The sequence below is a fragment of the Rhizobium sp. Root274 genome (assembly GCF_001429245.1).
Taxonomy (GTDB): domain Bacteria; phylum Pseudomonadota; class Alphaproteobacteria; order Rhizobiales; family Rhizobiaceae; genus Allorhizobium.
Genome location: NZ_LMJE01000007.1, coordinates 728,893 through 784,829, shown reverse-complemented (window position 1 = coordinate 784,829; position 55,937 = coordinate 728,893). Strand labels below are relative to the sequence as shown.

The 55,937-nt window shown below is 62.1% G+C and carries 52 protein-coding genes and 1 tRNA gene (2 of these 53 only partly in view); 31 read left to right on the top strand and 22 right to left on the bottom strand.

Annotation, left to right across the window (positions count from 1 at the left end; translation table 11 throughout):
• Together ASE36_RS12735 and ASE36_RS12730 are read left to right on the top strand one after the other, a co-directional pair.
• Window positions 1–413: the final stretch of an LLM class flavin-dependent oxidoreductase gene (locus ASE36_RS12735; protein ID WP_062279853.1), read on the top strand. Its footprint begins 598 nt before the window's first position; the window shows 413 of its 1,011 coding nt (coding positions 599–1,011); the start codon falls outside the window, past its left edge; the stop codon is at window positions 411–413.
• A gap of 273 nt (window positions 414–686) precedes the next feature.
• Window positions 687–1,526 carry an outer membrane protein gene (locus ASE36_RS12730; protein ID WP_062279851.1) on the top strand — a complete coding sequence of 280 codons (840 nt, stop codon included), beginning with the start codon at window positions 687–689 and terminating at the stop codon, window positions 1,524–1,526.
• Window positions 1,527–1,610: 84 nt separating this feature from the next.
• Here the strand turns inward: ASE36_RS12730 and ASE36_RS12725 are convergent, their stop codons facing one another.
• Complete coding sequence (locus ASE36_RS12725) at window positions 1,611–2,603, bottom strand: transporter (protein ID WP_062279849.1); 993 nt, start codon at window positions 2,601–2,603, stop codon at window positions 1,611–1,613.
• Window positions 2,604–2,872: 269 nt separating this feature from the next.
• Here ASE36_RS12725 and ASE36_RS12720 point away from each other — a divergent pair, with 269 nt between their 5' ends.
• From ASE36_RS12720 to ASE36_RS12700, 5 genes are all read left to right on the top strand, one after another.
• Window positions 2,873–4,051 carry a phosphoserine transaminase gene (locus tag ASE36_RS12720; RefSeq protein WP_062279847.1) on the top strand — a complete coding sequence of 393 codons (1,179 nt, stop codon included), beginning with the start codon at window positions 2,873–2,875 and terminating at the stop codon, window positions 4,049–4,051.
• An 88-nt stretch (window positions 4,052–4,139) separates the two neighbouring features.
• Window positions 4,140–5,735: a phosphoglycerate dehydrogenase gene (gene serA / locus ASE36_RS12715; protein ID WP_062279845.1), complete on the top strand. Its 1,596-nt coding sequence runs from the start codon at window positions 4,140–4,142 to the stop codon at window positions 5,733–5,735.
• A gap of 244 nt (window positions 5,736–5,979) precedes the next feature.
• Window positions 5,980–7,392, top strand: coding sequence for a cytochrome ubiquinol oxidase subunit I (locus ASE36_RS12710; RefSeq protein WP_062279843.1), 1,413 nt, complete (start codon window positions 5,980–5,982; stop codon window positions 7,390–7,392).
• Window positions 7,382–8,386 carry a cytochrome d ubiquinol oxidase subunit II gene (gene cydB, locus ASE36_RS12705; protein ID WP_062279840.1) on the top strand — a complete coding sequence of 335 codons (1,005 nt, stop codon included), beginning with the start codon at window positions 7,382–7,384 and terminating at the stop codon, window positions 8,384–8,386. The genes ASE36_RS12710 and cydB overlap by 11 nt, the downstream gene beginning before the upstream one ends.
• A gap of 233 nt (window positions 8,387–8,619) precedes the next feature.
• Complete coding sequence (locus ASE36_RS12700; RefSeq protein ID WP_062279838.1) at window positions 8,620–9,627, top strand: TIM44-like domain-containing protein; 1,008 nt, start codon at window positions 8,620–8,622, stop codon at window positions 9,625–9,627.
• A 309-nt stretch (window positions 9,628–9,936) separates the two neighbouring features.
• Here ASE36_RS12700 and ASE36_RS12695 read toward each other — a convergent pair whose 3' ends face one another.
• Complete coding sequence (locus ASE36_RS12695; RefSeq protein WP_062279836.1) at window positions 9,937–10,521, bottom strand: transglycosylase SLT domain-containing protein; 585 nt, start codon at window positions 10,519–10,521, stop codon at window positions 9,937–9,939.
• A gap of 291 nt (window positions 10,522–10,812) precedes the next feature.
• Here ASE36_RS12695 and ASE36_RS12690 point away from each other — a divergent pair, with 291 nt between their 5' ends.
• Both ASE36_RS12690 and ASE36_RS12685 read left to right on the top strand, forming a co-directional pair.
• The gene (locus tag ASE36_RS12690; RefSeq protein WP_062279834.1) at window positions 10,813–11,913 is read left to right on the top strand and encodes a Gfo/Idh/MocA family protein; all 1,101 of its coding nucleotides are present in this window, start codon (window positions 10,813–10,815) and stop codon (window positions 11,911–11,913) included.
• 29 nt (window positions 11,914–11,942) lie between these two features.
• A complete protein-coding gene (locus tag ASE36_RS12685) occupies window positions 11,943–12,584 on the top strand; it encodes a ThuA domain-containing protein (protein WP_062279831.1) in 642 nt (213 codons plus the stop codon).
• A 12-nt stretch (window positions 12,585–12,596) separates the two neighbouring features.
• Here the strand turns inward: ASE36_RS12685 and ASE36_RS12680 are convergent, their stop codons facing one another.
• The 4 genes from ASE36_RS12680 to mnmA all read right to left on the bottom strand — a co-directional run bounded on the left by ASE36_RS12680 (window position 12,597) and on the right by mnmA (window position 15,808).
• Entirely contained in the window at window positions 12,597–13,682 is a 1,086-nt protein-coding gene (locus ASE36_RS12680; protein WP_062279829.1) for a hypothetical protein, read from the bottom strand.
• Between the two features lie 38 nt (window positions 13,683–13,720).
• Window positions 13,721–14,248, bottom strand: coding sequence for a DUF4365 domain-containing protein (locus ASE36_RS22225; RefSeq protein WP_082511045.1), 528 nt, complete (start codon window positions 14,246–14,248; stop codon window positions 13,721–13,723).
• A 150-nt stretch (window positions 14,249–14,398) separates the two neighbouring features.
• A tRNA-Met gene (locus ASE36_RS12675) sits at window positions 14,399–14,475 on the bottom strand.
• Window positions 14,476–14,611: 136 nt separating this feature from the next.
• On the bottom strand, window positions 14,612–15,808 hold the full coding sequence (gene mnmA, locus ASE36_RS12670; protein WP_062279827.1) for a tRNA 2-thiouridine(34) synthase MnmA: 1,197 nt from the start codon (window positions 15,806–15,808) through the stop codon (window positions 14,612–14,614).
• 183 nt (window positions 15,809–15,991) lie between these two features.
• On the opposite strand from mnmA, the gene dgcA reads away from it, so the two are divergent.
• Entirely contained in the window at window positions 15,992–16,975 is a 984-nt protein-coding gene (gene dgcA / locus ASE36_RS12665; protein ID WP_062279824.1) for an N-acetyl-D-Glu racemase DgcA, read from the top strand.
• A gap of 193 nt (window positions 16,976–17,168) precedes the next feature.
• Here dgcA and ASE36_RS12660 read toward each other — a convergent pair whose 3' ends face one another.
• Window positions 17,169–17,837: a spermidine synthase gene (locus tag ASE36_RS12660; protein WP_062279822.1), complete on the bottom strand. Its 669-nt coding sequence runs from the start codon at window positions 17,835–17,837 to the stop codon at window positions 17,169–17,171.
• A gap of 215 nt (window positions 17,838–18,052) precedes the next feature.
• Between ASE36_RS12660 and ASE36_RS12655 the strand changes: the two genes are divergently transcribed.
• Window positions 18,053–18,871 carry an HpcH/HpaI aldolase family protein gene (locus tag ASE36_RS12655; protein WP_062279820.1) on the top strand — a complete coding sequence of 273 codons (819 nt, stop codon included), beginning with the start codon at window positions 18,053–18,055 and terminating at the stop codon, window positions 18,869–18,871.
• Here the strand turns inward: ASE36_RS12655 and ASE36_RS12650 are convergent.
• Together ASE36_RS12650 and ASE36_RS12645 are read right to left on the bottom strand one after the other, a co-directional pair.
• Window positions 18,865–20,202: a sigma-54-dependent transcriptional regulator gene (locus ASE36_RS12650; RefSeq protein ID WP_062279817.1), complete on the bottom strand. Its 1,338-nt coding sequence runs from the start codon at window positions 20,200–20,202 to the stop codon at window positions 18,865–18,867. The genes ASE36_RS12655 and ASE36_RS12650 overlap by 7 nt on opposite strands.
• Window positions 20,199–22,037 (bottom strand): sensor histidine kinase, encoded by a 1,839-nt coding sequence (locus ASE36_RS12645; protein ID WP_244474732.1) that lies wholly within the window; start codon window positions 22,035–22,037, stop codon window positions 20,199–20,201. The genes ASE36_RS12650 and ASE36_RS12645 overlap by 4 nt, the downstream gene beginning before the upstream one ends.
• A 266-nt stretch (window positions 22,038–22,303) precedes the next feature.
• On the opposite strand from ASE36_RS12645, the gene ASE36_RS12640 reads away from it, so the two are divergent.
• Window positions 22,304–23,635, top strand: coding sequence for a dicarboxylate/amino acid:cation symporter (locus ASE36_RS12640; protein ID WP_156378642.1), 1,332 nt, complete (start codon window positions 22,304–22,306; stop codon window positions 23,633–23,635).
• 80 nt (window positions 23,636–23,715) lie between these two features.
• Here the strand turns inward: ASE36_RS12640 and ASE36_RS12635 are convergent, their stop codons facing one another.
• Window positions 23,716–24,024: a ribbon-helix-helix domain-containing protein gene (locus ASE36_RS12635; protein ID WP_062279813.1), complete on the bottom strand. Its 309-nt coding sequence runs from the start codon at window positions 24,022–24,024 to the stop codon at window positions 23,716–23,718.
• Between the two features lie 233 nt (window positions 24,025–24,257).
• Between ASE36_RS12635 and ASE36_RS12630 the strand changes: the two genes are divergently transcribed.
• The 3 genes from ASE36_RS12630 (at window position 24,258) to ASE36_RS12620 (ending at window position 26,978) form a co-directional block, all read left to right on the top strand.
• On the top strand, window positions 24,258–24,653 hold the full coding sequence (locus tag ASE36_RS12630) for a VOC family protein (protein WP_062279811.1): 396 nt from the start codon (window positions 24,258–24,260) through the stop codon (window positions 24,651–24,653).
• A gap of 122 nt (window positions 24,654–24,775) precedes the next feature.
• Window positions 24,776–25,306 (top strand): twin-arginine translocation signal domain-containing protein, encoded by a 531-nt coding sequence (locus ASE36_RS12625; protein WP_062281337.1) that lies wholly within the window; start codon window positions 24,776–24,778, stop codon window positions 25,304–25,306.
• Window positions 25,307–25,406: 100 nt separating this feature from the next.
• Window positions 25,407–26,978 (top strand): GMC family oxidoreductase, encoded by a 1,572-nt coding sequence (locus ASE36_RS12620; protein ID WP_062279808.1) that lies wholly within the window; start codon window positions 25,407–25,409, stop codon window positions 26,976–26,978.
• A gap of 79 nt (window positions 26,979–27,057) precedes the next feature.
• Here the strand turns inward: ASE36_RS12620 and ASE36_RS12615 are convergent, their stop codons facing one another.
• On the bottom strand, window positions 27,058–28,248 hold the full coding sequence (locus tag ASE36_RS12615) for a ceramide glucosyltransferase (RefSeq protein WP_062279806.1): 1,191 nt from the start codon (window positions 28,246–28,248) through the stop codon (window positions 27,058–27,060).
• Between the two features lie 165 nt (window positions 28,249–28,413).
• On the opposite strand from ASE36_RS12615, the gene ung reads away from it, so the two are divergent.
• The 7 genes from ung (at window position 28,414) to ASE36_RS22865 (ending at window position 34,350) form a co-directional block, all read left to right on the top strand.
• The gene (ung, locus tag ASE36_RS12610; RefSeq protein ID WP_062279804.1) at window positions 28,414–29,118 is read left to right on the top strand and encodes a uracil-DNA glycosylase; all 705 of its coding nucleotides are present in this window, start codon (window positions 28,414–28,416) and stop codon (window positions 29,116–29,118) included.
• Between the two features lie 138 nt (window positions 29,119–29,256).
• Complete coding sequence (locus ASE36_RS12605) at window positions 29,257–30,534, top strand: NAD(P)/FAD-dependent oxidoreductase (protein WP_062279801.1); 1,278 nt, start codon at window positions 29,257–29,259, stop codon at window positions 30,532–30,534.
• Window positions 30,535–30,644: 110 nt separating this feature from the next.
• Window positions 30,645–32,072: an aldehyde dehydrogenase family protein gene (locus tag ASE36_RS12600; RefSeq protein WP_062279798.1), complete on the top strand. Its 1,428-nt coding sequence runs from the start codon at window positions 30,645–30,647 to the stop codon at window positions 32,070–32,072.
• Between the two features lie 29 nt (window positions 32,073–32,101).
• Window positions 32,102–32,998: a DMT family transporter gene (locus tag ASE36_RS12595; RefSeq protein ID WP_062279796.1), complete on the top strand. Its 897-nt coding sequence runs from the start codon at window positions 32,102–32,104 to the stop codon at window positions 32,996–32,998.
• 15 nt (window positions 32,999–33,013) lie between these two features.
• Window positions 33,014–33,403, top strand: coding sequence for a RidA family protein (locus ASE36_RS12590; protein WP_062279794.1), 390 nt, complete (start codon window positions 33,014–33,016; stop codon window positions 33,401–33,403).
• A 148-nt stretch (window positions 33,404–33,551) separates the two neighbouring features.
• On the top strand, window positions 33,552–33,950 hold the full coding sequence (locus ASE36_RS12585) for a DUF1236 domain-containing protein (protein WP_062279791.1): 399 nt from the start codon (window positions 33,552–33,554) through the stop codon (window positions 33,948–33,950).
• A gap of 82 nt (window positions 33,951–34,032) precedes the next feature.
• Window positions 34,033–34,350: a hypothetical protein gene (locus ASE36_RS22865; protein WP_062279789.1), complete on the top strand. Its 318-nt coding sequence runs from the start codon at window positions 34,033–34,035 to the stop codon at window positions 34,348–34,350.
• Between the two features lie 85 nt (window positions 34,351–34,435).
• Here the strand turns inward: ASE36_RS22865 and ASE36_RS12575 are convergent, their stop codons facing one another.
• The 6 genes from ASE36_RS12575 to ASE36_RS12550 form a co-directional block, all read right to left on the bottom strand.
• The gene (locus ASE36_RS12575) at window positions 34,436–35,017 is read right to left on the bottom strand and encodes an NAD(P)H-dependent oxidoreductase (RefSeq protein WP_062279787.1); all 582 of its coding nucleotides are present in this window, start codon (window positions 35,015–35,017) and stop codon (window positions 34,436–34,438) included.
• A gap of 481 nt (window positions 35,018–35,498) precedes the next feature.
• Window positions 35,499–36,911 (bottom strand): FAD-binding oxidoreductase, encoded by a 1,413-nt coding sequence (locus ASE36_RS12570; protein ID WP_062279785.1) that lies wholly within the window; start codon window positions 36,909–36,911, stop codon window positions 35,499–35,501.
• Between the two features lie 2 nt (window positions 36,912–36,913).
• A complete protein-coding gene (locus ASE36_RS12565) occupies window positions 36,914–38,227 on the bottom strand; it encodes a cytosine deaminase (RefSeq protein WP_062279783.1) in 1,314 nt (437 codons plus the stop codon).
• Complete coding sequence (locus ASE36_RS12560) at window positions 38,227–39,021, bottom strand: ABC transporter permease (RefSeq protein ID WP_062279781.1); 795 nt, start codon at window positions 39,019–39,021, stop codon at window positions 38,227–38,229. Before ASE36_RS12560 ends, ASE36_RS12565 begins: the two co-directional genes overlap by 1 nt.
• Window positions 39,021–39,839 (bottom strand): ABC transporter ATP-binding protein, encoded by an 819-nt coding sequence (locus tag ASE36_RS12555; protein WP_062279778.1) that lies wholly within the window; start codon window positions 39,837–39,839, stop codon window positions 39,021–39,023. The genes ASE36_RS12560 and ASE36_RS12555 overlap by 1 nt, the downstream gene beginning before the upstream one ends.
• 258 nt (window positions 39,840–40,097) lie before the next feature.
• Window positions 40,098–41,114 carry an ABC transporter substrate-binding protein gene (locus tag ASE36_RS12550; RefSeq protein ID WP_062279776.1) on the bottom strand — a complete coding sequence of 339 codons (1,017 nt, stop codon included), beginning with the start codon at window positions 41,112–41,114 and terminating at the stop codon, window positions 40,098–40,100.
• A 179-nt stretch (window positions 41,115–41,293) separates the two neighbouring features.
• On the opposite strand from ASE36_RS12550, the gene ASE36_RS12545 reads away from it, so the two are divergent.
• Entirely contained in the window at window positions 41,294–42,247 is a 954-nt protein-coding gene (locus ASE36_RS12545) for a LysR family transcriptional regulator (protein ID WP_062279774.1), read from the top strand.
• Window positions 42,248–42,258: 11 nt separating this feature from the next.
• Here ASE36_RS12545 and ASE36_RS12540 read toward each other — a convergent pair whose 3' ends face one another.
• Complete coding sequence (locus ASE36_RS12540; protein WP_062279772.1) at window positions 42,259–43,059, bottom strand: creatininase family protein; 801 nt, start codon at window positions 43,057–43,059, stop codon at window positions 42,259–42,261.
• Window positions 43,060–43,255: 196 nt separating this feature from the next.
• On the opposite strand from ASE36_RS12540, the gene ASE36_RS12535 reads away from it, so the two are divergent.
• Window positions 43,256–44,017, top strand: coding sequence for a metallophosphoesterase (locus tag ASE36_RS12535; protein WP_062279770.1), 762 nt, complete (start codon window positions 43,256–43,258; stop codon window positions 44,015–44,017).
• Here ASE36_RS12535 and ASE36_RS12530 read toward each other — a convergent pair.
• Window positions 44,014–44,916, bottom strand: coding sequence for a DMT family transporter (locus ASE36_RS12530; RefSeq protein WP_156378672.1), 903 nt, complete (start codon window positions 44,914–44,916; stop codon window positions 44,014–44,016). The two genes, ASE36_RS12535 and ASE36_RS12530, sit on opposite strands and share 4 nt — an antisense overlap.
• Window positions 44,917–45,130: 214 nt before the next feature.
• On the opposite strand from ASE36_RS12530, the gene ASE36_RS12525 reads away from it, so the two are divergent.
• The 4 genes from ASE36_RS12525 to ASE36_RS12510 all read left to right on the top strand — a co-directional run bounded on the left by ASE36_RS12525 (window position 45,131) and on the right by ASE36_RS12510 (window position 50,912).
• Window positions 45,131–46,429: an adenylosuccinate synthase gene (locus ASE36_RS12525; protein ID WP_062281335.1), complete on the top strand. Its 1,299-nt coding sequence runs from the start codon at window positions 45,131–45,133 to the stop codon at window positions 46,427–46,429.
• A 59-nt stretch (window positions 46,430–46,488) separates the two neighbouring features.
• Window positions 46,489–49,023 (top strand): hypothetical protein, encoded by a 2,535-nt coding sequence (locus ASE36_RS12520; protein ID WP_062279766.1) that lies wholly within the window; start codon window positions 46,489–46,491, stop codon window positions 49,021–49,023.
• A gap of 153 nt (window positions 49,024–49,176) precedes the next feature.
• Complete coding sequence (locus tag ASE36_RS12515; RefSeq protein ID WP_082511044.1) at window positions 49,177–50,121, top strand: ABC transporter ATP-binding protein; 945 nt, start codon at window positions 49,177–49,179, stop codon at window positions 50,119–50,121.
• Window positions 50,118–50,912, top strand: a complete 795-nt coding sequence (locus ASE36_RS12510; protein WP_062611315.1) for a hypothetical protein — start codon at window positions 50,118–50,120, stop codon at window positions 50,910–50,912. Before ASE36_RS12515 ends, ASE36_RS12510 begins: the two co-directional genes overlap by 4 nt.
• Before the next feature lie 80 nt (window positions 50,913–50,992).
• Here the strand turns inward: ASE36_RS12510 and rpoH are convergent, their stop codons facing one another.
• On the bottom strand, window positions 50,993–51,895 hold the full coding sequence (gene rpoH / locus ASE36_RS12505; protein WP_062279762.1) for an RNA polymerase sigma factor RpoH: 903 nt from the start codon (window positions 51,893–51,895) through the stop codon (window positions 50,993–50,995).
• A 261-nt stretch (window positions 51,896–52,156) separates the two neighbouring features.
• Between rpoH and ASE36_RS12500 the strand changes: the two genes are divergently transcribed.
• On the top strand, window positions 52,157–53,041 hold the full coding sequence (locus ASE36_RS12500; RefSeq protein WP_062279761.1) for a DMT family transporter: 885 nt from the start codon (window positions 52,157–52,159) through the stop codon (window positions 53,039–53,041).
• 16 nt (window positions 53,042–53,057) lie between these two features.
• On the opposite strand, the gene ASE36_RS12495 is transcribed toward ASE36_RS12500, so the two are convergent.
• Window positions 53,058–54,086 carry an RluA family pseudouridine synthase gene (locus ASE36_RS12495; RefSeq protein WP_062281329.1) on the bottom strand — a complete coding sequence of 343 codons (1,029 nt, stop codon included), beginning with the start codon at window positions 54,084–54,086 and terminating at the stop codon, window positions 53,058–53,060.
• A gap of 164 nt (window positions 54,087–54,250) precedes the next feature.
• Between ASE36_RS12495 and ASE36_RS12490 the strand changes: the two genes are divergently transcribed.
• Both ASE36_RS12490 and ASE36_RS12485 read left to right on the top strand, forming a co-directional pair.
• Window positions 54,251–54,640, top strand: coding sequence for a hypothetical protein (locus tag ASE36_RS12490; RefSeq protein WP_062279759.1), 390 nt, complete (start codon window positions 54,251–54,253; stop codon window positions 54,638–54,640).
• Window positions 54,641–54,646: 6 nt separating this feature from the next.
• The gene (locus ASE36_RS12485; protein WP_062279757.1) at window positions 54,647–55,480 is read left to right on the top strand and encodes a TrmH family RNA methyltransferase; all 834 of its coding nucleotides are present in this window, start codon (window positions 54,647–54,649) and stop codon (window positions 55,478–55,480) included.
• Window positions 55,481–55,488: 8 nt separating this feature from the next.
• Here the strand turns inward: ASE36_RS12485 and ASE36_RS12480 are convergent, their stop codons facing one another.
• Window positions 55,489–55,937: the 3' end of a hypothetical protein gene (locus ASE36_RS12480; RefSeq protein ID WP_062279755.1), read on the bottom strand. Its footprint extends 691 nt past the window's final position; only the last 449 of its 1,140 coding nucleotides appear in the window; the start codon falls outside the window, past its right edge; the stop codon is at window positions 55,489–55,491.

Below are 55,937 nucleotides of genomic sequence, written 5' to 3'. Positions count from 1 at the left end.
TCTACCGCCAGCGCTTCGAGCCGTCAGAGGCCTTGCAGTCTCCCCATGTGATGGTGGGCGTGATGGCGGCTGTCGCGGACACCGATCAGGAGGCAACCCGCCTTTTCACCTCGGCGCAGCAGCAATTCGTCAATCTGAGACGCAATGTGCGCCGGCCGTTTCCGCGACCGGTCGAGAGCATGGACGGCTTCTGGTCGGAGATTGAAAGGATCGGCGTCGAACACACGTTGCGTTATGCCATCGTCGGTTCGTCCGATACGGCGGCCCGCAAGCTCGAGGCGCTGATGGCGGAAGTGGCGCCCGACGAGATCATTGTCTCGACGCCGATCCACGATCTCAATGCGCGGCTGCGTTCGGTCGAGTTGTTTGCCGAATTGCGCGACCGCGCCGATATCGGTGTTGCGGCCGAATAGTTGCATCGCAAGCCTCGCCACCGTGTCATGAGACGATGCGCGGTGGCTTTCTTTTTTTCAGGCTCGGCGACGCGTTTCCACTTCAAATTTCTGCAGGAATCCGCGGAGAAGACTGCGCTTTGAAGTATCGCGTCCGCACGATATTTGATGGCTATAGTTAACGTCCGTAGTTAATCCGAACTTAACTTTTCCACTCCATTATCCCTCGCAGTTCACATTCTCAGGCAGCAGACGGCCTGATGAGACAACTCTGGGATTTTGGAGTCTCCTGTCATGACCAAAATGATTCTTGCAGTTGCTGCAGTTGCCATGCTGGCAAGTTCGGCAGCCCATTCTGCCGATCTTTATCAGCCTGAGCCGCAGCCGCAGCCCTATGTCGACGCTCCGGAAGTCACCGTTTCGGAAGCCTCCGGCTGGTATCTGCGAGGTGATCTCGGTTACAGCATCAACAAGCTGCGCGGAGCTGACTACTTCCAGGGCTCCAACAGCAGCCTCACTGATTTCACCACTGCTTCGATCAAGGACAATTTCACTGTCGGCGGTGGTGTGGGTTATCAGGTCAACAGCTACCTGCGCACCGATCTGACATTCGACTACATGTTCAAGTCAGACTTTAGAGGCTCGACGACAGGCCAGTGCGGCTCGCCGCTCGAAGCCTGCACATCGACCGATCTCGCCGCCATGAAAGCTTACACGCTGATGGCCAACGCCTATGTTGATCTGGGATCCTATGCCTATTTCACGCCTTACGTCGGCGCCGGCATCGGTGGCTCCTACGTGAAGTGGGACAATTTGCGTAACACCGCCTGCCAGGACGATGGCGGCGGTTGCGATGGTACCGAAGAACACGGCGGCAAGGGCAGCTGGCGCTTTGCCTATCAGCTGATGGCTGGCGCCTCGATCGACGTGACCTGCAACGTCAAGGCCGACATCGGTTATCGCTTCCGCCAGACGCTGGGTGGCGACATGTTCGGCTATCAGGCCAATGGTGGCCCGGGCTACGACAAGGGCTTCTACAGCCACGACATCCATGCCGGCGCACGTTACGTTTTCGGCGGTTGCGAACAGCCGGTCGCTTACGAGCCGCCGCCGCAGCCGATCGTCTACAAATAATCTCTAGGTGCCGGCTCAAGTCGGCAGCCATATGAGAGATCAGGTTCAAGGGCCCCCCACGGGGCCCTTTTTCGTTTGAAGACGCTAAAGGATGCCGGTTCGGCGCAAAACCCACCAGGACAGCATGACCGAGATCACGATGAAGCCGAAGGCATAGGCGGTGCCGTGCAGGCCTTCGGCAAAGGGCAGGCTGGTGGTGTTCATGCCGAAGAAGCCGGTCACCAGCGAGGGCGGCAGGAGGAGGGCGGTCATCAGCGACAGGATGTAGAGATGCCGATTCGTCTCTGCACTTTGCTTGGAATCCAGTTCTTCGTGCAGAAGCCGCGCGCGATCGGCCAGCGCCTGCACGTCCTGATCGACCGCTTCGAGCCGGGCCGAGAGGCGCACGAGGCTGTCCTCGACACCGTCGGGCATCTCGTCGTCATCAGTGGCGGATGCGCTGCGCATGATCAGTAGCATGGTGCGCAAATGGCGGTGCAACCGCACGATCAGGCGTCGGACGGGGGTAAGGCGGCGGCGCTCGTCGCGCAACTCGCTGCCATAGACGAGGTCCTCGATCTGGTTCAATTCGTCCGTCAGCTCGAGCACCACGACGATCAGGCCGCGCTGGAATTCGGCGACCAGAACTTCGAAGAGCTGGAGCGGCGAGGCATAGCGGGCGGCATTTTTTTCCACGGCGGCGCGCACCTTGTCGACGGAGCGGATCGGCTGCAGCCGGGTGGTGATGATGAAGCGATCCGAGAGCGCGAAATGCAGCCAGCCTATGTCGCGGGTCGTCGCGTCGAACTCCCGCTGAAAGTCGACCAGCGTGCCGAACAGCAGGCCCTCGTCGATGGCGAGGGCGGCATGGGTGTCGTGGGTGGTGAGCGCCGAGAGGACGGGCGGCGTCAGGCCGGGAAACTGTTCCAGGAAAGCGGGCAGGCGGGTGTCGGCGAGGTTGAGGTGCAGCCAGACAAAGCCATGGCCCGGCTGGACGTCCAGCGCCGAGCAGTCGGCCGGCAGGCGCTCGCTGCGAAGGCCCGGTAGGATGCGATAGGCCCATACAAGGCCAGGAATGGGGCTGGTCAGCGGAAACATCGGTGGTTAAGCCCTTGCAGCAGGTGGTCCTTGCCCGCATCGGGTGAGCGGGCGGTTTGAGATGCGCCCCCTGCATGAAGGATTGATGACAACGGTCGTGCAGCTTGCCTCCAAACGATTGACGCGGGCGTCGCAGGACTGGCGCGGACGGAACAAAAATTTTGCCCTGAGCGACGCAGACCCGCTTGACGGCGGTTTCCGACAAGAGTAGTTCCGACGGCGGGACACCTCTCCCCAACGAGAGGCTAATTACCTGGAAGGGTATCTATATGGCTGATATCGTCGCCCCCGCCGCGCGTCCGGCAAACACTCATTTTTCGTCTGGCCCCTGCTCGAAGCGTCCCGGTTGGTCGCTCGATGCGCTCTCCGATGCCCCGCTCGGTCGTTCGCACCGCGCCAAGGTTGGCAAGGACAAGCTGAAGCTGGCCATCGACCTTACTCGCGAAATTCTCAACGTTCCCGCTGACTATCGCATCGGCATTGTTCCGGCCTCCGACACGGGCGCCGTTGAAATGGCCATGTGGTCGCTGCTCGGCGAACGCGGCGTTGACATGCTCTCCTGGGAAAGCTTCGGCGCCGGCTGGGTCACCGATGTGGTGAAGCAGCTGAAGCTTGCCGATGTGCGCAAGTTCAATGCCGATTACGGTCTGCTGCCCGATCTGACACAGGTCGATTTCGACCGCGATGTTGTCTTCACCTGGAACGGCACGACCTCGGGCGTCCGCGTCGCCAATGCCGATTTCATCCCGGCTGATCGCAAGGGTCTCACCATCTGCGATGCCACTTCTGCGGCTTTCGCTCAGGATCTCGATTTCTCCAAGCTCGATGTCACCACCTTCTCCTGGCAGAAGGTTCTCGGCGGCGAGGGCGGTCACGGCGTGATCATCCTTTCCCCGCGCGCTGTCGAGCGCCTGACGACCTATGTGCCGGCCTGGCCGCTGCCGAAGATCTTCCGCATGACCTCGGGCGGCAAGCTGATCGAAGGCATTTTCGTCGGCGAGACCATCAACACGCCGTCGATGCTCTGCGTCGAGGACTATGTCGATGCGCTGAAATGGGCAAAGTCGATCGGTGGTCTGAAAGCCCTGATCGCCCGCGCCGACGCCAATGCCAAGGTGATCTTCGATTTCATCGAGAAGAACGACTGGATCGCGAATCTGGCTGTCGATCCGGCCACGCGCTCGAACACTTCGGTCTGCGTGAAGATCGTCGATCCCCAGGTGACCGCACTTGATGCCGACGCCCAGGCAGCCTTTGCCAAGGGGATTGCCAGCACGCTCGAGAAGCAGGGTGTCGCCTTCGATATCGGCGCCTATCGCGATGCGCCGGCCGGCCTTCGCATCTGGGCCGGTGCGACGATCGAGACGGAAGACATGGCAGCGCTGATGCCGTGGCTGTCCTTTGCCTACGAGAGCCAGAAGGCGACGCTCGCCAAGGCTGCTGCCTGATCTCTGACGCATTCGGCTCCGCCTGATTGGCGGAGCCCCGCAATTCTCATCATCCCATTCAAACGAACTCTCTGAAGGAGGCCTCGTCATGGCACCTCGCGTTCTCGTATCCGACGAATTGTCCGAAACCGCCGTCCAGATCTTCCGCGATCGCGGCGTCGAAGTCGATTTCCAGCCGCAGCTCGGCAAGGACAAGGACAAGCTGGCCGAAATCATCGGCAATTACGATGGCCTTGCCATCCGTTCCGCCACCAAGGCGACGGAAAAGCTGATTGCTGCCGCGACCAACCTCAAGGTGATCGGCCGCGCCGGCATTGGCGTCGACAATGTCGATATCCCGGCCGCCTCCAAGCGCGGTATCATCGTGATGAACACGCCCTTCGGCAATTCCATCACCACCGCCGAACACGCCATCGCTCTGATGTTTGCCGTTGCCCGGCAGCTGCCGCAGGCCGATGCCTCCACCCAGGCCGGCAAGTGGGAAAAGTCGAAGTTCATGGGTGTTGAAATCACCGGCAAGACGCTTGGCGTCATCGGTGCCGGCAATATCGGCGGCATCGTCTGCAAGAAGGCGATCGGCCTTGGCATGCATGTGATTGCCTATGACCCCTTCCTTTCGGCCGAACGTGCCCAGGAGATGGGCGTCGAGAAGGTCGAGCTCGACGAACTTCTGCCGCGCGCCGATTTCATCACCCTGCACGTGCCAATGACCGACAAGACCCGCGGCATCCTCGGCCGCGAGAACCTCGCCAAGACGAAGCCCGGCGTGCGCATCATCAACTGCGCCCGTGGCGGTCTGGTCGATGAGGCAGCGCTCGCCGAAGCCATCAAGTCCGGCCATGTCGCCGGTGCCGGTTTCGACGTGTTCGAAGTCGAGCCTGCGAAGGAAAGCCCGCTCTTCGGTCTGCCGAACGTCGTCTGCACCCCGCATCTCGGCGCATCCACCACGGAAGCCCAGGAAAACGTTGCTCTGCAGGTTGCCGAGCAGATGTCGGATTACCTCGTCAAGGGCGCTGTTTCCAACGCCATCAACATGCCGTCGATCACGGCTGAGGAAGCACCGATCCTGAAGCCGTTCATCCGTCTCGCCGACGTGCTCGGTTCGTTTGCCGGCCAGATGACCGAAGATCCGATCAAGGAAATCGAGATCCTCTATGACGGCGTGACCTCGACCATGAATACCAAGGCGCTGACTTCTGCGCTGCTCGCCGGCCTCATCCGCCCGCAGGTGGCCGACGTCAACATGGTTTCGGCCCCGATCATGATCAAGGAAAAGGGCGTCATCGTCGCCGAGGTCAAGCGCGACAAGACCGGCGTTTATGACGGCTATATCAAGCTCACCGTCACCACCGACAAGCAGACGCGTTCGGTTGCCGGCACGGTCTTCTCCGACGGCAAGCCGCGCTTCATCCAGATCAAGGGCATCAACATGGACGCGGATGTCGGTCAGAACATGATCTACATCTCCAACACCGACGTTCCCGGCATGATCGGCTTCATGGGCACCACGCTCGGCAATGCCAAGGTCAACATCGCGAACTTCCAGCTTGGCCGCGACAAGGAAGGCGGCGACGCGATCGCTCTCCTTTATGTCGATGGTCCGGTGGAGAAGGCCGTGCTCGACCAGCTGACCGCGAACCCTGCCGTCAAGCAGGCCAAGCCCCTGGTGTTCAACGTCGACTGAGCGCCTTCACGTTCACACAACCAAATACATGAATAATGCCGACGGCGCGGGATCAAACCCGCGCCGTCTTTGTTTTTGGAACAAGCGAGACAATCGGCGGGGCGCATATAAGGAACAATCGATGCGTTGAACCGTCGCATGGCGGCTTGTCGCATTGAACGCAGGGAACAAGGCTATACTTGACTTCTGTCACCTCGGAGCCTGTTTCTCGTTGCGAGGTCGAACAACGAAGGATGCAGTCATCATGTTCGAAAACTTCGACGCACAGATCCTCGCGCGGATCCAGTTCGCGTTCACGGTCTCCTTCCACATCATCTTCCCCGCCTTTTCCATCGGTCTGGCCAGCTATCTGGCCGTGCTGGAAGGTCTCTATCTGTGGAAGAAGGACAAGGTCTATCTGGAGCTCTTCGACTTCTGGAAGACGATCTTTGCGGTCGCCTTCGGTATGGGGGTCGTGTCCGGGATCGTCATGTCCTATCAGTTCGGCACCAACTGGTCGGTGTTCTCCGACAAGGCCGGGCCGGTGATCGGGCCGCTGATGGGTTATGAAGTGCTCACGGCCTTCTTCCTCGAAGCTGGCTTCCTGGGCGTCATGCTGTTCGGCCGGCAGAAGGTCGGGCCGGGGCTGCATTTCTTTGCAACACTGATGGTGGCGATTGGCACGCTGATCTCGGCCACCTGGATCCTGTCCGTCAATTCCTGGATGCAGACGCCCGATGGGTTCGCGATCAACGAGGTCGGCCAGTTCGTTCCGGTAGACTGGTGGAAGATCGTCTTCAACCCGTCCTTTCCTTATCGCCTGACGCATATGGTGATCGCCGCCTACCTCACCACCGCCTTCGTGGTGGGTGCGGTCGGCGCCTGGCATCTGCTGCGCGGCACGGCGCCTCGTCGCTCCGGCGTGATGTTCTCGATGGCCATGTGGATGGCGGCGATCGTCGCCCCGATCCAGATTGCCGCCGGTGACGCCCATGGTCTCAACACGTTGGAGCATCAGCCGGTCAAGGTCATGGCCATGGAAGGCCATTTCGACAGCCATCCGGACGGTGCGCCCCTCATCCTGTTCGGCATCCCGAACACGGAAGAAAAGCGCATCGACTATGCGGTCCAGATCCCCAAGCTCTCCAGCCTGATCCTCAAGCACGATCTCAATGCACCGCTCGACGGGCTGGATACCGTGCCTGATGACAAGGAGCCGCCCGTTGCGATCGTCTTCTGGTCGTTCCGCGTCATGGTCGCGATCGGCTTTGCCATGCTCGGCGTCGGCCTGTTCTCGCTCTGGTGTCGCTGGAAGGGTACGCTCCTTGAGAACCACTGGATGCACCGCGTGGCACTGGTAATGGGCCCCTCCGGCTTCGTCGCCGTGCTTGCCGGCTGGATCACCACGGAAGTCGGCCGCCAGCCCTATACGGTCTATGGCCATCTGCTGACGGCTGATTCGATCTCGCCGATCGCAGCGCCCGCTGTTGCCGCCTCGCTGATCGCCTTCGTCGTGGTCTACTTCGTCGTCTTCGGTGCCGGCACCTTCTACATCCTGCGCCTGATGGCCCGCCTGCCGCGCGATCCGATGCCGGATCTCGACGACGGCCCGATCCGCTCGTCCGGCATCACGCCGGCCGCCCAGCCCGGTCACCATGGAGGCAAACATGCCCATTGATCTTCCCTTCATCTGGGCCGGCATCATCGCCTTTGCCGTGCTCGCCTATGTCATCCTCGATGGCTTCGATCTCGGCATCGGCATCCTCTTCCCCTTCTTCCCGGAGAAGCACGAAAAGGACCTGATGATGAATTCGGTGGCGCCGGTTTGGGATGGCAACGAGACCTGGCTGGTGCTGGGTGGCGGGGGACTGCTTGCCGTCTTCCCGCTCGCCTATGCGACCATCCTACCCGCCATCTATGCCCCGATCATTCTCATGCTGCTCGGGCTGATCTTCCGCGGCGTCGCCTTCGAATATCGCTGGCGCACGAAGCGGGCGGAGCACCTGTGGAACTGGGCCTTTACCGGCGGGTCTGTCGTTGCCGCCTTCTTTCAGGGCGTGGCGCTCGGTGCGCTGGTGCAGGGCATTCCGGTTACCGATCGTGCCTATTCCGGCGGCTGGTGGGACTGGCTGACGCCGTTTTCGATCGCTACCGGCCTCGCACTCCTGGCCGGCTACAGTCTGCTCGGCGCCACCTGGCTGGTGATGAAGACGGAAGGCGAGATTGCGGAAAGGGCCAAGTTCTTCGCCGTTCGCCTGGCCTTTGCGACCGTTGCCGCCATGGGTGTCTTCAGCCTCTGGACGCCGTGGCTGGAGCCCGCCTATCTTGATCGCTGGTTCGGCTATCCGACGATGATCTTTTCGGTGATCGTGCCGCTGATGGTGCTCGGCTGCCTCTGGGTGATCGTCTCGGGTCTGCGCAATGGCCGCGACGTGCAGCCTTTCGTGGCGGCACTCGGGCTTTTCGTGCTCGGTTACGCCGGCATCGGGATTTCCTTCTATCCCTATATCGTGCCGACCTCGCTCACCATCTGGGAAGCGGCGGCCCCCGATTCCAGCCTCTCCTTCCTGCTGGTCGGCGCCGTCGTGCTGGTGCCGATGATCCTGTGCTACACGGCCTATGCCTATTGGGTTTTCCGCGGGAAGCTCAACCCTGACGAGGGCTATCACTGATGGAAAGGCGCCAGACACTCAGCCGGCTGCTGTGGTTTGTCGGCCTGTGGGCGGCCGGTGTGGGCACGATCACGGTCGTCGGCCTGATCATCAAGTTCTGGCTGAGAGCCTGACCCGGTCACTTCAATTTCAATCAATAATTGACCGCCCGACCTTCAAAAGAGGCCGGGCGGTGTCCATATGGGCTGCAAGGCCTCTGGGCCACGATCGTTCGAGGAGGAGGGGAGATCCCCATGCGACAATACGGAAAATTCTTTGCGACGCTTGCTCTCGGCATGATGGTGACGCTGATGGCCGTCGACTTTGCCGAAGCACGTCGCGCCAGTGGCGGCTTCGGCAGCCGCGGCACGCGAACCTTCAGCCAGCCGTCGATCACCCGCACGGCGCCAGCGCCGGCAGCGCCGATCGAACGCACGATGACTCCGCGCACGAACACCACCCAACCAGGCGCCAACCAGACAGCGACACAAGGGTTCAACCGTCCGGGCGGTTTGTTCGGTGGTCTGGCCGGTGGCTTGATGGGCGGCCTGTTGCTCGGCGGGTTGTTCGGCATGCTGATGGGCACCGGCTTTGGCGGCGGCTTCGGGATGATCGGGCTGTTGCTGCAGGGCCTGCTGATCTTCTTCCTGGTGCGCTTTGCCATGCGCGCCTTTGCCAATCGCCAGCCGGCGTCGGCCGGTGCTGGCAATGGCCCCGGCATGGGCGGCTTTGGCGGGCTTGGTGGCCTGACGCGCGACAATCAGAGCGATGCCGGCCGATCCAGCTTCCAGATCCCGAAGATCGGCGGCGGTGGTGCTGCCGCAGCCTCTGCCGCCCGTCCGGGCCAGCCGGATGAGCTTGGCATCACCCAGGGTGACCTCGAACGCTTCGAGCAGTTGCTGAAGGACATGCAGGCGGCCTTTGCGGCCGAGGACTATGGCACGCTGCGCCGGATCACGACGCCGGAAGCCATGTCGTATCTGGCGGAAGAACTGAGCGAGAACGCCACCAAGGGCGTGAAGAACGTCGTGCGCGACGTGCATCTGGTGCAGGGTGACGTGGCCGAAAGCTGGGCCGAGGACAAGGCCGAGTATGCGACCGTCGCGATGCGCTACGAGGCTGTCGACTATATGGTCGACCGTCAGACGAATGCGGTGATCGAGGGCGATCCGAATGTTGCGTCTGAGTCCGTCGAGATCTGGACCTTCGTCCGTCGCCCCGGCACGCTCTGGCAGATTTCGGCGATCCAGAGCGCGAATTGATCTGACCTGCTTCTGTCGTTCAAACCTCCCCGTCGGGTTCGGCGGGGAGGTTTTTTGTTCGGTGGGCATGTTTGGCGTCGAGCTTGGGGTACCCCCCTCGGTCCTGCCGGACATCTTCCCCACGAGGGGGGAGAGCGGGGCGCGGATACGCCTCGGCTCAATCGAGCGAAGTTGTGATTGGATAGCCGGTTATTCCGTGGGGTGACCGAAAGCGCCTGCGGCCACTCTCCCCCCGTGTGGGGGAGATGTCACGAAGTGACAGAGGGGGGTACCCCTCGCACCACGCTCAGCTATTTACTTATTTCACCCTCACCCCGGGCACTGCTGCAGCTGCCGCGCATAGGTATAGGTGATCTCGGTAAACCGCTTGGCGCCCTTCAGCGCTTCCGGACGGTTCTTGTAGGCGCCGCGCAGGTAGCCGGTGAGACCGGAATGATAGGCGAGGTAGAGATTATAGGGGTCGTTAAGCTGGATCTTCAGCTTGTCTGCCGTCTCGCGGTGATACCAGCCAATGAAACGGATCGCGTCGGCGAAATCGGTGCGGCGGGCGCCCCAGCGGCCGGTTTCCTGGCGGTAGCGATCCCAGGTGCCGTCGAGCGCCTGGGAATAACCATAAGCGGAAGAGGCCCGCTTGCCGGGGATGAAGCCGAGATACCATTTGCGCGGCGGCTTGGCGTTATGGCGGAAGCTGGATTCCGTGTAGATCGTCGCCATCAGGATCGGCACCGGCACGCCGTATTCGCGTTCGGCTGACACGGCGGCGCGACGCCAGTTGTTGAACAGGCCGTCGCGCTGCTCAAAGATCGCGCAGGCGTTGCGCGTCTGGGAGGGCGGCTTGGCGCAGGCCGACAGCATCAGCATGACGCCGAGGGCGGATATGAGAGCGGTACGCATGACAAAACCTCGCTACAGGCCCGTCATTGTATTCACTAAAATTTAACGAAAGGTTTTCCGGTCGGCCCCTCGATCTGGCATCCCCAGATCTGGCCCTTGATCTGGGAACAGTGCCTGCTCGGACGTCTTGGACGGTTGCATCTTCTCTCGGGAAAATGCCCCGGGCTGCGTTGACGTCTGTCGCATTTGCGACCAGTCTGCGGCTTTCGTGTCGGAACGGCGAGGAGGGGTGACGGGTTCACCTTCGTATCCGGCAGGAAGACAATATCAGGGAACGAGGACGCGGCCACCATGCAGCAAGTCGGCATCGGCATCATCGGATGCGGTAATATATCAAGCGCTTATTTGAAAACCCTGCCGCAGTTTCCGATCCTGAAGGTCTGCGGCATCGCCGATCTGAATGCCGATCTGGCAGCAAGCCGAGCTTCGGAATTCAACGTTCCGGCACGCTCGATCGACGAGCTCTACGCCGACCCGGACATCAGCATTATTCTCAACCTGACGGTGCCGAAGGCGCATGTCTCGGTGGGGCTGAAGGCGCTCGAAGCCGGCAAACATGTTTATTCGGAAAAGCCGCTCGGCGTCACTTTCGCCGAGGGCAGGACGCTGGCTGAGACAGCGCGGGCGAAGGGGCTTCGCATTGGCTCGGCGCCTGACACCTTTCTTGGCGGCGCGCATCAGACGGCGCGCGCGCTCGTGGATGATGGCGCGATCGGCCAGCCGATCGGCGGCACGGCGTTCTTCATGTGCCCCGGGCATGAGCGATGGCATCCCAATCCGGATTTCTACTACGAGGCAGGCGGCGGGCCGATGCTCGACATGGGGCCGTATTACATCACCGATCTCGTCAACCTGCTCGGCCCTGTCGAGAATGTGGCGGGCTTTGCCACCAAGGTGCGCGACGTCAGAAAGATCGGCAGCGAGCCGCGCCGGGGCGAGGTGATCCCGGTGCATGTGCCGACCCATGTCACGGGGCTCATGTCCTTCGTCAACGGCGCCGTGGTGCAGATCTCCATGAGCTTCGACGTCGCCGGCCATCGCCACACGCCGCTCGAAATCTACGGCACGGAGGCGACGCTGATCGTGCCCGATCCCAATCACTTTGGCGGCGACCTTTTCCTTTTGCCTGTCGTCGGCGAAGCGCAGGGCAAGCCGGTGAGCCTGCCTTATGCGGAGGGCAACTGGCGCTCGCTGGGGCTCGCCGACATGGCGCATGCAATCATCAAGGATCGTCCGCATCGGGCGAATGGCGATCTCGCGCTGCATGTGCTCGAAGTCATGGAGGCCTTCCAGACAGCTTCCGACCGGGGCGAAACCGTCGCCATCACCACCCGCGTCGAGCGGCCGGCGCCGCTTTCGCATTCGCTCATTGATGGCCGTCTCGGCCGCTGACCACTCGTTATTTCAAAAAGGATTTTATCATGCGTCAGGCTCTGATCTGCTGGGGCGGCTGGGACGGGCATCAGCCCGAACAATGCGCGGCCCTCGTCTCCGACATGCTGCAGGCGGAGGGCTTTTCCGTCCGCGTCGAGCCGGGCACGGCGGCCTTTGCCGATCCCGCCATTCGCGACTACAGTCTGATCGTGCCGATGCTGACGATGACCAAGATCGAGAAGCCGGAGATCGAGAACCTAGAGCTCGCCATTCGTGGCGGCGTCGGCCTCGGCGGCTTCCACGGGCAGGCCGGCGACAGTTTTCGCGACTGCGTCCAGTATCAATACATGATCGGCGGCCAATGGGTCGCCCATCCCGGCAATATCTATGATTACACGGTCAACATCGTGAAGCCTGAGGACCCGCTTGTGTCAGGCATCGGCGATTTCCCCTATCGCTCCGAGCAGTATTACATGCATGTCGACCCCAACAACGAGGTGCTGGCGACGACGCGTTTTACCGGCGAACATGATGCCTGGATCGACGGGCATGTGATGCCGGTCGTCTGGAAGCGCCGCCATGGACAGGGGAGGGTGTTCTACTCTTCGCTCGGCCACCAGGCGGCGGAGTTCGAGGTGCCGCAGATGCGGGAGATTGTGCGGAGAGGGCTGGTCTGGGCGGCGCGGTGAGGGGGATTAGTGTTATGCTAAGACTCTGAATTGCTTCAGTTCGTCCAAGCGCCAAGTCCTGCCACTCTTAACAAGCGTGCCTTCGGCCATGACTGGCTTGCCTTCTTTGTGGGCATCGACTGCGTCAAGGTATGACTCCGGTGAGAGTGTAAGCTTTACGTGGATGAGTAAATCTTCTTCATTAACCCAGCTAACCTCTATTTCGCGCTTCGCGCCTTCCTGTAGCAAATCAGCGGGATTGCCTTCGCTCTCAAGTCTTTTCACCCTCCCAACGATGCTTGCTGGTCGAGGCGGGTCGTCGACTCGCAGCGCTTTGGATGCGGTTTTGAGTATGTCCACGTGCCGCTCTTCCAGTGAAATCTCCGCCATCCGCGAGGAAAAAGCGGTATTCCATTCAGGAGAGAACCTCACCGTCATGTCAATTTTCGCTACACCTACGTCTTCGATCAATGCGACCAAAGCATCGCACATGTTCGCGCTTAGGTCGCTGCTTTCGTGAATTATGATCCCAGGGTCATCAGCAAGAGTTGCTTTTTTCAAAGCGAGCATTCCGCGCACCATTCGCTCGATCACCGTTCGTCCAAATGGACGTTCAGCTGTATCGTCAAAAAGGTCTGGTGAATTGTTCAGGCCTAGAGGTGATTCAATCTGGAACCCAAAGCTGCCGCGAAATGTGTGTCCGAAGCGGCATGTTTCGGAGTAATCTGTGGCTTCCTTAAGGGTTCTCTTGAAAGACCGCTCTCCAACCAGCTCCGTGGTTGCCGAAACTGCAAGCAACGATCGCATCTTATCTATGTACTCGGATGCAATCTTTAGCTGTATGGTTTCGTTTCTCACATATTCGTCAGGTATACGGCTTGATATGATATCATAAGCTAGGGCGCGTATTTCGGCTACCACGTCAGTTGGATGCTTTTCGTAGAACTCTGAAATGGTGGTGATGGCGAGTTCAACGTCTCGGGAGAACGACGACTTCTCGTAGTTGAGGAATACCTCTACCGGCAAGCTATCAATCGAGTCTGGAAAGTATATTCTCCGCAGATTGCTTTTAGTCGTGCTCACGCTCCAGCCCTGATTTGTCAGGTAGCGCTCAATCATACGAGGTTCTAGGTTGAAGCGAGGGCTGTGTGTCGGCATCATGCAGCCTCCCCGTCGCCGACCTTTCGCCGACGCTCAGCCTCCAAAAGTTCGCGCAGCGCGTCGGCAGTGAATACATTGGAGCGAGGAATGAGAATTTTTCTTGTCGAATTTTCATTCGTGACCGGTTCACCGCTCAATACTGTGTAGTAGCAGCATTTTCTGAGCGTCATGTATTCTTCTGAGAATTCCACCCATGTTTCGTCTTCGGGCGGCAGACACAACAGAATTAGTACTGCGCCTACTCCGTCTGGATCTCTGGTAACTAGGTCGTTGTAAGTTTTCGACTCTAGATTATATCCAATGTTGGTGTCTTCAATGTTCCAGCTTTTTGTGGCCTTAAGTTGGTAGTCTAGCGGGAAGCTGCTCTCGATTCTTCGATTTCCGCGTATTGTTACCGGTCTGAAAGTCCCGTCAATGCCATAGTCGAATGCACGCTCTCCAGTGCAATTCACCCCGGCTCTACCGGCGATGGCATGGACAAAAGCTCTACTTAAGCTCTCTTTTGTATGCTGAACTGTAATCATCGATCTCACGCTCCCCCAGGGGCGATTACAGCTCAAATTGATTGACGATTCAATAAATTTCGCGCGTAGGTGGTGCGCTCTTGCTGCCGGATCTTCAATGCGAACCCGTCTACATCTAGGAATAGCATGGGTATGCTTACAGGAGAACTTTGGTAGCGGGGGGCGGACTTGAACCGCCGACCTTGGGGTTATGAATCCCACGCTCTAACCACCTGAGCTACCCCGCCACACATCGAACATTCGGGCCTTGAAGCCGTCGCCGTCCGAAGCGATGGGCGGCTTATAAGGCGAGGGTCCGATCAAAGTCAAGCGCGTTGAAAGCAAAAAGGATTGTGCTTTCCACCGCAGCAGACATCCCTCTGCTCAGGCCGCCACCGGGCTTGCCAGAAGCGCCTTCAGCGAGGCTTCCGCCGTGCCCGAACGTTCAGACCGCTCGATGAAACCGCCACCATAGACGCGGGCGTCGGCGCCGGGTGCCGAATAGAGCACGCAGGCCTGGCCGGGGGCGACGCCGGCTTCGCCAATCTCGAGATCGACATAGACGCCGCGTTCGTCGGCATGCAGCACGGCCGGGGTCGGCGGGCGGGTGGAGCGGACCTTGGCGAAGCAGGGCATGCCGTCTGCTGCGTCTTCCGCCAGCGTCCGGTCGCCCAGCCAGTTGATGTCGCGCAGATAAACGCGGTGGGTTTCCAGCGCTTCCTTCGGGCCGACGATGACACGGCGCGAGCGGGCGTCGAGATAGATGACATAGAGCGGTTCGCCGGTGGCGACGCCCAAGCCCTTCCGCTGGCCGATGGTGTAATGCAGGATGCCTTCGTGGCTTCCGAGCACGCGGCCGTCGAGATGCACGATGTCGCCGGCAAGCGCCGCATTCGGCTTCAGCTTGTTGATCACGTCGGCATATTTGCCCTGGGGCACGAAACAGATGTCCTGGCTGTCGGCCTTCTGGGCGACGACGAGGCCCATGTCTTCGGCGAGCTTCCGGGTCTCCGCCTTGGACATTCCGCCGAGCGGGAAGCGCAGATAGTCGATCTGCTCTTGCGTGGTAGCAAAGAGGAAGTAGCTCTGGTCGCGCTCGCTGTCGATCGGTCGGAAGAGGGCGCGGTGGCCGGGATCGTTTGCCAGCGGCACGGACTTCGAGCGGATGTAATGACCGGTTGCCAGCGCGTCGGCGCCGAGTTCTTTCGCGGTCGCAAGCAAATCAGCAAACTTGACCGTCTGGTTGCAGGCGACGCAAGGGATCGGCGTTTCGCCGGCGACATAGCTTTCCATGAACGGGTTGATCACGGTATCGCGAAAACGCTGTTCGTAGTCGAGCACGTAATGCGGGATGCCAAGCGTTTCGCAAACGCGGCGGGCATCGTCGATGTCCTGGCCGGCGCAGCAGGATCCGGCGCGGTGGACGGCGGCGCCATGATCGTAAAGCTGCAGCGTGATGCCGAGGACGTCATAACCCTCGCGCTTCAGGATGCCGGCGACGACGGACGAATCCACGCCGCCCGACATGGCGACGACAACGCGCGTATCTTCCGGTCTCTTGTCAAAATCCAGCGTGTTCACGGGCTTCGTCTCTGTGCTTCATGCGACCGTTGATGATCCCTTATCTGCGGGAGTGTGGCCGAGTCTGCCGGGCTTTTTCGCCCGCGGCCGCTGCCGGTCTGATTGTTGACGGATATAGAAAGGATTGCTTGTTCATGCAAGAGCAGCGATTCGCGGGCAGGGGTCCGCTTGAGGAGGACATCCATGCCCGTTCAGATGACCGTCACTGCGCAAAGCTTTCCCATCGCCGGGACGTTTACGATTTCGCGCGGCTCGAAGACCGAGGCGAAGGTGGTCACGGTGCGGCTGACCGATGGCATGCATGTCGGGCAGGGCGAATGTGTGCCCTATGCGCGGTATGGTGAAACGGTGGAGAGTGTGGTCGAGGTGCTTTCGGCGCTGGTGCCTGAGGTGGCCGCCGGGCTGGATCGTGCCGGGCTGCAGATCCGGCTGAAGCCGGGTGCGGCGCGCAATGCGCTCGACTGCGCCTTCTGGGATCTGGAGGCGAAGCGGGCGGGGAAGCCGGTCTGGCACCTTGCAAAGGTGCAAGAGCCGAAGCCGCTGTCGGTCACCTATACGCTCTCGCTGGGCACGCCGGAGAGCATGAAGGCTGCGGCGGCAAAGGAGGCGCACCGACCGCTCTTGAAGGTCAAGCTCGGCGGCGAGGGAGATATCGAGCGCATCCGGGCGGTGCGGGCGGGCGCGCCCAGATCGGCCATTATCGTCGATGCCAATGAGGGCTGGAGCGTTGAGCAATACAAGGCGCTGGCGCCGGTCTTTCTCGATCTCGGGGTGAAACTGGTCGAACAGCCGTTCCCGGCAGGCGACGACGGTGCGCTTCTCGGCCTCGATCGTGTCCTGCCGGTTTGTGCCGACGAGAGCTGCCATGACACGGCCTCGCTCGGCGCCCTCAAGGGCAAGTATGACGCCGTCAACATCAAGCTCGACAAGACGGGCGGGCTGACGGAAGCGCTTGCCATGCGGGATGCGGCGGTGGAGGCGGGCTTTCAGATCATGGTCGGCTGCATGGTCGGCTCGTCGCTCGCCATGGCGCCGGCCTTTCTGGTGGGCCAAGGGGCGGCGTTTGTCGATCTCGACGGGCCGCTGCTTTTGGCGCGGGATCGGGAGCCGGGGATTGTCTATGACGGGGCGATCATGGCGGTGCCGCCCGTGGGGCTTTGGGGGTAGGCCAGAAGAAAGTCCCCTCCCAAACCCTCCCCACAAGGGGGAGGGCTTAACCCAGCCGCGCCGTCTGAGCCTGGCACCAACCTGCGACTAGATGTGGCGGAAGGGCAGCCGCGAGTCCTCTCCCCCCTTGTGGGGGAGATGGCCGGCAGGCCAGAGGGGGTCTTGTTCCTGACAGCAAAATGCGAGCCGAACCTCAGGCCATCGCCATCCAGATCATGTGCTTCTTGCCACGACCTGTCCTGCCTGCTCTAACCGGAATCTCTTCAACGACATAGCCAGACCCCTTGAGGCGCTGGGTGAAGCGCGGGTCGGGTCCTTGCGACCAGACGGCCAGCACGCCGCTTTTCGTCAGCGCCGTCTTGGATTTGCGAATCCCGTCATAGGCATAGAGGCCGTCATTCTCTTCGCGCGTCAGACCGTCAGGGCCATTGTCGACATCGAGCAGGATGGCGTCAAACTGGCCCCTGGATTTGGCGATCAGGGCGCCGACATCGCCGACATGGATGGTCACGCGCGGGTCGTCGAGGCTGCCGGCATAGATCTCGGCCATCGGGCCGCGTGCCCAGTCGACAACGGCGGGCACGAGTTCGGCGACGGTGACCTTGGCGTCCTGAGGCAGGACGGCCAAGGCTGCGCGGAGCGTAAAGCCCATGCCGAGGCCGCCGATCAGGATATGCGGGCGCTTATGGGTGGCGATGCGCTCGATGGCGAGGGTGGCGAGCGCTTCTTCCGAGCCGCTGAGCCGGCTGTTCATCAGCTCGTTGGTGCCGAGCATGATGGAGAATTCCGTGCCGCGTTGCTTCAGGCGCAGCTCTCCGCCGCCGGGAATCTGGGCCGTGTCGAGCTGGATCCAGGGCAGCATGGGGACGTGTCCTTTTCTGTGTCTTGCCTCCCCGTATCACGGGCCATGCGGCCGGTTCAACGGTGCCTCCGTACCATCCGGGATGAAATGAGGCTTGCGGCGTTCGTCCATCCGGGGCTAGCTCTTGGGGACGAGCCGAGACTGCGCGGTGGGCTTCAAGCGATCCGCCGAAGCCTTCAGTTTTCTTGCCCGACCAGAACTCCAGGAGACTGCCCATGCCCGCCCCCGTCAATACCTTCAAGGCTGCCCTCCAGACCCGTGGTGATCTGCTCACCGGGCTCTGGGTGGCGCTGGCCAATCCGCATTCGGCGGAAATCTGCGCCGGGGCCGGCTTCGACTGGATCCTCATCGATGCCGAGCACGGGCCGAACGACATTCCGCTGATAGCCGCCCAGCTTGCTGCGGTCACCCGTCATGCCGCGCATCCGGTGGTGCGATTACCGGTGGGCGAGGTCTGGATGATCAAGCAGGCGCTCGATATCGGTGCGCAGACCCTGATGATCCCGATGGTCGAAACGGCCGAGCAGGCGGCGCTGCTCGCCAAGGCACTGCGTTATCCGCCCGACGGTATCAGAGGCATGGGCGCGAGCCTCGGCCGCGCCTCGAACTTTGGCCGGATTGCTGACTATGCCGAAACGGCCAATGATCAGGTCTGTCTGATCGCGCAGATCGAAAGCCGCCTCGGCGTGGAGAATGCCGAAGCGATCCTCGCCACGGAGGGTGTCGATGCCGTGCTGATCGGACCAGCCGATCTATCCGCCGACATGGGCTATCGCGGCAAGGCGACGGTGCCCGAGGTGATGGAGACGGTGGAGGCGCTGATCGGCAAGATCAAGGCTGCGGGCAAGCCGGCAGGCATCATGACCGGAGACCCGGAGATGATCACGCTCGCGCGCCGCGCCGGGGTGCGTTTCATGGCAAATGCCACGGATACGGGGCTGCTTGCCAAGGCTGCCGCTGCCATGGCGGCTGAGATGCGCAATCCGGAGGCGGCGTCGAAGGGCGGCATATCGTCGGGCTCTGGCGGCTACTGATAGTCCGCCCGGTTGATGCCGTGGCGTTGCAACTTGTCATAGAAGGTCTTGCGCGGAATTCCGAGCGCTTCGATGGTTTCGCGCACATCGCCTCGGGTCTGGCGCAGCGTCTCGCGGATGAGCGTCGCCTCGTGCTCCTCCATGCGTTCGGGCAGGCTGAGACCGGGCGTTGACGCCGGCATGTTTTGCGGGGGCGCCTGGGTGACGCCCAGAACCACGCGTTCGGCGAAATGGGCGAGTTCGCGGACATTGCCGGGAAAGACGTGGGTGTCGAGATGGCGGCTGACCTCCGCCGTCATCTGTGGCAGATCGCGGCGGAAACGCTCGGCGGCGCGGGCGGCAAAATGGGCAAACAGCAACGGGATATCGGCCCGACGTTCGCGCAGCGGCGGGATCGAGATCGTCACGACATTCAGGCGGTAATAGAGGTCCTCGCGGAATGAGCCACGCGACTGCGGATCGCCGAGATCGACCTTGGCGGCGGCAACGACGCGCAGGTCGACGGGCCGGATCTCGTTGGTGCCGAGCGGGCTCACCTCGCGCATTTCCAGAACCCGCAGCATCTTCACCTGGGTGGAAAGCGGCATGCTCTCGATCTCATCGAGGAAGAGCGTACCGCCGCTCGAATGCTCAATGCGGCCGATGCGCTTCTTCTGCGCACCGGTGAAGGCGCCTTGTTCATGGCCGAAGAGTTCGCTCTCGATGACGGTGTCGGGAAGCGCCCCGCAATTCAGCGCGACGAAGTTGCCCCTGGCGCGGCGGCTCCAGCGATGCAGCAGCGTTGCCACCACTTCCTTGCCGCTGCCGGTCTCGCCGGCGATCAGCACGTCGACATCGGTGTCGGCGATCTGGCGCAGCGTCTGGCGCAAATGCTCCATGGCCGGCGTCTGGCCGATCAGCGGAAGGTCGTCCTGGGGGGCAGATGCCGCCTCGCGCAGTCGGCGGTTTTCCAGCACCAGCCGGCGTTTTTCCGCCGCCCGCGCCACGCTCTGCACGAGACGGTCGGCGGGGAAGGGTTTCGGGATGAAATCATAGGCGCCGTCCTTGAGCGCTTTCACCGCCATGTCGACGTCGCCATGACCGGTGATCAGCAGCACGGGGAGGTCGGGGTCGAGGGCATGGATGCGGGCGAAGAGTTCGAGCCCGTCCATGCCGGCCATGCGGATATCGCTTATGACTACCGCTTTGCTTTCGACCGACAGCTGGGCAAGCGCTTGCTGTGCGCCGGCAAAGTCGCGCACCGCATAACCTGCAAGTTCCAGCGTCTGCCGCGTGGCGCGGCGCAGATCCGTGTCGTCGTCGACCAGAATGATCTCGATGCCTGCGGTCAAGACTCAGCTCTTTTCAGTGTGACGGTGAAGGTTGTGCCGGCAGCAGAGCTTTCGCCGGTGATCGTGCCGCCATATTCGGTGACGATGTCGCGCGCAATGACCAGTCCGAGGCCGAGGCCGCTGTCCTTGGAGGTGTTGAAGGGGATGAACAGGTTTTCGCGGATCGCGGCCGGAATGCCGGGACCATTGTCGCGCACGGCGATCACCACGTCAGCCTGATCGACGTGCACCACCTGCACCTCGATCTTGGCGCCGTCGCGGCCTTCAAGCGCTTCGAGTGCATTTTGCAAGAGATTGATCAGCACCTGTTCGAGGCGTACCCGCTGGCCTGTGACGGCGAGATCGTCCGGGATGGGGCCGATGACCAGCATGTCCATGCTGCCGGAAAAGCGGCTGCGCAGCAGGAACAGCGCGCCTTGCACGGCCGCTTTCAGGTTGACCGGCTCTGCCACCAGCCGTCCCTTGCGGGCAAGGCCGCGCAATTGGCTGGTGATGGTGCCGATGCGGTCGGTGAGGTCGGCGATGAGGCCGAGGTTCTGGCGGGCGGTCGTTGTGTCGCCGCGATCGAGGAAGGCATGCGCATTGTCGGCATAGGCGCGGATGGTGGCGACCGGCTGGTTGATCTCGTGGGCAACGCCGGCTGCCACCTGGCCGAGGATCGCCAGTCGGTTGGCCTGGACGAGATCCTGCTGGACGCTCTGCAGCCGGGCGTCTGTCGCGTGGTGTTCGGCAATCTCCGCCTGGAGGCGGTCGCGCGCTTCTGTGAGTTCGATGGTGCGGCGGCCAACCTGGCGTTCGAGTTCCGCGCGAGCCGCCTGTTCTGCGGCACGGCGACGGGACGCCCGGCCGCTCAGATAAAGCAGCCAGGCGGCAGCGGCAATCAGGGGTACACCGATGGTAACCGCAATCAGGCGACCTTCCCAGATGCCGGCATCGAGCGCAGCCACAGCGGGGGCCAGGACATGCAGGGTCCAGAGGGTGCCGGGCACCGCCATGGTGGTCGCATAATGGGGCTCGCTGGGCAGGCCGCCGCCCATGTCCGTCGCCACCATCTTGTATCCGGCAAGGTCGAAGAGGGACCAGATGGGGATGGGGGTGAGCGGCGCCTCACCGAATTGCAGGCTGTCGCGGATCTTGCTCAGTTCCTTCGGCGGAATGTCGGCGATGGTCAGGAAGCGCCAGGCATTCTGGCTGGTGATCAGCACGATTCCATGGCTGTCGGTGACGAAGGTGAGTTTGCCGGAACGGCGCCAGCTTTCCTCCAGTTCGCCGAACTCGACCTTGACCACGACGACGCCCAAGGCTTTGCCATCCTCACCCGCCACGCGCCGGGACAGGTAGAGGCCGGGCCTGCGGCTGACGCTGCCGAGCGCATATTGCTCGGCGCTGCCTTTGGCAAGGGCGCTGCTGAAATAGTCGCGAAAGCCGTAATTGCTGCCGACGAAGCTGTCCGACTGATTCCAGTTGCTGGCCGCAATCGCCGTGCCGTCGAGCCGGATGACATAGATGGCCGAGGCACGGGTTTCCTCCGCGAGGCTCTGCAGTTTGCCGTTCAACCGGGTCAGATCCTGAGGCTGCTGGCTCACCAGCGTTCGAGCAAGATCCGGATCGCCTGCCAGCACCAACGGCAGACTGCGCGAGCGGTCAAGAACGGCGAGAAGCAGCGCGCGCTTCAACTCGGCATCCGCTTCGGCCTCTTCCACCACGCCGACAATGGCGGAACGCTTGAAGGCTTCTTCGCTCGCAAACAGGCCAGCCCAGAGCAGTCCGACCGAAATCAGCACGAATGCGATCCAGCGGCGGGAGAGCAGGGGATGCAGAAATTTCAAGCGCATAGCCAGCTCGGTGGTTGTGACACAGCTATTTGTGCGGTTTTTCGCACAAAATGCTAGGTACCTTGTGTGAATTTTCGCATGTTTGGGTTCGGTTCCTCCTGCAGTATATCTCATGAATCTCTAAAAATCAGTGCGTTATCGGACATCTCTGAGACTGGCACGCTGCTTGCTGACCCAGAATGTCAGGCGGCAATGGGCTGCCTTAACGTGCAGCAACGGCCCGGGAGGGCGGAACTCGTTCCGTCAGGGCGACGATGGAGGAAATCATGCAGATCGATACCGCAGGGCACGCGCCCACGGGGCGGCAGCCCTTCTACAAGCATCTTTATGTCCAGGTTCTTGCGGCTATTGCCGCGGGCATCCTGCTCGGCCATTTTTATCCTGAGATCGGCGCGCAGTTGAAGCCCCTCGGCGATGCCTTCATCAAGCTCGTCAAGATGATCATCGCCCCGGTCATCTTCCTGACGGTCGCGACCGGCATTGCCGGCATGACCGACATGAAGAAGGTCGGCCGCGTCGCCGGCAAGGCGATGCTCTACTTCCTGACCTTCTCGACGCTGGCGCTGATCATCGGCCTCGTCGTCGCCAATGTCGTCCAGCCGGGTTCCGGCATGCATATCGATCCGGCGACCCTCGACGCCAAGGCCGTCGCGACCTATACCGAAAAGGCGCATGACTCGACCGTCGTCGGCTTTTTGATGAACATCATCCCGACGACGATCGTCGGCGCCTTTGCCGATGGCGACATCCTGCAGGTGCTGTTCTTCTCGGTGCTGTTCGGCATTTCGCTGGCGCTCGTCGGCGAGCGTGGCAAGCCGGTCACCGATTTTCTCCAGGCGGTCATCGCACCGGTCTTCAAGCTGGTCGCCATCCTGATGAAGGCTGCACCGATCGGTGCCTTCGGTGCCATGGCGTTTACCATCGGCAAGTATGGCATCGGCTCGGTCACCAATCTCGCCTTCCTGATTGGGACCTTCTACCTCACGTCCTTCCTGTTCATCATCGTGGTTCTGGGTGCTGTTGCCCGCTACAACGGCTTCTCGATCCTGTCGCTGATCCGCTACATCAAGGAAGAGCTGCTTCTCGTTCTCGGCACATCGTCTTCGGAAGCCGCCCTGCCGGGCCTGATGAACAAGATGGAAAAGGCTGGCTGCAAGCGCTCGGTCGTCGGTCTGGTGATCCCGACCGGCTATTCCTTCAATCTCGACGGCACCAACATCTACATGACGCTGGCGGCGCTGTTCATCGCCCAGGCGACCGATATCCATCTGTCGCTTGGCCAGCAGATCCTGCTGCTCGCGGTCGCCATGCTGAGCTCGAAGGGTGCTGCCGGGATCACCGGCGCCGGCTTCATCACGCTGGCTGCCACGCTCTCGGTCGTGCCGTCGGTGCCGATTGCCGGGATGGCGCTCATCCTCGGCATCGACCGGTTCATGTCGGAATGCCGCGCCATCACCAACTTCATCGGCAATGCTGTCGCAACCGTCGTCGTCGCACGCTGGGAAGGGGAGCTTGACGAGACGCTTTTCCATGCCGCACTCGGCGGCAAGGTTTTGGAAGAGGGTGACCTTCAGCCGACCCTGCAGCCCGCGGAATAATCTTTCCGCGCCGACCCAAGACGGCGTGCGGAACTGAAGCGCGGCCCGGCACCTGTCGGGACGCGTTTTCTGTTTTAAGCTTACTCGGCCGCGATGATGTGGAATTCCTGACGCTCGCCCGGATGCTGGGCCTTGCTCATCAGATAGATCAGACAGCTCGTTCTCAGCAGAGAGGCGAAGTTGGAGACCGATCCGTTGATCTCCAGCGCCTCGTCATAAAGCGTCGAGAGGAAGCGAGAGGTGGAGAAATTCTGGCTGGCGGCAATCTCGTCGATCAGCACCCAGAATGCGGCTTCCAGCTGGATGCTGGTGGAATGGCCTCCAATGCGGACCGAGCGGTTGACCGCACGGTAGCGTCCCGGATCCTGTCCCGCAAAGACTTCACACATGGCATGCTCCTCCCTGATTTGGTTTATGGCGCAGTCTTCTGATTTTCTCCCATTATGTTGCGGGCGGCCCCCTTGGTCAATTTCGCTATTCGCTAAACTGCCTCGCTTGGCTGTGAAGAATGTCGGTCCGCGAGGCTGAAATAATTCTCCTGCGGTAATGGGCTGCTACCCGCCATTGGGCAAATCACGACATTCTCTCACCATGACATCTGTCAGTTTGCAAGGAGAGCCCATTGGCGAAAATGATACATTCGATGATCCGCGTCCTGGAGGAGGAGCGCTCGCTTTCCTTCTACACCCAAGCCTTCGGGCTGGAGATCGCGGACCGTCTCGACTTCGATACTTTCACATTGATCTATCTGAGCAATTCGGAGAGCGAATTCGAGCTGGAACTGACGGTCAACAAGGGCCGCGAGGAGGCCTATGACCTCGGCAACGGTTATGGCCATCTTGCCGTCAGCGTGTCGGATCTGGATGCCGAGCATCAACGGCTGACGGATCTCGGCTTGAACCCGAACAAGATCGTCGAGTTCAACCGGGATGGGGCGCTGCTCGCGCGGTTCTTCTTCATCACCGATCCGGACGGATACAAGATCGAGGTCCTGCAGCGGCACGGACGCTACAAATGATCGTGCGACCGGGGGAAGAGGAGCTCCTGGTCTCACATCCTGCAGCCGGCGGGCGCGGTTTCGCGCCAGCCTTCGGTGACGGCAGCATGCCGTCGCGCATCATCTCATGGGAGGAGAATGACGTGGTTACGATACTCGACAAGACCGGCGGCATGTCCCGCCGTCAGCTGCTGAAGACGGGTGCGGCGGGTGCCGTGCTGATGATCACGGGCACGGCGGTCATCTGTCCCGAGCAGGCCTGGGGCCTGGAGGCCTCGGCGCTGAAGCCGGACACGCTTGCGACGCTCATCAAAATGGCGCGTGACATCTATCCGCATGACCAGCTCGCCGACCGCTTCTATGCGGCAGCCGTCAAGGGCCAGGACACGATGGCGGCGAAAGACGAGAAGCACAAGCTACTGATCGAAGACGGCATTGCCGATCTCGACAAACGAGCCGGTGCCGGTGGCTATCGTGGTCTTGGCTGGGAGGATGAGCGCGTGGCGATCCTGCGCGATATCGAGACGACGCCCTTCTTCCAGGCGGTGCGCGGCGACCTCGTGGTCAGCCTCTATAACCAGAAGGAGATCTGGCCGATCTTCGGCTACGAGGGCGAGTCCTATTCCAAGGGCGGCTATATCGAGCGCGGGTTCAACGACATCACCTGGCTCTGAGCGACCTTAAAGACACGCATTCATCGTCGCCGGAAGGAGGCCCATCGCAGATGGGAACGGCGGCGCTTACCCTATCGACTGATTTTCCCGGGAGGAAAACATGGCAGCGCCCTATGATCTCAACGACGACAGCGTGGTCGTCATCATCGGTTCCGGTGCAGGCGGCGGCACGCTTGCCAACGAACTTGCCCAGAAGGGCATCGACGTGGTCGTGCTCGAAGCCGGTGCGCGCATCGAGCACGAAGACTTCATCAACGACGAGTGGGACAGCTTTGCCCAGCTCGCCTGGCTCGACCATCGCACGACCGGCGGCGGCTGGCGCGTGTCCAAGGATTTTCCCAATCTGCCGGCCTGGATCGTCAAGGCCGTCGGCGGCACCACCACCCACTGGGCCGGTGCTTCGCTCCGCTTCCAGGAGCACGAGTTCAAGACTCTCACGAATTACGGCAAGGTCGAAGGCGCCAATCTGCTCGACTGGCCGATCACGCTTGCCGATCTCGAACCTTACTATGCCAAGGCCGAAGACAAGATGGGGGTCACCCGCACCAACGGCATCGAGGGTCTGCCGGGCAACAACAATTTCAAGGTGTTGAAGGCCGGCGCGGACAAGCTGGGTTACAAGGAATGTCACACCGGCAATATGGCGATCAATTCCGCCGATCGCGACGATCGGATCTCCTGCCAGCAAACGGGCTTCTGTTTCCAGGGCTGCAAATGGGGCGCCAAATGGTCGACGCTCTATACCGAAATCCCGAAGGGGGAGGCGACCGGCAAGCTGGAAGTGCGGCCGAATTCCCATGTCGTCAAGATCGAGCATGACGCGAGCGGCAAGGTGACGGCCGTCGTTTACGCCGACAAGGACGGCAAGCTGCAGAGCCAGAAGGCCCGCATCATCTGTGTTGCCGGCAATTCGATCGAAAGCCCGCGGCTCCTGCTGAACTCCGCCTCCTCGAAGTTTCCCGATGGTCTCGCCAATTCTTCCGGCCAGGTCGGCAAGAACTACATGCGCCACACGACCGGTTCGGTCTATGCCGTGTTCGACAAGCCTGTTCATATGTATCGCGGCACGACCATGGCCGGCATCATCCGAGACGAGGCACGCCACGATCCGTCGCGCGGTTTCGTCGGTGGCTATGAGTTCGAGACGCTGTCGCTGGGCCTGCCCTTCATGGCAGCCTTCCTCGATCCGGGTGGCTGGGGCCGCTCCTTCACCTCGGCGCTCGACAATTACGCGAATATGGCCGGTCTCTGGATCGTCGGCGAAGACATGCCGCAGGAGCAGAATGCGGTGAAGCTGCATGGGGAGCTGAAAGACAAATATGGAATGCCGATCCCGGATGTGTGGTTCACCGATCATCCGAACGACATTGCCATGCGCAATCATGCCTACAAGCAGGGTGTCGCCCTTTACGAAGCCGTCGGTGCGCACCGTGCCTTCCCGACGCCGCCCTATCCGTCGACGCACAACCTCGGCACAAACCGCATGAGCGAGAAGGCGCAGGACGGCGTGGTCAACAAACACGGCCAGACGCACGACATCCAGAACCTGTTCGTCTCGGATGGCAGCCAGTTCACCACGGGGGCGGCGGAAAACCCGACGCTGACCATCGTGTCGCTGGCGATCCGTCAGGCAGATTACATCGCCGAGCAGATGGGCCAGGGCACGATCTGATCCATCCCGACATTACCCGAACCTCCCTGCGGGCGGTGGTAGCCTTTCGTGGCTACGCCGCCCGGCTTTTTGTCTGGTATCAGGAGGTGCGGGTGGTGACGAAGGCACGGGCCTTGTCGGTGGTGCGGCGAACCGCTGTGCGCAGACGCCTCGGCAAAGGCGGGCGGTCCTCGGCGACCGTCATGGCATTGCCGCGCCAGACGAAACCGTTGCCGAACCAGGCGGCGACGAAGAGCACTGGAAGGGCGAGATCGCGCAGCAGCATGGCGGGCAGGGCGCGCGCGCCATTGGGCCACTGATAGGCGCGGGAGAGCAATGCCTCGGCGCCATACCAGAGGGCGAGGTAAACCGGGACTGCCAGTAGGGGAAGAGCGCCCGTGATCGACAGGGCAATGACGGCAGTGGCCGGCAGGGCGGCACCGGTCAGGATTTCCGGCAGGAAATAGAGCGGGAAGGAAGCGCGACGCAGGCGCGCCCAGCGCAGCTGCCGCTTCCAGACGGCGGACAAGTTGCGGCGGCCGAGCGGTTGTTCGAACGGCTGGGTGACGAGGCGAACGGTGAGGCCGGCATTGCGGACGAGCAAGGTCGCAGCCGCATCTTCGGCGACCTCCTCGCCGAGGCGCTCGAAGCCGCCCAGTTCGCTCATCAGGTGGCGGTTAAACAACATCGACTTGCCTTGGGCAAAGCCGAAGCCCATGCTATCGGCGAGGAGCTGCCACCTGGCCTGAAAACTGTTCAGCCAGACGCTCTCGACCATGGCGCCAAAGCCTTGCGGCTCGGTGCCGACGGGGGGCGAGCAGACGAGGCCGGTTTCTTCATCCCAGCGGGACAACATCCGGGTGAAATGGTCCGGCGGCATCAGCACATTGCTGTCGGCGAGCACGATCCAGTCATGCCTGGCCGAGCGCCAGCCTTTGACGAGATTGTTCATCTTCGGATTGACGCTCATGCGGTCTTCGCCAATGAGCAGGCGGGCGGGAACCTGGGGATACTTTTCGATCAGGCGCCGAGCGGTTGCGGCGGCTGGATCGCCTTCCTCGGCCACGCAGAAGATGATCTCGTATGTCGGCCAGTCGAGCGTGAAGGAGGAGGCAAGACAGCGCTCCAGATTGTTTTCCTCGCCGCAGATGGGCCGCAGCAGGGTCACCGGTGGCCGCGTGGCCAGATGGTCGCTGCCCGTGCGGTTGCGCTGTCGCCAAACGAGTGCCAGGGCAACGCTGCCCAGCTGGACGACAAGGGCGGTCGCGGCAAACCAGATCAGCAGTGTCATGGCGCATCCTCGGAAACGGTGGCCACCGATAACATCCGAGTGTGACAGTTCGGCGAAAGCAGTCTGTCGCTGATTGCCGACGTCGCGTGAACTGCCGTCACGTTGACATCCGCGCCCCGCAGCACTTTATCCTTCTGTTGCATGGCAGGTAAAAGGAAGACGAGGATGGCCGCAGAGGTGAAGCTCGAAGACAGCTGGAAAGCGGCTCTCGGGGATGAGTTCGACAAACCCTATATGCGGGAGCTCAAGGATTTTCTGAAGGCGGAAAAGGCGGCCGGCAAGCACATCTTTCCCAAGGGGTCGGAATATTTTCGCGCACTCGATCTAACGCCACTTGATCAGGTGAATGTGGTGATCCTCGGCCAGGATCCTTATCACGGTGCGGGTCAGGCCCATGGTCTGTGCTTCAGCGTGCAGCCGGGCGTGCGCATCCCGCCGTCGCTCGTCAATATCTACAAGGAAATGCAGAGCGATCTGGGGATTGCGCCGGCGCGGCATGGTTTTCTCGAACACTGGGCAGAGCAGGGGGTGCTCCTGCTCAACAGCGTTTTAACGGTAGAGGAGGCGCGGGCTGCATCTCATCAAGGGCGTGGCTGGGAGCAGTTCACCGATCAGGTCATCCGCCGAGTCAATGATGACTGCGAAAACGTCGTCTTCCTGCTGTGGGGCTCCTATGCGCAGAAAAAGGCGGCCTTTGTCGATAGCAACCGGCACTTGGTGTTGAAGGCGCCGCATCCGTCGCCGCTGTCGGCCCATAACGGGTTCTTCGGCTGCCGTCATTTCTCGAAGGCCAATGCCTATCTTGAAGCCAAAGGTCTGCTTTCCATCGACTGGAAACTACCGGAACAACCTGTTTCAACAGCCGCTTAATTAGTAGAGTGAAGACTATACGTTAGAAATACATGATATTTTCACTATAGTTCGGCTTTTACAGCCGGACGTTAGTGGATTTCTCAATAACGATCGTCAAAATCAGACCATTCTTTCGTTCCTTTTCAGGTTCTCTGCATGATCCCTTCCTTGCCGGGTTTGCCCGTGTGGCGCCGCCCTGCCAGCATGCCGACGTTCGGGTTTATCGAGGGCCAGGTGGACCTGCTCGTGATCGGCGCCGGCTATCAGGGGTTGTCGGCGGCCTATCATGCGGCGCGTCAGGGGCTGAAGGTTCAGGTCATCGAGGCGCGGGGGCTCGGGGACGGTGCCTCCGGCGTCAATGGCGGTCAGGTAATCCCGGGTCTCAAGCATGATCCGGAAACGCTCCGCCAGTTGCTGGGCGAGGAGGCGGGGCAAAGGCTTGTCGATTTTTCCGCGGGCACGGCCGATGCGGTCTTCGACCTGATCCATAGCGAAGGTCTCGATGTCGAGCATCAGCGGAACGGCTGGATCCTTGCAGCCCATACGCAGACGGCGGTGCAGGCGGCCGTCCAGCGAAACCGGCAATGGCGAAAGCGCGGCGCCGATGTCATGATGCTCAATGCGGCGGAAGTCGCGTTTTTGACCGGAGCCCGAGGCTATTGCGGGGGATGGCTCGACCGGCGGGCCGGGATGGTCAATCCGCTGGCGCTGGTCTTCGCACTGGCGCACCTTGCCACCCTGTCCGGTGCCGGTCTGTTGCTCAACGAGGCGGTTACCAGCCTGCACCAGCGCGGGTCCTTGTGGGCGGCCTCCACCGATCGCGGACGGACGCTTCTCGCCAGGAAGGTGCTGGTCGCGACCAATGCCTTTTCGGGCACTCTTGTTAACGGCCTCGCGGAAAGCCTGGTCTGGCTGCATTCCTTCCAGATCGCCACCGCCCCTTTGCCGAGTAGCCTGCTGGACCAAGTGCTGCCGGGCGGACAGCCCGTGTCCGACAGCCGGCGGATTCTCGTCTATTACAGGCGCAGCCCGGATGGCCGCCTCGTTGTGGGGGGGCGCGGGCCGATGCGCGAGCCGCGTTCCGCGGAAGACTGGGCCCATCTGGAGCGGGCGATGCTGCGGCTATTTCCGGCGCTTCGGGACGTGCCTGTAACCCATCGCTGGTTCGGTCGGGTTGCCATGACGCCGGACTATCTGCCGCATGTGCACGAACCGGCGCCGGGACTGTTCATGGTCGCGGGCTGTCAGGGGCGCGGCATCGGCTTGATGACAGCGCTCGGCCCAAGCCTTGCCGCCTATGCTGCATCCGGCGATGCGCGGGTGCTGCCGCTGCCGGTCACGCCGCTTCGCCCGATCCCGTTTCATCGGTTCCGATGCATTGGTGTCGCGGCCCATGTGGCCTGGTACCGTTTGCTGGATAGCCTGGAACGCTGAAATGCAAGCATGGTTGGGGATAGCCTTGGCTGCAACGCAGCCTTGCTTGCAGTCCTGAGCCGCATCACCAATAGTGATCCGTCAATTCTTTTGTCCGCCCTGGAGGCTCGATGTCCAACCATCTGAAATTCTTTATCGACGGCGCATGGGTCGACCCGATGGTGCCGGCGCTGCTGGACGTCATCGACCCCTCGACTGAGGAAGCCTTCACGCAGATCTCGATCGGCAGCAAGGGGGATGTCGATCGGGCGGTTGCCGCCGCGAAAGCGGCCTTCGCGACATTTTCCGTGACCGAGCACGCCGAGCGCCTGGCGCTGCTCAAGCGGATCCTCGAGATCTATAACGAGCGTTATGAGGATATCGCCCAGGCGGTCAGCCGCGAGATGGGGGCGCCGATCGGCTTTGCCCGCGAGGCCCAGGCCTGGGCCGGACGCGCGCATCTGGAATCGACCATAGCTGCCTTCGCAGAATTCGAGTTTTCCGAGCTGCGAGGCTCGACGCTTGTGGTGCGCGAGCCGATCGGCGTCTGTGCCCTGATCACACCCTGGAACTGGCCGCTCAACCAGATCGTCTGCAAGGTTGCGCCCGCGATTGCAGCGGGCTGTACGGTCGTGCTGAAGCCGTCGGAAATTGCGCCGATTTCCGGTGTCATCTTTGCCGAAGTGGTGGAGGCTGCCGGGACGCCGAAGGGGGTGTTCAACCTCGTGCAGGGGCGCGGCCCCGATGTCGGTCAGGTCATGGCGGGGCATCCGGATGTCGACATGGTCTCGTTCACCGGTTCGACCCGCGCCGGCATCATTGTCGCGAAGACGGCAGCCGATACCGTCAAGCGCGTGGCGCAGGAACTGGGCGGGAAGTCTGCCAATATCATCCTGCCCGATGCCGATCTGGAGACCGCTGTGCGCAAGGGCGTCGAGGGATGCTTCGGCAATTCCGGCCAATCCTGTGATGCGCCGACCCGCATGCTGGTGCCGGCCGAATGGCATGACGAGGCACTGCTGATTGCCCGCGAAGCGGCGGAAGCGCATACGGTCGGCGATCCCCGGGCCGAGGGCACGGTTCTCGGACCTGTCGTCAGCGAGGTTCAGTTCAACAAGATCCAGCGGCTGATTGAAACCGGCATTGAGGAGGGAGCGCTGCTCGTCACCGGTGGTCCGGGCCGGCCGGAAAATCTCAATCGTGGCTATTATATTCGCCCCACCATCTTTGGCCATGTCACGCCCGACATGACCATCGCGCGCGAGGAGATCTTTGGCCCGGTGCTGTCGATCCTGTCATACGAGACCGAAGAGCAGGCAATCGAGATTGCCAACGACACCGTCTACGGGCTGGCGGCCTATATCCAGTCCGGGGATCTGGCGCATGCGCGGCGGGTGGCGGCCCGGATGCGGGCGGGTTCGGTCTATCTCAACTACCCGGACTGGGACACGATGGCACCTTTCGGCGGCTACAAGCAGTCGGGCAATGGCCGCGAATATGCGGACTGGGGCATCCACGACTTCCTAGAGATCAAGGGCATCGTCGGCTATGGCAGCTGACGCAGCATGCCCGGAATGACGCCCCTGCCATGAGCCTCGACGATCCCCGCCAATACCGTTTCGGCCTCGTCTACGGTGCCATCTCGGCGCTGGCCTGGTCGTCGTCCGGTCTTTTCATCCGTCATATCGGCACGGATCTGATGACCATGCTGTTCTGGCGCGGGCTCTTCTCGGGTACCTGCGTCTTCCTGTTCTTCGTCTATCTCGAGCGCAGCCGGGTTCCCGGCATTCTCAGGCGCATGGGCTGGCCGAGCGTCTGGACGATGATCTTTTCTGCCGCCAGCATGGTGACCGGCATCGGCTCGATGTATTACACGGCGATTGCCGATGCGATGGTGATCTATGCCACCGTGCCCTTCGTGACGGCGGCCGTCGCCTTCGTCTTCATTGGCGAGAGACCCAGCCGCTCGACACTGATCGCCAGTGGCGTGGCGCTGGTCGGCGTGCTGGTGATGCTGACCGATGCTCATGGGGAGAGCGGCGGGTTGTTCGGCAAATTTCTCGCCGCGATCATGACGCTCTGCGTCGCAGGCATGGCGACGCTGATGCGCAAGCATCGCGAGGTGCCGATGCTGCCGGCGATGGCGGGGTCCGCCTGGCTCTGTTCCTTTGTCACCTTCTGGTTTGCCGCGCCGCTGACGGTCGCCGCCGTCGACCTCAGGCTGATCATCGTCTTTGCCATCGTCCAGAATGCCATGGGCCTGATCTTCTACACGGGCTCCACCCGCCGCCTGCCTGCGGCCGACGCGAGCCTTTTGACCGCGCTCGAAGTGCCGCTGACGCCGCTCTGGGTGTGGCTGGTGCTGAGCGAGGTGCCGTCGGCAGGGACGCTGGTCGGCGGGCCGATCGTGCTTGCCGCACTGTTCGGCCATATCCTCTACGAAGTGCAACGCAACCGTTCGGCGCCTGCTGCGCCGCTGCCCTGAGAAAGGCCGAGCGCCATGAAACGCAGCTTCAATCCGTCCTCTGTCCGCAAACCCTTCGGCCAGTACAACCACGGTCTGCTGGTGCCGCCGGGAGCGAGCCTTCTGGTGACATCGGGTCAGTTGGGCATCCGGCCTGACGACAGCATTCCGGCTGACGTGACCGGACAGGCGGAGCTGTGTTTCGAGGCGATCTCCGCCATTCTGGAAGAGGCCGGTATGAGCTTTGCCGATGTCATCCGCATCTCCGGCTTCGTCATCAAACGGGAGGACTTTCCGGCCTATATGGCGGTGCGCGATCGATACACGCTGGAGCCGAAACCGGTCTCGACGCTGCTGGTCGTCGGCGGCTTCACCCGCCCAGAATTCCTTGTTGAAGTGGAAGTAACGGCCGCCAGGGTCGTGTGACAACCTGCGGTCATCTTCGCCATATTTTCGCTCTATATTGGACAAAAACGCCTTTTTCTTCGTGTCTTAGGCTTTCTCCATCAGCGGAACAATTCCTCCCTCCGAGTGTTCTTGTCGTCAATGGCAGTCAAACGGAAAGGATGAAGCCATGAAGACGAAGATTCTTGCTCTCGGAGCTTTGGTAATTGGTTCGATCGCGTCGCCCGTCCTCGCCCAGGAAGGCACTGTCACCGGTGCTGCCGGTGGCGCTGTAACCGGTGCAATTGTTGGCGGTCCAGTGGGTGCTGCCGTGGGTGGCGTCGTCGGCGCGATTGCCGGTACAGCCGTTGCCCCGCCGCCGCCGCCGGTCGTGACCTACGTCCAGCAGCAGCCAATTCCGGCCCAGCCGGTGGTGATCGAACAGCAGGTTGCTGTCGGTGAACCCCTGCCGCAGCAGGTCGTCCTGACCCCGATCCCGGATCAGCCGAAATATGCCTATGCCGTGGTCAACAACCAGCGCGTGATCGTCGATCCGCAGACCTATGTGGTCGTTGGTGTGGTTCAGTAATCCACACTTCTGATCGATCTGATCAATCCGGTCGGTGACGCATGCGAACATGCGCACCGCCCATACCCCAAGGAGTTACACCATGGACCAACGTCCTGATCCCCGCCTCGATACGCGCCCGAACGTGACCCAGAATGCTGGCATGAGCGGCGCAAGCTGGGGCATTGCAATCCTGCTGATCGTCGTGATCGCAGCTGCGGCCTTCTTCGTGTTCGGCAACCGTGATACCGCCGATACGACGACCGCACCTGCGACCTCTACGAGCGAGCCGGCAACCCCGCCTGCAGCAAGTGACACGGCTCCGGCTACGCCGCCGGCCGCAACCACCGCGCCTGCGACCCCGCCGGCCGCTGATCCGGCAACGCCTGCTCCGTCGACCCCGCCGGCAACCACCCCGTAATCTCGGGCAGCCGTCGCTATAATAACGAAGGCCAGTCTCTCATGAGGCTGGCCTTTTGCATGTCTGGGGTGTCGGTAGTTCTCAGTCAGAAATTCTCCATCTCGTGGCGAACCTTGGCCATGAAGGCGGCGCGGGTGTCTTCCGTGCAGTTGTTCATGTCGTAATGGGCGAGATATTTGACCGGCGCGCCGATCTTGATCTGGGCGCGGATGACGCGCTTGACGATCTTCTTCGGCGGGTTGCCAGCGAGAAAGGCGCGCATCGGGGTGGCGCCATAGGTCATGACGGCTGCGAGTTTCCTGATGTGGCGGAGTGTTGGTGTGAGCTTGCCGTCCACCAGGTCGAAGGAGACGCCGGGCAGCCAGACGCGGTCGAAATAACCCTTGAGCATGGCCGGGAAGCCGAAGTTCCAGACAGGCGTGACAATCACGAGCGCTTCCGCCTTCAGCAAACGGTCGACATAGGGCTTCACCAGCGTCAGGTTATCCGGAATGTCATGGTAGACGCGCCGATCATGGGCTGAGAGCACCGGGTCGAAGCCCTCCTCATAGAGATTACAGCCGTCGACTTCGTGGCCGGCCTTTTCCAGGCTCTCGCAGGTGAGCTTGTAAAGCGCCCGGCCGAAGCTCTCTTCGAGGGGATGGGAGTGGAGAACGAGTACGCGCATGTGTCAAAAGCTCCAAGTCGTTGCCCGCCGCGCGAGCGGTCGGGGTCCAGTTGAAAACTTCCGCGCCGTTTGTCCCAGCATCTTGATCCTTCGCCGCCGATGTCGAGGGATGGGGGATGCCATGTCAGGTGTTGCATGAGCCGGTGGGGTCGGCTGGGAGTACCTTCGGAATGGGGTATGAGTGGCGGTTGGGCTGGTTCCTTGTCTCTTGAATGTGCGGCACCCCCTCTGTCCTGCCGGACATCTCCCCCACGCGGGGGGAGAGCGGATGGGCGCGCAGGCTTCATTCCTTCAATCGTTGCGAATGACGAAATCCTGCTGGAAGTGTGTCATGTCTAAATATCGTAGCCGCATCTTCAACGGTGGCGTTTGTGCAAGGCGCCGGCCCATCCCGCTCTCCCCCCGTGTGGGGGAGATGCCCGGCAGGGCAGAGGGGGGTACCCAGACGCCTACCAAAGCGAGGCCAAACCCGGCCCGCCCCCTATTCCCCAGCCTCCGCAAATACCTCCAGACCGGGAAACAGATAGTTCTTGCCCGCCGAGAAATCGAAATCCGGGTTCTCCCAGGCGATCATCTTGCCGGGGTTCAAGAGCCCCTTCGGATCGGTTTCCTTCTTGAAGGCAAGCTGGACCTGGTCGGTCTGCTTCATGCCGCCTTCTTCCAGCGTATAGCGGTGCGGGTTGAAGATCGGGCAGCCGTTTTCCTCGTGGATGCGGATGATCTCTTCGAGCCTCTCCCTGGTGGTGTAGCGGACCAGCGGCAGGCCGGCGCATTGGATGTGGCCGTCGAACTTGATGAATTCGAGATGACCGATGACCTCGTCGGGGAAGAGTTCGGTCATCTTTCGGACCTTCTCGACATGGTCGGGTCCGGGATACTGGACCTGGAGATAGGTGATCGTGGGATCGACCTTCAGGGCGCGCAGCGTCGTGTGGTTCCAGGTGAGCTCGAAGGCATGCGGGATGCCCTTCATGCTTTCGACCGTGTCGGAGCGGAAACGGACCTCGCCCTTCATTTTTTCGGCAAAGGCCAGGAAAGGTTCGATCGAATGGGGGGCGACCATCAGCACCACCACCGACTGGCCTTCCTTGAGCCAGGGCTTGTGGCGGGTGAAGTAGTCGTAAGGGATCGGCGCTGCGATCGGGGCGACCTCCTTCAAGAGGATGCCGTTCTTGTGGGCAAGCGCATCGGCGAATTTCACCGCGTCCATGAACTCGTCATAACCGACGATGACGTCCACCCAGTCGTAAGCAGGCGCAAGCGGCATTTCGACTTCGGTGATGATGCCGTTGGTGCCATAGGCGTGGGAAACCTTCTGCAGGTCCCAGGCGGAAAGTTCGAGCACACGCGGCTCGGCTTCCATGGTGACGACGCGCAGGCGCAGGATATTGCCGAGATCGCGAAGCCCGCCCCAGGTGATCGAGCCGACGCCGCCGGAACCGCCGGCGATGAAGCCGGCGACGCTGGCGGTCTGCTTGGTCGAGGGATGGAAGCGCAATTCCTGGCCGGAATGTTCCTTTGTCTGGCGGTCGAGCTCGGAGATGATGATGCCGGGCTCGCAGATGACGCGGCCGGGCAGGATCTCTTTCACCTTGTTCATGTTGATCAGGTTCAAGACGATGCCGCCCGAAAGCGGCATGGCCTGACCATAATTGCCGGTGCCGCCGCCGCGTGGGGTGACGGGCACGCCATGGGCATAGGCCACTTTCAGAACCCGGATCACCTCTTCTTCCGTGGTCGGCGAAACGATGAGGTCACCGACAACATTGTCCAGCTCGGCCTTCAGGATCGGCGAATACCAATAGAAGTCGCGGCTCTTCTGTTTGACGAGCGCCGGATTGTCCTCGACGGCGATGCCGGCCAATTCTTCCTTGATTTTGGCGTAGTCAGCCATGGCTAAACTCCAAGCAACGGGTCAAGTTCGCGGTAATCCGGCAGGCTGCGGTCGATGCCCATGCCATTCCGCATCACGATGCGGTCGGCCTGCGGACGGGAGAGGAATTCGCTCCAGCGGCGGGCGCTGAAGAGGAGGAGATCGGCCTTGCCGCCGACGGCGATGCGGCCATGATCGGGGCGCTTCAGAATGTCGGCCGGCGTGCGCGTGACGACGCGGGCGGCGGTGTCGAGCGGATGGTCGAGATGGATGATGCGGACCGCCTCGCGGAAGACTTCGACGGGGTCAAGATCGCCATAGGCGTAGAATGGGTCGCGGGTATTGTCCGAGGAGACGGCGGTCGCGACGCCTGCGGCCGTCAATTCGTGGAAGAGCGTGACGCCGCGCTGGCGGGGTGTGCGGCTCGGGTGACGGTCCTGCAGATACATGTTGCACATTGGCAGCGAGACGACGGAGAGGCCGGCCTGCGCTACGAGATCGATGGTGCGTTTCGCCAGATCGTCATCCTGGCGGGCGAGTGAACAGCAATGGCCGACTGTGACGGATCCCTCGAAGCGATTGCGCATCTTGGCTTCCGCAATGGTCTTCAGCGTCAGGGTTTCCTTGTCCTGCGTCTCGTCGACATGCAGGTCGATGTCGAGGCCTTTTTCAAACGCGGTGCGGAAGAGGATGTCGAGCTTTTCGTCGAGGCCCGGCATCAGATAGGTGACGCCGCCGAGCAGGCCCTTGTTGGCGACGATGACCTCGACCAGATCCTTGAAGAAGGCCTCGTCGGTGATCTGGTCGAAGGGGAAGAGAGCCGCCGCCTGAAGATCGACCTTGCCGGCCCAGGTATCGCGCACTTCGGCAAAGACCTCGAAAGAGATGCGGTGCTGGGGCGCCAGGCTGTCGAGATGGGTTCGGATCAGGCTGGTGCCATGGGCATAGGCTGTGCGCAGGGAGAATTCCATGCGAGCCTTGACGTCTTGAGCCGTCCAGCGAGCCTCCCGGTCGGCTTTCACGGCTTCTAGCGCTCCCATGAAATCGCCTAACGGATTGGGCCTCCGGTCCCAGATATGGCCCTTGTCGAGATGGGTGTGCATGTCGACGAAGGTCGGCCAAACCATGCCGTCGCGCAGATCCGTCGAGGGCAGGCCTGATGGGGCCTCGCCGGGTTTCAGGATCGCCTCGACCTTGCCGTCCGCCACCACGATGTCGGCGCTGATCAGGCCCTCGCAGGCGGGGGCTTCTACACCATCGACGCAGATGTCCGGCAGCGTCGCATTTGCAAGGACAAAACGCTTGGCGGCGGGGAGGGCGGTGACCGGGCTCGACATCAGTTTTCTCGTTTCAGGCTGCTTTCATGCCAGCGATGCAGCGCCAGCCAGGAAATGAAGGAGGTAATGGCAAAAATCACGACGCCGAGGCAGGAGAGCAGGAAGAGGGCGGCAAAGAGCCGTGGAATGTTGAGACGGAACTGGGCCTCGAGCAGGCGGAAGGCAAGGCCCGAACCGGCGCCGGCCGAACCTGCGGCAAATTCGGCAACGACGGCGGCAATCAGCGCGAGGCCGCCACCGATCCTCAGGCCCGTCATGAAATAGGGGAGCGAGGCGGGGAGCTTCAGGTAGAGCAGGGTCTGCCAGCGGGAGGCGCCGTAGAGGTCGAAGAGGTTCAAGAGGTTATGATCGACGCTCTTCAGGCCCTGCACCATGTTGGAGAGAATCGGGAAGAAGGCGACGAGGAAGGCGCAGATGAGGAGGGCCACCTGCGTCGAGGGGGAGTAGATCAGGATCAGTGGCGCGATCGCAACGATCGGGGTCACCTGCAGGATGACGGTGATCGGGTAGAAGGCGATCTCGATCCATTTCGACTGGACGAGGGCCACGGCGATGCCGACGCCGCCTAAAAGCGCCAGCCCCAGCGACATCAGGGTGATCTTCGTGGTGACCCAGAGCGCCGGCGACAGCGTGCCCCAGTCCCTGAACAGGGCACCGGCGACCGCGATCGGGCCGGGGAGAATGTATTGTGGCACGCCCGAGACCCAGACGCCGACCTGCCAGATGATGATCAGCAGACAGACGACAAGGATGGGCACGAGGATTTTTAGCAGGGTTTCGGCCGGTCCGGACATCAGTGATGCTCCCCGCCCATGGCTTCGATCAATGTCTTGGAGACGGTTTCGCAGGCCTGGCGGTATTCTTCCGAGGTACGATAAAAGGCGTCGCGGTCAAGGCTGGTTTGCAGCGGGAAATCCGCATGCACCCGGCCGGGCCTTGCCTTCATCACCACGATGCGGCTGGAGAGATAGGCGCTTTCAAAGACGGAATGAGTGACGAAGATGACCGTGATGCCGGTCTCCTTCCAGAGCTTCAGGACATCATCGTTCAGCTTCTGGCGCGTAATCTCGTCCAGCGCCGCAAAGGGCTCGTCCATCAGGAGAAGTTTCGGCTTGGTGACCAGCGCGCGGGCGATCGAGACGCGCATCTTCATGCCGCCCGACAATTCGCGCGGATAGGCATCGACGAAATCTCGAAGGCCAACGCGGGTCAGCACTGCCATGATGTCATCGTAAGCCGCGTGTTTCGAGATGCCCCGTAGCTTCAGCGGCAGGTAGACATTGCCGAAGACGGTTGCCCACGGCATCAGCGTCGGCTCCTGGAAGACGAAGGAAATATCGCCGTCGGGCAGGCCCTTGGAATTGATGCGCGAGCTTGGCCAGTCGATCGTGCCCGAGGTCGTGTCCCCGAGGCCCGCGATGATGCGCAGCGCCGTCGACTTGCCACAGCCGGAGGGGCCGAGCAGCGATACGAATTCGCCGCCGTTGACGGTCAGCGACATTTCCGTCAGCGCCACTGTGCCGCTGGAAAAGACCTTTGACACGTCCTTCATCACCACCAGCGCGCGGCGCTGTTCGGGAGGCGGCGGGGTGATGGGGTCTATCTCAGCCATGCGATACTCGGTTTGAAGGAATGCTGTACGGCAGTACCAGCGGGTAAAAAGCCCCCCTCTGGCCTGCCGGCCATCTCCCCCACAAGGGGGGAGAGGACCCGTAGCAACCGCTCGCTTCCCTTGAAGCGAAAGCGGTGCCGACTGGTTTAAGCCCTCCCCCTTGTGGGGAGGGTTTGGGAGGGGCTTTGCTGTCCGCTACAGCGATCACCCCCACCCGCAGCTTTGCTGCGATCTCCCCCTCAAGGGGGAGGTGGGAAATCACTTCTTCAGCGCCATCCCCACGCCCTTGCAGACGAACTGGGTGGTGTAGGCTTTCTTGTAGTCGAGGTCGGCCGGCTGGACGCCGATCTGGACCATGGCGTCGAAGAAGGCCTTGTACTTTTCGTCGGTCATACAGCCGATGCCCTTTTCCAGCGCTTCGCCGGATTCGACGATGCCGTATTCCTTCATCTTCTTGATCGAGTATTCGATCTGACCATCCGTCATTTCCGGATTGTCCTTCTTGATGAGGTCGTTGGCGGCTTTGTTGTCGCCGTAGAGGTAGTTGTACCAGCCCTCGGCCGAGGCATCGACGAAGCGCTGGACGACATCCGGTTTGGTTTCGAGCATGGTCGCCGTGGTGGTGATCATCGTCGAATAGGGGTTGTAGCCGTTGTCGGCGAGCAGGAAGACTTTGGGTGCCCAGCCGGCCTGCTTCTCGATTTCATAGGGTTCCGAGGTCAGGTAACCCTGCTGGGCAGACTTCGGATCGGCGATGAAGGGGGCGGGATTGAAGGTGTAGGGCTTGTACTTCTCGTCGGTGAAGCCCTCGAAGTTCTTCTTCATCCACTCGTAATAGGTGACGTAACCGTCCTTGCCCATGAAGATGCTATCGAGCTTGGCGAGATCGCCGAATTTATCGATGCCCTGGTCGGGATGTGCGAGCAGGACCTGCGGGTCTTTCTGGAAGATCGCGGCGACGTCGATCAGCGGGATGCCTTCCTTGACTGCGTCCATTTCGCCAAGCGGGCTGCCCATGTAGAAATCTACCTTGCCGGCGATCAGCAGCGCGCGGTTGGCGGCCTGCGGGCCGCCCTGGACGACCGTGACCTTCAGGCCGTATTTCTCATAGGTGCCGTCGGCGACGGCCTGGTAGAAACCGCCATGTTCGGCCTGGGCGAGCCAGTTGGTGCCGTAGGTTACCTCATCGAGTGCGAAGGCCGTCGTGGTCGAGGCCAGCGCGGCGCTAAGGCCGAAAAGGGCTAGAAGACTTGTCTTGGTGAGCGTGTCGCGCATTGATCGTTCCCCTGTTCCGTTCCAGGGCCCGTTTTCGGGCTCCCTTTTCCGGCATTTGAGCGGGTGGCATGCGTCTTGAAAAGCATCAAAATTCGTCCGCATCGATGCCTTTTTTGCACTGCTCGCGAGAATGCTGCATAGTGATGCGGCATGATTAAATTTTGCGCAGCGGAGGTCTCGTGCTTCACTCCCGAAAGCTTGTCTATATCAATGAAATTGTTCGATGTGGCTCGATCCGCAAGGCGGCGGCGCGGCTGAATGTTGCCTCGTCTGCGGTCAATCGGCAGATCCTGGCGCTGGAGGAAGAACTGGGGGCGCCGATCTTCGAGCGGCTGCCGAAGGGCTTGCGTCTCACGGCCGCCGGCGAACTCTGCGTCGAGCATATTCGCGAGGTGCTGAAGAACTACGAGCGGCTGGAGGGGCGGCTCAGGGGTCTGAAGACGCCACAAATCGGCAAGGTGTCGCTGGTGACCACCGTCGGGCTCGCCTCCGGGCCGCTGCCGGCAATCCTCGCCGGCTTCATCGCCAAGCATTCGCGGGTGCAGATCAAGCTGCGCAGCGATGGCGGGGTAACGACGATCAACCCGGTGCTGACAGGCGAGGTGGATGTCGGACTCGGTTTCAACATTCCAGCGACGCCCGGCATCCGCACGCTTGCCAATTTCGATGTGCCTGTCGGCGTCGTGCTGCCGCCGGGGCATCGGCTGGCGCTGGAGGAGGGGCCGATCGACCTCGTCGAGGTGGTGCAGGAGCCGCTGATCCTGGCGCAATCGGGCACCAGCCTGCGCAATATCATCGACTTGGCGCTTGCGCCTCTACCGCTGCCGGTCGATCCGGTGGTGGAGACGAATTCATCCGAACTGATGAAGCAGCTGGTGAAGGCCGGCACCGGGCTGACGCTGCTCAATCCGCTCGACGCGCTTGCCGAATGCCGGCGTGGCGAGCTGGTGTTCCGGCCGCTCACCGAGGCGCATGTGCGCCATCAGCCGATGAAGCTCTTTGCACGGGCGCGGGCCACGCTCGATTCGGCCACCAGCCTCTTCATCGAATATCTGATGCAGGAACTGATTGTGCTGGTCCAGGATCTCAAGGATCGGGGCCATATCCCTGAAAGCATTCGCGGAAGCGCGTGATATGGCGGTGTTCAGTTGGGCGTGTAGAGGTTCGACAGGGGGTAGGCGGCGACGTCGCGCAGGAGTTCGATGAAGCCGGCCACCTGATGTTTGCAGATGGCTTCGCCCTTTTCCGCTGTGCCTTTGGAGGCATCGCCGACCACGCCATGCGGATTGAGATCATGAGCAATCCAGGCCAGCGAATGGGGCGGTAGCGGCGTGAGGAATTTCGAGTTCGCGCGGATTTCCTCGGCCTTGGAGACGAAATTCTGCGCTTTCTCCATGCGCACCAGTTCGGGGCGGAAATGCAGCATCAGCGAGGTCTCGACTTCGCCGCCATGAATCCCGTAGCGGCTCTCGTGCTCGGAGATCATGCCGTCGGGATTGCCGAAGCGGCCCCATTGGGTGGAAACGACGGCCATCTGGTGGCGGACGCGCAGTTCGCGGGCGACGATGCTCATGACGTCGACATTGCCGCCATGGGAATTGACGATGACCAGCTTGCGCATGCCGGCTTCGGCGACCTTGGCGCCGATTGCCGTCCAGGCGGGGATCAGGATCTCCGGGCCGAAAGAGAGGCTGCCGGGGCCGTAGACATGTTCGTTGGCCTTGCCGATTTCCTGGGTCGGCAGGACGAGAAAATCGAGGTCGTCAGGGCGCTGGACCTTCAGTTCCGCTAGCATGCCACTGGCAATCGCGACGTCGGTTGCGATCGGCAGATGCGGTCCATGCTGTTCGGTCGAGGCGATCGGCAGGATGGCGATCGTGGTGTCGGGGGACAGAGCGGCGAAATCCGTCGTCACCAATTCATTCCAGAAGAAGGGTTTCGCCATGGCCGCGCCTTGTTGTCTCGTTTTATCGACGGATAAGGCAAAACAGCGGGCTTCGAAAAGCATCATAATCAGTGCAGGCCGCTGCCTTTTTGGATGCGCGAGGCGCGGCGTCCCTGTCGGAATGTGTTGAAGGGTGGAGCGATCCCAAGGCATATACACGTCGTCTCGCCTTGCCGGCCCGCAAAGGAAGTCTGAAATGCATATGGAACAGTTGGAACAAGGCGGTCTGCGTCCGCGGCTTGCGATTGAGCCCGGCACCTATTCCACCATCTATGCCGTGGGCGACGTGCATGGCTGCCTGGATCCACTTCTCGCGCTGGAAGACCGTATTCGCGAGGATGGGAGCCTGCGCGAAGGGCGCAAGCTGATCGTCATGCTGGGCGACTATGTCGATCGGGGTCCGCAATCGGCTGCCGTGCTCTATCATCTCAGCGCCGCACCGCCGGCGGGTTTCGACCGGATCTGCCTGCGCGGCAACCACGATGACGCCTTTCTCGACTATCTGGAGGGCGATCCGGCCGGCGACTGGTTTCTCGATCATGGCGCAGAGGCGACGCTTCGCTCCTACGGCGTCGATCCCGAGGCGCATGGACCGTTGATCGCCTCGAATTTCGCCTTGAGACAGGCCGTGCGCGCGGCAGTGCCTGTGGCGCATGTCGAATTTCTTCAGCAGATGCCCGTGCTGGTGACCGTCGGTGATGACGTTTTCGTCCATGCCGGCATCCGGCCCGGGCGAACGCTTGCCGAGCAGGTGGACGAGGATCTGTTGTGGATCCGGCGCTCCTTCATGGATCTCGGACCGGGTCTGCCGGTGCGGGTTTTCCATGGCCATACGCCGATAAGCACGCCGCATGTCAGCGCCGAGCGCGTCGGGCTCGATACCGGATGCTACCGCACCGGCCGGCTGACGGCGGCGCGGCTGAGTGGCGGGGAGGTCGAGATCTTCTCCGTCGGCTAGGCAGCCGCTTTGGCCGGCTCGCGCGGCTTGCCCCATTCGGCAATCGCAATACCGCCGAGAACGAGTGCGAGCGCCAGGATGTGGAAGACTTCCAGCGTTTCGCCGAGAAGCGTGATCGACAGCAGCGTGCCGAAGACGGGTACGAGATTGATGAAGAGGCCGGCGCGGTTGGCGCCGATTCCTTCCACGCCCTTGATGTAGAGGATCTGCGAGATCAGCGAGGGGAAGAAGCCGCAATAGAGGATGATCAGCCAGCCGCGCACGTCGGGAAGAATCATCTGGCCTTCGCCGGCTTCCCACCAGAGGAGCGGCAGGCTGGTGAGCGCTGCGGCGAGCGCGGGCACGGCCATCAGGCTTTTCCAGTGCACCGCCGGCTTCCAGCGCAGTGCGATGGTGTAGATCGCATAGGCGATGCCGGCGCAGAGCATCAGCAGGTCGCCGTAATTTAAGGTCAGTGTCAGCAGCGTCTGCAGGTCGCCATGCGAGGCGGTGACGGCAGCACCTGCGAAGCTGATGACGAAGCCCAGGATCTGGATGGCCGAGACCGGAATGCGGAAGAGCAGGAAGTTGATGACGAAGATCAGGACGGGGATCGCGCCCTGCTCGATCGCGCCGTTCACAGCGCTTGTGTATTTGAGCGCGGTATAGAGAAAGCCGTTGAAAGCAGCATAGCCGACGGCGCCGTAGAAGATCAGCAGCTTCCAGTTGGCCTTCAGCACATCCCAGTCCTTGCGGATCTGCGGGATCGAGATCGACGCGATTACCAGGGTTGCCACGGCCCAGCGGCCGAAACTCAGGGCCATGGGGCTGACATGGCCGAGCGCCAGCTTGCCGGCGATGGTGTTGCCGCCCCAGAGCAGCGTTGTGATGACGAGATAGATGTAAGCGCGGATCGGCAAAGCGTTTCTTCCCTGCATGTCTGCGCTCATTCCGGGAGACGTCTTAGCGCATCCGTCGCGGCGCGAATTGCCTCGGAAATAGGCGAGGGGTCGACCTTTGTCACGCAAAAAGCCAAATCGCCCCGCAAAACGGGTCGATTTCCCAAAAACAACACAGTATAGATGCGCGGGTTTGGGTGAGGCGCAGGCACTGCGCGATAAACAGGATTTCGAAATGACGAATGTCGTGGTGATTGGTTCGCAATGGGGTGACGAGGGCAAGGGCAAGATTGTCGACTGGCTCTCGGAACGGGCGGATATCGTGGTCCGCTTCCAGGGTGGACACAATGCCGGCCATACGCTCGTCATCGACGGCGTCTCCTACAAGCTGTCTCTTCTGCCCTCGGGCGTCGTGCGTCCGGGCAAGAAGGCCGTGATCGGTAATGGCGTGGTCGTTGACCCGCATGCGCTGATCGCCGAAATCGGCCGGCTGAAGGATCAGGGCGTGAGCGTCACGCCGGACAATCTGCGCATTGCCGAAAACGCCACCCTCATTCTGTCGCTGCACCGCGAACTTGACGGCATGCGCGAAGACGCGGCCTCCAACAGCGGCACCAAGATCGGCACGACTCGCCGCGGTATCGGCCCGGCCTATGAAGACAAGGTCGGCCGTCGCGCCATCCGCGTCATGGATCTCGCCGATCTCGACGCGCTTGAAGGCAAGGTCGAGCGTATCCTCACCCACCACAATGCGCTGCGTCGCGGCTTCGGCGTCGCCGAAATCGAGCACAAGACAATCATGGAGGAACTGACCTCGATCGCCGATCGCGTGCTCCCCTTCATGGATTCTGTCTGGGTGCTCCTGGACAAGGAGCGCCGCAAGGGTTCGCGCATTCTGTTTGAAGGCGCACAAGGCTCGCTGCTCGACATCGACCATGGCACCTATCCCTTCGTCACCTCGTCGAACACGGTTGCCGGCCAGGCCGCTGCCGGGTCCGGCATGGGCCCGGGTTCGCTCGGTTACATCCTCGGTATCACCAAGGCCTATACGACGCGCGTCGGCGAAGGTCCTTTCCCGACAGAACTGCATGACGAGATCGGTCAGTTCCTCGGCGAAAAGGGGCATGAGTTCGGCACCGTCACGGGGCGCAAGCGCCGTTGCGGCTGGTTCGATGCAGCACTGGTGCGCCAGTCGGTCGCCACCAATGGAATCACCGGGATCGCGCTCACCAAACTCGACGTTCTCGATGGTCTGGAAGAGCTGAAGATCTGCGTCGGCTACAAGCTGGACGGTCAGGAAATCGACTATCTGCCGGCGGCTCAGGCCGCTCAGGCGCGTGTCGAACCGATCTACATCACGCTCGAAGGCTGGAAGGAATCGACCGTCGGTGCCCGGAAATGGGCAGATCTGCCGGCTCAGGCGATCAAATATGTGCGCCAGGTCGAGGAACTGATCGGGGCTCCGGTGGCGCTTCTGTCGACAAGTCCCGAACGCGACGACACCATACTTGTGACGGACCCTTTCGAAGACTAATCTGAAGGTTAACGAATTTTGTCGGGCGAATCCGTTCCGGCAATAATGAGAAAGTGCTGATGGCTGACTTTATCGCAGTGATTCGACGGGCCGTGGACGGCCTGTCGAACAATACGCCGGAGATGCGAGTTCGGGTCTATGAAAAGGCCCGTTCTGCCGTTGTACGGCAGCTCGAGAACATGTCGCCGCGTCCGCCGGAGCATATGCTGCAGCGGCAGTTGGAGAAACTCGACGCCGCCATCCGGGAAGTTGAAGCTGAACACGCCGAGGCCTTGCCGGCGCTCGACGAGGTTGCGGTGCCGGCTTTCGAACCGGAAGCTGTACAGGCGCCAGAGCCGCAAGCTGCTCCCGAGCCGCAGCCGGTCTGGGCCGAGCCGGCGCGCGATCCTGAGCCGCTGTCTGCTGACCCGGTTTCTTCCGCATACGCGTCTCCTGAGCTGGAACAGACGGTTCCTGAGGCCGCGGTCGAGCATGATCATGTGGCCGTCGAGCACACAGAATATCGCGAGCCCGAGGCACCGGCTGTCACCGGCGACGACTGGGCCGATGCCCATATGAACGAGCCCGCGCCGGCATCGGCGCCGGAGGTTCATGCATCCGAGGCCGAAGTCGTGGCAGACGAACCGCTGCCCGCTGCCGAGCCCGCTCCGTCGGTCTGGTCCGATCCCGATTATGGCTTGACGGGCGGCGAGACCGATTACGCGAATATGTATGATGCCAAGGTCTTCGGCGATGCGGAAGCGCGCGACGCGGCACCGGCTGCCGACTCTCGGCTTGAGGCAGCCTTCTCGGCCGCCGAAGAACGCCGCATCGAGGCGAGTCCGGTCCCGCCGGCGGAGCCCGCCTTTACCGGCTGGGCCAATGCCCCCGAGCCGGAATTCGCCGCAGACCGACCCGATTCCCCGGCCTGGGGCGAGGTTGCGGATCGTGACCAGGCGGCGGAGACTGCCGATAGTCTTATCGAACCTGCCGATTTTGCCGCCCCAGCGGACGAAGCCCGGCCCGCCGTTTCCGATGCCGTGGACGACTGGCTTCAGAGCCGCGCCAGCGATCCGACGCCGGCCATCCCGGCTGCCAGCTGGGATATGCCGGTTGGCATCAATCCAGCGGCAAACAGGGTTCCGGAGCTTCCGCAGATCGAGCCGGCCCCGGTTGCGCTTTCCCATACCCCGACCGATGAATTCCAGGCCTATCAGGAACCCGTCCACGTCGAAGTCGACCAGGATTTTCCGGTGCCGGCAGGTCTCAGCCTGGAACAGAGCCAGCCAGAGCCGTTTGAAACTGTCGCTGCCGCGCCCGCGGTCGCTCAGGCTGCGGCGGCCCTCGATCCGGATGATTTCAGCCAGTGGTTCCGCGACAATGCAGAGGTTCAGGCGACCCCGGTAACGGCGGGAACCGTTGCCAATGAATTGCCGGCGACGCCCGACTGGGATGCGCATCTGCAGAGCTTCTCGCCCGATGCCAAGGGCGCGACGATCGATCAGGACAATGATATCGGCCGGATGATGGGGGGCTATGATCAGCCTGCCTATCGCCTGGAACCGAAAAAGCGCCGCAACCTCGCCCCGGTCATTCTCGGGGTGGTGGGCCTGCTGGTCATTGCCGGTGTCGGCTATGCCGGCTGGACCTGGCGCGACGATATCGGCAGCATGGTCGCGAACCTGACCGGCGCGCCGGAAAAGGCGACTGAGGGAGAAACGACGCCGGCGGCAACAAGTCCGGCTGCAACGGATACGGCGCCTGCAGCGACAGCGCCAGCCACGGCCACGCCGACAGCAACGGCTACGGCGCCCACGGCGCCCGAAGACGGTACCGCTACGGGGCAGAAGTTCACCCAGCGGCTGCGCGCCGATGGCTCTGAGATCGATGAGGGCGCCGGCGCCGCTCCAGCCGGCACCGCTGAAGAGGGACGTTCCGTCTCCGCCCAGACCGTCGCCTCGACCATCGAACCTACCGATGCGCCGGCCTCGTCAACTCCGACAGCCGGCACCGCGGCACCCACCAATGCCGCATCGTCTGCGGCCCCGGTTGCCGGTGGCGAGAAGCTTTTCCTCTATGAAGAGCGTCTCGGTCAGGCCACCCCGGTTGCCGTACCCGGATCGATCACCTGGTCGGCCGTGCGGGAAACCGGCCCAGACGGCAAGCCCGACCCGCAGATCCAGGGCAAGCTCAACGTGCCCGAGCGCGGCATCTCGGCGCTCGTCACGATCAAGCGCAACACCGACAATTCGCTGCCGGCGAGCCACATCATCGAAGTGGTCTTCTCGGTGCCGGCCGATTTCGAAGGCGGTGCCATCGACAACCTGCAGCGCATCGCGATGAAACGGACCGAGCAGGATCGCGGCGATCCGCTGGTGGCTGTCACAGCCAAGGTCACCGACGACACCTATCTGGTTGCGCTCAACGACTTTGCCGATGTGATCAAGCGCAATATGGAACTGCTCTCGACTCGCGGCTGGATCGACATCCCGGTTACCTACCGCAATGGTCGCCGGGCGCTCCTCACCTTCGACAAGGGTACCCAAGGCGCCAAGGTCTTCGAGCAGGTGATGCGCGAATGGGCAGCGCTTGCGCCGCCCGCAGCAGCGAACTGAGTGATCGGTTCCAGAATTCTCAAAATCCGCCGAGAGACATTTCGGCGGATTTTTTGTTTGGACGGGGGCTGAGATGCCCCGGCCCGAGGCGACAAGACCGCGTCCTGCTCGCGCTCGATTTCCGGGCCTGAGGCTGGCTAAAGGAGAGAGCCGATGACATCGATTGCCGGAGATATGCGCGAACGTCCGGCGGATCATCCGGCTCCAGATCCGGCCATTGCCTTCGTCTCCGTCGAAAAGCGGTTCGGGCGGAGCGGCGCCTCCGTGCAGGCGCTGGACGGACTGAGCCTCGCCGTGCCCAAGGGTGCGGTTTACGGTCTGCTTGGGCCGAATGGTGCCGGCAAGAGTACGCTGCTCAGGATCCTTGCGGGACTTTTAACGCCGGATCGGGGTGAGGTGCGGATCTTCGGGGAGGCGGCAGGCGCTGCCAATCGCCGCCGTCTCGGCATGCTGATCGAAACGCCGAGCTTCTATCCTTTCCTCAGTGCCCGTGAGCATCTGCAGATGCTCGCCCGTTTTACGAACACGTTGCCGCTCGTCGAACGGATCCTGCGGCGTGTCGGTCTGGAAAAGGCGGCAGACAAGGCTGTTTCCGGCTTTTCTCTTGGTATGAAGCAACGTCTCGGCATTGGTTGCGCGCTGATAGGGCAGCCGGAGGCTATCATCCTCGATGAGCCGACCAATGGGCTCGATCCGGACGGGATTCTCGAAATGCGTGCGCTGATCGGTGAGCTTGCCCATCGCGACGGCCTGACTGTGCTCCTATCCAGCCATCTCCTGGACGAAGTACAACGGGTCTGCGACCGCGTGGCGATCCTGCAGCATGGGCGGCTGGTGGCAGAAGGTGCCGTCGCCGACCTTCTGGACCGGGACGGGCGCTTCTGGATCTCGGTGGACACGCCCGATGTGCTGCTCCAACGGCTTGACGCACAGGCGGAGGCGGGCGATGGCGGCATTTACGTGCGGATCGACAGAGAGCGGGTGCCCGATCTGATCGCGTCGCTAGCGGCTGCAGGCATGCGCATCCATGAGGCGAAATGGGTGAAGCCGGATCTCGAAACCGTCTTCCTGTCGCAGACGCGGGAGACCGGCCGATGAGAGCGCTGTTGTCCAGTGAGATGCTGAAGCTTCGCCGCCAGCCCTCGACCCTCTTCTGGGGTTTCCTGGCCGTGCCGATCGTGGCGCTGGTGTTCAAGCTAATCATCGAGGGGCTGCTGTTTGTCCGCATGGGGCGGCAAGCCAGCGGAGATATCGACCTTTTCCTCTCGGCCGCCAAGAGCCTCAGCCTGTCCGGTAACTCGATCGGCCAACTGATCTATGCCATCGGCATCGGTTCGGTGTTCTTTCTCGATTATTGCCAGGCGACGTGGCGGCTTCTGGTCCCGCGGCACGGTCGGGCGTCGTTGTTTACGGCGAAGTTCCTGACCTGCACGGCGTGGCTTGCACTCGGGTTGCTGCTGGCGGCATTCGGCGACATGGCGCTCAATCTCGCCTTCTCTCTTGTCAAAGATCAGGGCGCTGGTGCTGTTGTGCTGTCCGGCAATTCCTTCCTGACGCTGGTTGCCGCTTTTCTCTGTGCTCTTCTGGAACTGACGGTACTCGCCGCTTTCGTGGCAGCGCTCGTCGTCGTCTTCCGCTCGATGATCGCTGCCGTGATCCCGGCGTTCTTGCTGGCAATCGGATCGACGGTCCTGCAACTCTATCTCGGGGCGGATGCCGACCGGCTGCCGCTCCCCAGTTATGCGGCCGGGTGGTTGCGGGATTGGATCCTTGCCGGTGCGTCGCCGATGGCGGGCGTGACCGGGCTCCTGATCCTCGTCGGCTGGAGTGTCATCCTGTTTGCGCTGGGGCTCTTTCTCTTTTCGCGTCAGCAACTGGCGACGGAATAGGCGCGAAGGTGTTCGGGAAACGAAAAACCGCCCGATCTCTCGGGCGGTTTCAGACTGTGTAGCAAAGCGTATCAAGTGCGTTATGCCTCGACGACCCTCAGCGCCTTGGCCCGTTCCAGCGCGTCCTTCTGAACGGCTTCCTGGACCTTCTCAAACGCACGCACCTCGATCTGGCGCACACGTTCGCGGCTGATGTCGAACTCGGCAGAGAGCTCTTCCAGCGTGACCGGATCTTCGGCAAGGCGGCGGGCCTGGAAGATGCGGCGTTCGCGCTCGTTGAGGACGCTCATCGCCCGCTGCAGCATGCGGCGGCGGGTTTCAAGCTCGTCCTGCTCGATGAGCACGGCTTCCTGGCTTTCGTGGTCGTCGACCAGCCAATCCTGCCACTGACCGCTTTCGCCCTCGGCAGCACGCAAGGGCGCGTTCAGCGATGCGTCGCCGGAGAGGCGGCGGTTCATCGAAATGACCTCCTCCTCCGAGACGTTCAGCTTGGTTGCGATCTCGGCCACCTGATCAGGCTTCAGGTCGCCTTCCTCGATCGCCTGGATCTTGCCCTTGAGGCGACGCAGGTTGAAGAACAGGCGTTTCTGGTTGGCGGTCGTTCCCATCTTCACCAGCGACCAAGAGCGCAGGATGTATTCCTGGATCGAAGCCTTGATCCACCACATGGCATAGGTCGCCAGGCGGAAGCCGCGTTCCGGGTCGAATTTCTTGACGGCCTGCATCAGGCCGACATTGCCCTCCGAAACGACTTCGCCGATCGGCAGGCCGTAGCCGCGATAACCCATGGCAATCTTCGCCACGAGGCGCAGATGGCTCGTCACCATGCGGTGGGCAGCGTCGCGGTCGCCGTGTTCGGCATAGCGCTTGGCCAGCATGTATTCTTCCTGGGGTTCCAGCATGGGGAACTTGCGGATCTCGTCCAGGTAGCGATTGAGGCCGGCTTCACCGGCCGTGATGGAAGGCAGACTGTTGCGGGCCATATAGCACCCCTCTTTCTTCGTGGACTCCCTGAAACCGGCGAGTCCCATCTCCGTGGATCTCTCTATCCCACAGAAATCCGTATGACAGATAAGTATGGCAAAACGGCGATACAAGATTTGCGTTCCCTCACGAGAGCGTGACGGAGTGTTCGATATTCGGGATAATCGAAAGCCACCAAACGCCGTCGTCTGATGACCTCACGGTGGCAGTTGCGGTCTGCTATAGCAGCGACATTTGTTTCTGTCTTTCAGAGGTGCCTCATGGCCATGTCGTCCTATTCCCGAGGGCTGGTTGCCGTCACGACCGCGACGGTTGCGCTATCGACGGCGGGGTTGATGACGCGGCTGGTGTCGATCGATGGGCCGACGCTGCTCTTCCTGCGGGGGGTGATCGCTGGTCTGTTTCTGTTTGTCTGCCTCCTCGTCACTGCCCGCGGTCGGGTTGTGGCGGAGTTTGTCCGGCTCGGCTGGTCCGGACTGCTCATCGGTGCGACTTCGTCGGCCTGTGCCGTCCTGTTCATCGGCGCGCTTTACACAACTTCAGTGGCGCATGTGGCGATCATCTTTGCTACCTGCCCGTTTCTCGCGGCGGGGCTGGGCTTCCTGCTGCTCGGCGAGCGGCCGGGACGCGTGGCATTGATTGCGAGCGGTGTTGCGATGGTCGGCGTTGCGATCATGATCGGCAGCGGCGAGGAGGGCGCGCTTCTCGGCGATCTGCTTGCCTTTGCCATGACCGGCATGGTGGCGTTGTGGACGGTGCTCATTCGCCGGCATCCGGACAAACCCGCGCTGCCCTGTACGGTCGTATCCTGCTTCCTGAGTGCGGCGGTCGCTCTGCCCTTTGCGACGCCGTTTGCGGCCTCTGCCCATGACCTTTCCGTGGTGCTCGGCTTTGGCGTTTTCGCCTTTTCGCTCGGCTTCCTGCTGCTGACCATCGGGGCCCGCGATGTGCCGCCGGTGGAATCGGCGCTGATCGGCGCGCTCGATGCGCCGCTTGCGCCTTTCTGGGTCTGGCTGGTGGTTGGCGATCTGCCGGCTCCGGCCACCTTGATCGGCGGCGTGGTCGTTCTTGCCGCCGTCACCGGTCATGTGCTGATGGCGAACCGTGCCCCGGTCCCACAGGTCGCGCTGCCGTTTGACCGCTGAATGGCCAAGGACTGCCTCAGATCGCCTTCAGCGCGTCGATCACCTTTTGCAGGTCGGCCGGGATCGGCGCTTCGAAGCGCATGGTCTTGCCGGTCGTCGGATGCTCGAAGGCCAGCAGGTAGGCATGAAGCGCCTGGCGGTGGAACTTGTTGACGGCGCGCTTGGCGTCTTCGGGCAGGAGATTGGCCTTGGTCTTGAACGCTGCCCCGTATTCCTGGTCGCCGACCAGCGGGTTGCCGATATGGGCCATATGGACGCGAATCTGGTGGGTGCGGCCGGTTTCCAGGCGGCACTCGACCAGCGAGGCGAGGCAGGTGGCGTCAGGCTTTTCGCCGTAGCGCTCCAGCACAGTGTAATGGGTGATCGCCTCGCGGGCGTCGTCGGTGTCCTCACGTTTTACGGTGCGCTTGGTACGGTCGGCGCCGGAGCGGCCAAGGGCCGCGTCGATCGTGCCGGCAAGCGTGCGCGGGCGACCCCAGACTACGGCGCGGTAAGCGCGCTCCAGCGGGCCGGTGCGGCCATGGTCGGCAAACTGGTCTGCGAGGTGCCGGTGGGCGATGTCGTTCTTGGCGACGACCATGACGCCTGATGTGTCCTTGTCGAGCCGGTGGACAATGCCCGGGCGCTTGACGCCTCCGATGCCGGACAAGCTGTCGCCGCAGTGATAGATCAGCGCGTTGACGAGCGTGCCATGCCAGTTGCCCGCACCCGGATGGACAACGAGGCCTGGCGGCTTGGCGATGACAATCAGGTCTTTGTCCTCGTAGAGCACGTCGAGCGGGATGTTCTCGCCCTTCGGCTGCGGGTCCTCCGGCGCCGGCAGGTCGATAATGACGCTGTCGCCGGTCTTGATCTTGCGGTTGGGCGAATCCAGCAGCACGCCGTTGACGTGAACTGCCCCTTGTTCGATCAGTGCCTTCACACGATTGCGGGAAAACTCCGCTCCGAGCGCTGCCGTAAGCCAGGCGTCGATCCGACCTGCGGCATCCGCGTCGGCAATCAGCTCTTTTCTTGCAGCAGTGCTTTCGGTAAAGGGGGCGGTCATCGTGTCATCCCGTCTTTCTTCGACCGACGGTGCGGCCCGGTTTTCCTGCCATGTGGCACAGACCGGCGCTTTCGACAATCGATTGCCGGATGATTTCGCTCCCGGTGTCCCGCGAGGGACACTGCGGATACGACCGTAAAGCTTTTTAAGGACCGACCGCGACCATGACCCATCTCGACGACGAACAGGACGAAAAGCCGCTAGATCCCGCGATGGAAAACGTGCGCCGCAAGATGATCAAGCTGCAGCTGGTCTCCGGCGGCATCATGGCGGTGCTGTTCCTCGCGGTGCTGGTGGCCATCGGCTACAAGCTGACGCGGGATGACGGGCGCTCCGTGCCAGCCACTGCGACCGTAGCACAGCCCTTTGCCGTTCCCTCAGGCCAGCCTCTGTCGCTGACGGCCGATCTGCCGGCCGGCTTCCGGGTTCTCTCGACCTCGCTCTCTGGCAGCCAGATGCTGATCCTCGGCGAGGCTGGAGGTGTCAAGAAGACCCTCGTCTATGATCTGACCCTCGGCCGCATCATCGCCGACGTCACGCTGTCGGAAAAGTAACTCTCCATGGCCGGCGGGACCCCGATCGAGATCACCGATCCCGCCGATCCGCGGATTGCCGAATTCACCGCAATCCGCGAGCGAGATCTGACCGGACGCCAGGGGCAGTTTATCGCCGAGGGCACGGTGGTGCTGTCGATGCTGGCGAAGGCGCATGCGGCGGGCGGTGATATCATCGCGGAAAAGCTGCTGATCCTCAAGAACCGGCTCGCCGGGCTTTCCGAACTGCTTGAGCGCTTTCCCGCCGACATCCCTGTTTACGTCGCGGAAGCGGCGGTCCTCGATGCCATTGCCGGTTTTCACCTTCATCGCGGGGTGCTGGCGCTTGGACGGCGCTTGCCGCCGCCTGATATGGCAGAGCGAATTGCCGCGCTGCCAGACGACGCGCTGGTGCTGGTCGGCTGCGGCATTTCCAACCACGACAACATCGGCTCGCTGTTTCGCAACGCCGCTGGCTTCACCGCCGATGCGGTATTGCTCGACGAGACCTGCTGCGATCCGCTTTATCGCAAGGCGCTCCGTGTCTCCGTCGGTTCCGTGTTGACCATGCCCTATGGGCGGCAGGGATCTGCGGAGGAACTGCTGGGCGTATTGGCGTCTGCGGGATTTGAAATCTGGGCGCTGTCGCCGGCGGGCAAGGTCGAGATCGGTGGAATCGCGCCGGGGCGTCGCGTGGCGCTGGTCATGGGAACGGAAGGCGAGGGGCTGCCGGAGGTGATCCTCAACCGCTTCCGCTCGGCCCGGATCGCACAGGCACCGGGACTGGACAGCCTCAATGTCGGGACGGCAAGCGGGATCGCGCTATACGCGATTGCGCGTGCCATGGGGCGGCTTGGCTAATTCAGCGACTATTCTGCCGGGGAGGGCTGGCTGGCCGTTCTGCCGACAGAGTGATCCAGCGCCATCACGCGATCGACAAGGCTGCGCGGGGCATTCGGGGCGCGCGCCGGCTGAGCGATCAGGTCGCCCAGCGGACTTGCGCCTTCGCTGGAGCCTTCGCGCATGGAGGTCAGCAGGATCATCTTGGCGGCGATGTCGCCCAATTCTTCGCGCAGCTCATCGTCTTCGGCGGAGGAGGTTGCCTTCAGCAGCCGCTCGGTCAGGGCCGTCTGGCGATGGCGGATATCGCTTTCGAGAAGGTCCGGGCTGAGGCGCGGAGCGGGCGTCGGATCGTCGGGCATGGTGTCCTCCGTCATGTCGGGCAGAGGCAGGCCCGCCTGCTTGAGGCTGCGCTGGGCCGTTCTGAGTTGCGCATTGGCGGTCTTCAGCTTCGCCTTGAGGTCTGCCAGTTCACGCT

Excerpts from the sequence above, each read along its gene's own strand:
- ASE36_RS12730 (WP_062279851.1), top strand. The coding sequence starts at position 687 with ATGACCAAAATGATTCTTGCAGTTGCTGCAGTTGCCATGCTGGCAAGT.
- ASE36_RS12725 (WP_062279849.1), bottom strand. The coding sequence starts at position 2,603 with ATGTTTCCGCTGACCAGCCCCATTCCTGGCCTTGTATGGGCCTATCGC.
- ASE36_RS12720 (WP_062279847.1), top strand. The coding sequence starts at position 2,873 with ATGGCTGATATCGTCGCCCCCGCCGCGCGTCCGGCAAACACTCATTTT.
- serA (WP_062279845.1), top strand. The coding sequence starts at position 4,140 with ATGGCACCTCGCGTTCTCGTATCCGACGAATTGTCCGAAACCGCCGTC.
- ASE36_RS12710 (WP_062279843.1), top strand. The coding sequence starts at position 5,980 with ATGTTCGAAAACTTCGACGCACAGATCCTCGCGCGGATCCAGTTCGCG.
- cydB (WP_062279840.1), top strand. The coding sequence starts at position 7,382 with ATGCCCATTGATCTTCCCTTCATCTGGGCCGGCATCATCGCCTTTGCC.
- ASE36_RS12700 (WP_062279838.1), top strand. The coding sequence starts at position 8,620 with ATGCGACAATACGGAAAATTCTTTGCGACGCTTGCTCTCGGCATGATG.
- ASE36_RS12695 (WP_062279836.1), bottom strand. The coding sequence starts at position 10,521 with ATGCGTACCGCTCTCATATCCGCCCTCGGCGTCATGCTGATGCTGTCG.
- ASE36_RS12690 (WP_062279834.1), top strand. The coding sequence starts at position 10,813 with ATGCAGCAAGTCGGCATCGGCATCATCGGATGCGGTAATATATCAAGC.
- ASE36_RS12685 (WP_062279831.1), top strand. The coding sequence starts at position 11,943 with ATGCGTCAGGCTCTGATCTGCTGGGGCGGCTGGGACGGGCATCAGCCC.
- ASE36_RS12680 (WP_062279829.1), bottom strand. The coding sequence starts at position 13,682 with ATGATTGAGCGCTACCTGACAAATCAGGGCTGGAGCGTGAGCACGACT.
- ASE36_RS22225 (WP_082511045.1), bottom strand. The coding sequence starts at position 14,248 with ATGATTACAGTTCAGCATACAAAAGAGAGCTTAAGTAGAGCTTTTGTC.
- dgcA (WP_062279824.1), top strand. The coding sequence starts at position 15,992 with ATGCCCGTTCAGATGACCGTCACTGCGCAAAGCTTTCCCATCGCCGGG.
- ASE36_RS12660 (WP_062279822.1), bottom strand. The coding sequence starts at position 17,837 with ATGCTGCCCTGGATCCAGCTCGACACGGCCCAGATTCCCGGCGGCGGA.
- ASE36_RS12655 (WP_062279820.1), top strand. The coding sequence starts at position 18,053 with ATGCCCGCCCCCGTCAATACCTTCAAGGCTGCCCTCCAGACCCGTGGT.
- ASE36_RS12645 (WP_244474732.1), bottom strand. The coding sequence starts at position 22,037 with ATGCGCTTGAAATTTCTGCATCCCCTGCTCTCCCGCCGCTGGATCGCA.
- ASE36_RS12640 (WP_156378642.1), top strand. The coding sequence starts at position 22,304 with ATGCAGATCGATACCGCAGGGCACGCGCCCACGGGGCGGCAGCCCTTC.
- ASE36_RS12635 (WP_062279813.1), bottom strand. The coding sequence starts at position 24,024 with ATGTGTGAAGTCTTTGCGGGACAGGATCCGGGACGCTACCGTGCGGTC.
- ASE36_RS12620 (WP_062279808.1), top strand. The coding sequence starts at position 25,407 with ATGGCAGCGCCCTATGATCTCAACGACGACAGCGTGGTCGTCATCATC.
- ASE36_RS12615 (WP_062279806.1), bottom strand. The coding sequence starts at position 28,248 with ATGACACTGCTGATCTGGTTTGCCGCGACCGCCCTTGTCGTCCAGCTG.
- ung (WP_062279804.1), top strand. The coding sequence starts at position 28,414 with ATGGCCGCAGAGGTGAAGCTCGAAGACAGCTGGAAAGCGGCTCTCGGG.
- ASE36_RS12605 (WP_062279801.1), top strand. The coding sequence starts at position 29,257 with ATGATCCCTTCCTTGCCGGGTTTGCCCGTGTGGCGCCGCCCTGCCAGC.
- ASE36_RS12600 (WP_062279798.1), top strand. The coding sequence starts at position 30,645 with ATGTCCAACCATCTGAAATTCTTTATCGACGGCGCATGGGTCGACCCG.
- ASE36_RS12595 (WP_062279796.1), top strand. The coding sequence starts at position 32,102 with ATGAGCCTCGACGATCCCCGCCAATACCGTTTCGGCCTCGTCTACGGT.
- ASE36_RS12590 (WP_062279794.1), top strand. The coding sequence starts at position 33,014 with ATGAAACGCAGCTTCAATCCGTCCTCTGTCCGCAAACCCTTCGGCCAG.
- ASE36_RS12585 (WP_062279791.1), top strand. The coding sequence starts at position 33,552 with ATGAAGACGAAGATTCTTGCTCTCGGAGCTTTGGTAATTGGTTCGATC.
- ASE36_RS22865 (WP_062279789.1), top strand. The coding sequence starts at position 34,033 with ATGGACCAACGTCCTGATCCCCGCCTCGATACGCGCCCGAACGTGACC.
- ASE36_RS12575 (WP_062279787.1), bottom strand. The coding sequence starts at position 35,017 with ATGCGCGTACTCGTTCTCCACTCCCATCCCCTCGAAGAGAGCTTCGGC.
- ASE36_RS12570 (WP_062279785.1), bottom strand. The coding sequence starts at position 36,911 with ATGGCTGACTACGCCAAAATCAAGGAAGAATTGGCCGGCATCGCCGTC.
- ASE36_RS12565 (WP_062279783.1), bottom strand. The coding sequence starts at position 38,227 with ATGTCGAGCCCGGTCACCGCCCTCCCCGCCGCCAAGCGTTTTGTCCTT.
- ASE36_RS12560 (WP_062279781.1), bottom strand. The coding sequence starts at position 39,021 with ATGTCCGGACCGGCCGAAACCCTGCTAAAAATCCTCGTGCCCATCCTT.
- ASE36_RS12555 (WP_062279778.1), bottom strand. The coding sequence starts at position 39,839 with ATGGCTGAGATAGACCCCATCACCCCGCCGCCTCCCGAACAGCGCCGC.
- ASE36_RS12550 (WP_062279776.1), bottom strand. The coding sequence starts at position 41,114 with ATGCGCGACACGCTCACCAAGACAAGTCTTCTAGCCCTTTTCGGCCTT.
- ASE36_RS12540 (WP_062279772.1), bottom strand. The coding sequence starts at position 43,059 with ATGGCGAAACCCTTCTTCTGGAATGAATTGGTGACGACGGATTTCGCC.
- ASE36_RS12535 (WP_062279770.1), top strand. The coding sequence starts at position 43,256 with ATGCATATGGAACAGTTGGAACAAGGCGGTCTGCGTCCGCGGCTTGCG.
- ASE36_RS12525 (WP_062281335.1), top strand. The coding sequence starts at position 45,131 with ATGACGAATGTCGTGGTGATTGGTTCGCAATGGGGTGACGAGGGCAAG.
- ASE36_RS12520 (WP_062279766.1), top strand. The coding sequence starts at position 46,489 with ATGGCTGACTTTATCGCAGTGATTCGACGGGCCGTGGACGGCCTGTCG.
- ASE36_RS12515 (WP_082511044.1), top strand. The coding sequence starts at position 49,177 with ATGACATCGATTGCCGGAGATATGCGCGAACGTCCGGCGGATCATCCG.
- ASE36_RS12510 (WP_062611315.1), top strand. The coding sequence starts at position 50,118 with ATGAGAGCGCTGTTGTCCAGTGAGATGCTGAAGCTTCGCCGCCAGCCC.
- rpoH (WP_062279762.1), bottom strand. The coding sequence starts at position 51,895 with ATGGCCCGCAACAGTCTGCCTTCCATCACGGCCGGTGAAGCCGGCCTC.
- ASE36_RS12500 (WP_062279761.1), top strand. The coding sequence starts at position 52,157 with ATGGCCATGTCGTCCTATTCCCGAGGGCTGGTTGCCGTCACGACCGCG.
- ASE36_RS12495 (WP_062281329.1), bottom strand. The coding sequence starts at position 54,086 with ATGACCGCCCCCTTTACCGAAAGCACTGCTGCAAGAAAAGAGCTGATT.
- ASE36_RS12490 (WP_062279759.1), top strand. The coding sequence starts at position 54,251 with ATGACCCATCTCGACGACGAACAGGACGAAAAGCCGCTAGATCCCGCG.
- ASE36_RS12485 (WP_062279757.1), top strand. The coding sequence starts at position 54,647 with ATGGCCGGCGGGACCCCGATCGAGATCACCGATCCCGCCGATCCGCGG.